The organism is Bacteroides cellulolyticus (assembly GCF_025567135.1).
In the GTDB taxonomy this organism is placed as follows: domain Bacteria; phylum Bacteroidota; class Bacteroidia; order Bacteroidales; family Bacteroidaceae; genus Phocaeicola; species Phocaeicola cellulolyticus.
The window spans coordinates 501003-558673 of sequence record NZ_JAOQJJ010000001.1; the positions used below are offsets into that span (position 1 = coordinate 501003).

General features: G+C 41.7%; 54 protein-coding genes and 1 pseudogene (1 of these 55 only partly in view). 29 read left to right on the plus strand and 26 right to left on the minus strand.

The annotated features are described in order from the left end of the window. The coding region (locus OCV82_RS02150; protein WP_262542802.1) for an AraC family transcriptional regulator at positions 1–729 on the minus strand (729 nt) is incomplete at its 3' end. Positions 730–855: 126 nt separating this feature from the next. Between OCV82_RS02150 and OCV82_RS02155 the strand changes: the two genes are divergently transcribed. Next, positions 856–2145 carry a cytidylate kinase family protein gene (locus OCV82_RS02155; protein ID WP_154042884.1) on the plus strand — a complete coding sequence of 430 codons (1290 nt, stop codon included), beginning with the start codon at positions 856–858 and terminating at the stop codon, positions 2143–2145. An 84-nt stretch (positions 2146–2229) separates the two neighbouring features. On the opposite strand, the gene OCV82_RS02160 is transcribed toward OCV82_RS02155, so the two are convergent. From OCV82_RS02160 to OCV82_RS02175, 4 genes are read right to left on the minus strand one after another with little or no spacing between them, the layout of a single operon-like run. Continuing rightward, the gene (locus tag OCV82_RS02160) at positions 2230–2679 is read right to left on the minus strand and encodes a DUF4252 domain-containing protein (protein WP_154042885.1); all 450 of its coding nucleotides are present in this window, start codon (positions 2677–2679) and stop codon (positions 2230–2232) included. Continuing rightward, a complete protein-coding gene (locus tag OCV82_RS02165; RefSeq protein WP_154042886.1) occupies positions 2676–3200 on the minus strand; it encodes a hypothetical protein in 525 nt (174 codons plus the stop codon). The genes OCV82_RS02160 and OCV82_RS02165 overlap by 4 nt, the downstream gene beginning before the upstream one ends. Further along, positions 3197–3703, minus strand: a complete 507-nt coding sequence (locus tag OCV82_RS02170) for an RNA polymerase sigma factor (protein WP_154042887.1) — start codon at positions 3701–3703, stop codon at positions 3197–3199. Before OCV82_RS02170 ends, OCV82_RS02165 begins: the two co-directional genes overlap by 4 nt. Continuing rightward, a complete protein-coding gene (locus tag OCV82_RS02175) occupies positions 3690–4172 on the minus strand; it encodes a DUF4252 domain-containing protein (protein ID WP_262542803.1) in 483 nt (160 codons plus the stop codon). Before OCV82_RS02175 ends, OCV82_RS02170 begins: the two co-directional genes overlap by 14 nt. Positions 4173–4377: 205 nt before the next feature. On the opposite strand from OCV82_RS02175, the gene OCV82_RS02180 reads away from it, so the two are divergent. The 6 genes from OCV82_RS02180 to rpsA all read left to right on the plus strand — a co-directional run bounded on the left by OCV82_RS02180 (position 4378) and on the right by rpsA (position 13277). Further along, positions 4378–4950, plus strand: coding sequence for an FKBP-type peptidyl-prolyl cis-trans isomerase (locus OCV82_RS02180; protein ID WP_154042889.1), 573 nt, complete (start codon positions 4378–4380; stop codon positions 4948–4950). Positions 4951–5228: 278 nt separating this feature from the next. Then, positions 5229–8141: a M16 family metallopeptidase gene (locus tag OCV82_RS02185; RefSeq protein WP_154042890.1), complete on the plus strand. Its 2913-nt coding sequence runs from the start codon at positions 5229–5231 to the stop codon at positions 8139–8141. A gap of 200 nt (positions 8142–8341) precedes the next feature. Beyond that, positions 8342–9652 (plus strand): histidine-type phosphatase, encoded by a 1311-nt coding sequence (locus OCV82_RS02190; protein ID WP_154042891.1) that lies wholly within the window; start codon positions 8342–8344, stop codon positions 9650–9652. Positions 9653–9736: 84 nt separating this feature from the next. Next, complete coding sequence (locus OCV82_RS02195) at positions 9737–10585, plus strand: ATPase (RefSeq protein WP_154042892.1); 849 nt, start codon at positions 9737–9739, stop codon at positions 10583–10585. Between the two features lie 12 nt (positions 10586–10597). Then, positions 10598–11299 (plus strand): SIMPL domain-containing protein, encoded by a 702-nt coding sequence (locus OCV82_RS02200; protein ID WP_154042893.1) that lies wholly within the window; start codon positions 10598–10600, stop codon positions 11297–11299. A 193-nt stretch (positions 11300–11492) separates the two neighbouring features. Further along, complete coding sequence (gene rpsA, locus OCV82_RS02205) at positions 11493–13277, plus strand: 30S ribosomal protein S1 (protein ID WP_154042894.1); 1785 nt, start codon at positions 11493–11495, stop codon at positions 13275–13277. 61 nt (positions 13278–13338) lie between these two features. On the opposite strand, the gene OCV82_RS02210 is transcribed toward rpsA, so the two are convergent. After that, positions 13339–13809, minus strand: a complete 471-nt coding sequence (locus OCV82_RS02210) for an Lrp/AsnC family transcriptional regulator (protein ID WP_154042895.1) — start codon at positions 13807–13809, stop codon at positions 13339–13341. 161 nt (positions 13810–13970) lie between these two features. Between OCV82_RS02210 and OCV82_RS02215 the strand changes: the two genes are divergently transcribed. Beyond that, positions 13971–15260: an O-acetylhomoserine aminocarboxypropyltransferase/cysteine synthase family protein gene (locus OCV82_RS02215; RefSeq protein WP_154042896.1), complete on the plus strand. Its 1290-nt coding sequence runs from the start codon at positions 13971–13973 to the stop codon at positions 15258–15260. 99 nt (positions 15261–15359) lie between these two features. Here OCV82_RS02215 and OCV82_RS02220 read toward each other — a convergent pair whose 3' ends face one another. Then, positions 15360–16862: a glycoside hydrolase family 10 protein gene (locus OCV82_RS02220; RefSeq protein ID WP_154042897.1), complete on the minus strand. Its 1503-nt coding sequence runs from the start codon at positions 16860–16862 to the stop codon at positions 15360–15362. Positions 16863–17077: 215 nt separating this feature from the next. Here OCV82_RS02220 and OCV82_RS02225 point away from each other — a divergent pair, with 215 nt between their 5' ends. After that, on the plus strand, positions 17078–18220 hold the full coding sequence (locus tag OCV82_RS02225; protein ID WP_154043074.1) for an iron-containing alcohol dehydrogenase: 1143 nt from the start codon (positions 17078–17080) through the stop codon (positions 18218–18220). A gap of 94 nt (positions 18221–18314) precedes the next feature. Here the strand turns inward: OCV82_RS02225 and tpx are convergent, their stop codons facing one another. The 3 genes from tpx to OCV82_RS02240 form a co-directional block, all read right to left on the minus strand. Next, on the minus strand, positions 18315–18839 hold the full coding sequence (gene tpx, locus OCV82_RS02230; RefSeq protein WP_239469049.1) for a thiol peroxidase: 525 nt from the start codon (positions 18837–18839) through the stop codon (positions 18315–18317). A 193-nt stretch (positions 18840–19032) separates the two neighbouring features. Then, positions 19033–19581, minus strand: coding sequence for a PepSY-associated TM helix domain-containing protein (locus OCV82_RS02235; protein WP_154042899.1), 549 nt, complete (start codon positions 19579–19581; stop codon positions 19033–19035). Continuing rightward, positions 19565–20116 carry a hypothetical protein gene (locus OCV82_RS02240; RefSeq protein ID WP_154042900.1) on the minus strand — a complete coding sequence of 184 codons (552 nt, stop codon included), beginning with the start codon at positions 20114–20116 and terminating at the stop codon, positions 19565–19567. Before OCV82_RS02240 ends, OCV82_RS02235 begins: the two co-directional genes overlap by 17 nt. Before the next feature lie 250 nt (positions 20117–20366). On the opposite strand from OCV82_RS02240, the gene OCV82_RS02245 reads away from it, so the two are divergent. From OCV82_RS02245 to cobC, 6 genes are all read left to right on the plus strand, one after another. Continuing rightward, the gene (locus tag OCV82_RS02245; RefSeq protein ID WP_154042901.1) at positions 20367–21866 is read left to right on the plus strand and encodes a PH domain-containing protein; all 1500 of its coding nucleotides are present in this window, start codon (positions 20367–20369) and stop codon (positions 21864–21866) included. 92 nt (positions 21867–21958) lie between these two features. Then, entirely contained in the window at positions 21959–22660 is a 702-nt protein-coding gene (locus tag OCV82_RS02250; RefSeq protein WP_154042902.1) for a response regulator transcription factor, read from the plus strand. Between the two features lie 19 nt (positions 22661–22679). Continuing rightward, positions 22680–23186 (plus strand): bifunctional adenosylcobinamide kinase/adenosylcobinamide-phosphate guanylyltransferase, encoded by a 507-nt coding sequence (cobU, locus tag OCV82_RS02255; RefSeq protein WP_154042903.1) that lies wholly within the window; start codon positions 22680–22682, stop codon positions 23184–23186. Between the two features lie 14 nt (positions 23187–23200). Continuing rightward, complete coding sequence (cobT, locus tag OCV82_RS02260) at positions 23201–24241, plus strand: nicotinate-nucleotide--dimethylbenzimidazole phosphoribosyltransferase (protein WP_154042904.1); 1041 nt, start codon at positions 23201–23203, stop codon at positions 24239–24241. 28 nt (positions 24242–24269) lie between these two features. After that, a complete protein-coding gene (locus tag OCV82_RS02265; protein ID WP_154042905.1) occupies positions 24270–25019 on the plus strand; it encodes an adenosylcobinamide-GDP ribazoletransferase in 750 nt (249 codons plus the stop codon). Between the two features lie 13 nt (positions 25020–25032). Next, positions 25033–25578: an alpha-ribazole phosphatase gene (gene cobC / locus OCV82_RS02270; RefSeq protein ID WP_154042906.1), complete on the plus strand. Its 546-nt coding sequence runs from the start codon at positions 25033–25035 to the stop codon at positions 25576–25578. An 8-nt stretch (positions 25579–25586) separates the two neighbouring features. On the opposite strand, the gene cbiB is transcribed toward cobC, so the two are convergent. The 9 genes and pseudogenes from cbiB to OCV82_RS02320 form a co-directional block, all read right to left on the minus strand. Beyond that, entirely contained in the window at positions 25587–26543 is a 957-nt protein-coding gene (gene cbiB, locus OCV82_RS02275) for an adenosylcobinamide-phosphate synthase CbiB (protein WP_154042907.1), read from the minus strand. Then, a complete protein-coding gene (locus tag OCV82_RS02280; RefSeq protein ID WP_154042908.1) occupies positions 26525–27544 on the minus strand; it encodes a threonine-phosphate decarboxylase in 1020 nt (339 codons plus the stop codon). Before OCV82_RS02280 ends, cbiB begins: the two co-directional genes overlap by 19 nt. Further along, complete coding sequence (locus OCV82_RS02285; RefSeq protein ID WP_262542806.1) at positions 27537–29036, minus strand: cobyric acid synthase; 1500 nt, start codon at positions 29034–29036, stop codon at positions 27537–27539. The genes OCV82_RS02280 and OCV82_RS02285 overlap by 8 nt, the downstream gene beginning before the upstream one ends. 157 nt (positions 29037–29193) lie before the next feature. Then, positions 29194–29425: pseudogene (locus OCV82_RS02295) on the minus strand (cobyrinate a,c-diamide synthase); the annotation flags it as partial. A gap of 326 nt (positions 29426–29751) precedes the next feature. Continuing rightward, positions 29752–29964: a DUF3791 domain-containing protein gene (locus OCV82_RS02300; protein ID WP_262542807.1), complete on the minus strand. Its 213-nt coding sequence runs from the start codon at positions 29962–29964 to the stop codon at positions 29752–29754. A gap of 16 nt (positions 29965–29980) precedes the next feature. Continuing rightward, the gene (locus tag OCV82_RS02305; protein WP_154042909.1) at positions 29981–30478 is read right to left on the minus strand and encodes a DUF3990 domain-containing protein; all 498 of its coding nucleotides are present in this window, start codon (positions 30476–30478) and stop codon (positions 29981–29983) included. Then, positions 30475–30690, minus strand: coding sequence for a DUF3791 domain-containing protein (locus OCV82_RS02310; protein ID WP_118525515.1), 216 nt, complete (start codon positions 30688–30690; stop codon positions 30475–30477). Before OCV82_RS02310 ends, OCV82_RS02305 begins: the two co-directional genes overlap by 4 nt. Positions 30691–31412: 722 nt before the next feature. Continuing rightward, complete coding sequence (locus OCV82_RS02315) at positions 31413–31721, minus strand: HigA family addiction module antitoxin (protein ID WP_022163465.1); 309 nt, start codon at positions 31719–31721, stop codon at positions 31413–31415. Positions 31722–31728: 7 nt separating this feature from the next. Continuing rightward, on the minus strand, positions 31729–32091 hold the full coding sequence (locus tag OCV82_RS02320; protein ID WP_154042910.1) for a KilA-N domain-containing protein: 363 nt from the start codon (positions 32089–32091) through the stop codon (positions 31729–31731). Between the two features lie 583 nt (positions 32092–32674). Here OCV82_RS02320 and OCV82_RS02325 point away from each other — a divergent pair. The 7 genes from OCV82_RS02325 (at position 32675) to OCV82_RS02355 (ending at position 39799) form a co-directional block, all read left to right on the plus strand. Beyond that, complete coding sequence (locus OCV82_RS02325; RefSeq protein ID WP_154042911.1) at positions 32675–33121, plus strand: MarR family winged helix-turn-helix transcriptional regulator; 447 nt, start codon at positions 32675–32677, stop codon at positions 33119–33121. A gap of 19 nt (positions 33122–33140) precedes the next feature. Further along, complete coding sequence (locus tag OCV82_RS02330; protein ID WP_375338113.1) at positions 33141–34418, plus strand: TolC family protein; 1278 nt, start codon at positions 33141–33143, stop codon at positions 34416–34418. 4 nt (positions 34419–34422) lie between these two features. After that, positions 34423–35490: an HlyD family secretion protein gene (locus tag OCV82_RS02335; RefSeq protein WP_154042913.1), complete on the plus strand. Its 1068-nt coding sequence runs from the start codon at positions 34423–34425 to the stop codon at positions 35488–35490. Further along, complete coding sequence (locus OCV82_RS02340) at positions 35487–37091, plus strand: MFS transporter (protein WP_154042914.1); 1605 nt, start codon at positions 35487–35489, stop codon at positions 37089–37091. Before OCV82_RS02335 ends, OCV82_RS02340 begins: the two co-directional genes overlap by 4 nt. Positions 37092–37177: 86 nt before the next feature. Continuing rightward, positions 37178–37966: a zinc transporter ZupT gene (gene zupT / locus OCV82_RS02345; protein ID WP_154042915.1), complete on the plus strand. Its 789-nt coding sequence runs from the start codon at positions 37178–37180 to the stop codon at positions 37964–37966. A 107-nt stretch (positions 37967–38073) separates the two neighbouring features. Further along, positions 38074–38757: an MIP family channel protein gene (locus OCV82_RS02350; protein WP_154042916.1), complete on the plus strand. Its 684-nt coding sequence runs from the start codon at positions 38074–38076 to the stop codon at positions 38755–38757. Positions 38758–38947: 190 nt separating this feature from the next. Continuing rightward, positions 38948–39799, plus strand: coding sequence for a helix-turn-helix domain-containing protein (locus OCV82_RS02355; protein ID WP_154042917.1), 852 nt, complete (start codon positions 38948–38950; stop codon positions 39797–39799). A 43-nt stretch (positions 39800–39842) separates the two neighbouring features. Here OCV82_RS02355 and OCV82_RS02360 read toward each other — a convergent pair whose 3' ends face one another. Then, positions 39843–40427: an HdeD family acid-resistance protein gene (locus OCV82_RS02360; RefSeq protein WP_154042918.1), complete on the minus strand. Its 585-nt coding sequence runs from the start codon at positions 40425–40427 to the stop codon at positions 39843–39845. A 200-nt stretch (positions 40428–40627) separates the two neighbouring features. Here OCV82_RS02360 and OCV82_RS02365 point away from each other — a divergent pair, with 200 nt between their 5' ends. The 4 genes from OCV82_RS02365 to ccsA all read left to right on the plus strand — a co-directional run bounded on the left by OCV82_RS02365 (position 40628) and on the right by ccsA (position 47224). Continuing rightward, positions 40628–41920, plus strand: coding sequence for a hypothetical protein (locus OCV82_RS02365; RefSeq protein WP_154042919.1), 1293 nt, complete (start codon positions 40628–40630; stop codon positions 41918–41920). Positions 41921–41963: 43 nt separating this feature from the next. Continuing rightward, a complete protein-coding gene (locus OCV82_RS02370) occupies positions 41964–43154 on the plus strand; it encodes an imelysin family protein (protein WP_154042920.1) in 1191 nt (396 codons plus the stop codon). 116 nt (positions 43155–43270) lie between these two features. Continuing rightward, positions 43271–44947 (plus strand): di-heme oxidoredictase family protein, encoded by a 1677-nt coding sequence (locus tag OCV82_RS02375; protein ID WP_154042921.1) that lies wholly within the window; start codon positions 43271–43273, stop codon positions 44945–44947. A 72-nt stretch (positions 44948–45019) separates the two neighbouring features. Next, on the plus strand, positions 45020–47224 hold the full coding sequence (ccsA, locus tag OCV82_RS02380) for a cytochrome c biogenesis protein CcsA (protein ID WP_262542808.1): 2205 nt from the start codon (positions 45020–45022) through the stop codon (positions 47222–47224). A gap of 835 nt (positions 47225–48059) precedes the next feature. On the opposite strand, the gene purT is transcribed toward ccsA, so the two are convergent. The 3 genes from purT to OCV82_RS02395 form a co-directional block, all read right to left on the minus strand. Further along, a complete protein-coding gene (gene purT, locus OCV82_RS02385) occupies positions 48060–49229 on the minus strand; it encodes a formate-dependent phosphoribosylglycinamide formyltransferase (protein ID WP_154042922.1) in 1170 nt (389 codons plus the stop codon). Between the two features lie 87 nt (positions 49230–49316). Then, positions 49317–50390, minus strand: a complete 1074-nt coding sequence (locus OCV82_RS02390) for a PspC domain-containing protein (RefSeq protein WP_154042923.1) — start codon at positions 50388–50390, stop codon at positions 49317–49319. Then, positions 50387–50734 carry a PadR family transcriptional regulator gene (locus OCV82_RS02395; RefSeq protein WP_204392081.1) on the minus strand — a complete coding sequence of 116 codons (348 nt, stop codon included), beginning with the start codon at positions 50732–50734 and terminating at the stop codon, positions 50387–50389. The genes OCV82_RS02390 and OCV82_RS02395 overlap by 4 nt, the downstream gene beginning before the upstream one ends. A 169-nt stretch (positions 50735–50903) precedes the next feature. Between OCV82_RS02395 and OCV82_RS02400 the strand changes: the two genes are divergently transcribed. Further along, positions 50904–51404 carry a GNAT family N-acetyltransferase gene (locus OCV82_RS02400; RefSeq protein ID WP_154042925.1) on the plus strand — a complete coding sequence of 167 codons (501 nt, stop codon included), beginning with the start codon at positions 50904–50906 and terminating at the stop codon, positions 51402–51404. Positions 51405–51474: 70 nt separating this feature from the next. On the opposite strand, the gene OCV82_RS02405 is transcribed toward OCV82_RS02400, so the two are convergent. Then, on the minus strand, positions 51475–52995 hold the full coding sequence (locus OCV82_RS02405; RefSeq protein WP_154042926.1) for a DUF4301 family protein: 1521 nt from the start codon (positions 52993–52995) through the stop codon (positions 51475–51477). 129 nt (positions 52996–53124) lie between these two features. Between OCV82_RS02405 and OCV82_RS02410 the strand changes: the two genes are divergently transcribed. Both OCV82_RS02410 and OCV82_RS02415 read left to right on the plus strand, forming a co-directional pair. After that, the gene (locus OCV82_RS02410; protein ID WP_154043078.1) at positions 53125–55341 is read left to right on the plus strand and encodes a RelA/SpoT family protein; all 2217 of its coding nucleotides are present in this window, start codon (positions 53125–53127) and stop codon (positions 55339–55341) included. Between the two features lie 105 nt (positions 55342–55446). Then, positions 55447–55848, plus strand: a complete 402-nt coding sequence (locus OCV82_RS02415) for a DUF1573 domain-containing protein (protein ID WP_154042927.1) — start codon at positions 55447–55449, stop codon at positions 55846–55848. A gap of 56 nt (positions 55849–55904) precedes the next feature. On the opposite strand, the gene OCV82_RS02420 is transcribed toward OCV82_RS02415, so the two are convergent. Together OCV82_RS02420 and OCV82_RS02425 are read right to left on the minus strand one after the other, a co-directional pair. Then, a complete protein-coding gene (locus tag OCV82_RS02420; RefSeq protein ID WP_154042928.1) occupies positions 55905–57005 on the minus strand; it encodes a TlpA disulfide reductase family protein in 1101 nt (366 codons plus the stop codon). A 90-nt stretch (positions 57006–57095) separates the two neighbouring features. Beyond that, positions 57096–57671, minus strand: the 3' portion of a protein-coding gene (locus tag OCV82_RS02425) for an AbgT family transporter (RefSeq protein WP_154042929.1). It continues 129 nt past the right edge of the window; the window shows 576 of its 705 coding nt (coding positions 130–705); its start codon lies off the right edge, out of view; it ends in the stop codon at positions 57096–57098.

Below are 57671 nucleotides of genomic sequence, written 5' to 3' on the forward strand. Positions count from 1 at the left end.
ACGGCGTGCATCAGAGCAAAGCATCTTCGATATATGAAAGCAGACTGTACTGCCTGTAACACTCTTGACCACTCGCGACAGATATGTGGTAGTGATGTTCAAACTGTCGGCATAAAAACCTATTGAATGATGTTTGCGATAATTCTCTACAAGCAGTTTCTTGAAGTTACGGAATATCTCGTTTTCACGCTTCACATACACAGTAGTATCGTTGTTTTCCGTACACAAGGTATCCGCTATCTGTAAAAGGAAGAAATTACACAGATTTCGTATTATTCCATCGTGATATACATTCAAAACATTAAGCCCATCACCAAAAAGCGACATGGTTTGTTTCAGATAAGAGAACCTCTCACTTTCAATATCAAACACGGGAAGCCTGTAATTGCCGAGATACCTTGCCACCTGATTATACAGCGGCTGCCCGTCAGGAAGACTGTCAAAATACGAAGGTACGATATATACGATTTTCAGCGAAAAATCTGCATCGAAGTCTTCGATTGAGCTTGTCGTACTCGGTGTCAGAACAACAAGTTTTCCACGGTGAAGGTCATAATTGCCATAAATATCGGAAAGCTTTGCTGTTCCGTTTATGACGAGAAGAAAGAAAAATCCCTTTTCAAATATAATTCCGCTATAATCACCGGAATTACGGTCAAAATCACAGCAACACGTATTTCCTGCCATCACCCCACCTGATTTCATTACTTCATATACCGAGATATCCATAATCTGATTTTTTACTACAAAGATACCTTTTGTTTCGTTTTAAACCAAAATAAGTTGTTCTTTTATATCTGTCATTATAGATTTTAGGCTGAACTTTGCGGCAGTTTTACAAATGACAAATGCAATATGAATAAATTTCTTTTAAGACGCTATCTGCTGTTCTGCGTGGCACTGTTTGTCAACGCACTTGGAATAGCATTTATCACCAGAGCAGCCTTGGGTACATCACCCATCACCAGCGTAACATACGTTCTTAGTATGTTCACCCCTTTCACTATCGGCGAATGGACTATCATGCTGAACATACTTTTCGTCGTTCTCGAACCTTTCATGATGACACGTCAGGACCTGAAAGAAGACCTGCGCATGTTCCTGCTGCAGATTCCGATATCTTTCTGTTTCGGAATATTCATAGATATATGTATGCACTACATACTGTTCTGGCTCAATCCCGCCACATATCCAAGCATGATTATAGCTCTGCTGATAGGTTGTGTAATATTGGCTGTAGGTATAGCTCTTGAAGTAAAGGCCAATGCGGCAATGATGGCTGGAGAATACTTCGTAAAGGTTATTACACGCCGTTTCCGTGGCGAGTTCGGATACATTAAACTTGGATTTGATGTCACACTGGTAGCTATTGCCTGCCTCCTGTCGCTTATATTCATGTCCGGCATATATGGTGTACGCGAAGGCACTGTAATTGCAGCTCTGATAGTAGGTCCTATTGTTCATTTCGTCAGTCCGTACTACAAGTTTCTAGATAAATGGATTACTCCTGCTACTGATGAAAAATTCACAGACGTAAAAAAGAACAAAAATATCATCATTACCATTGCTCGTGAATATGGCAGCGGCGGACATCTGCTTGGCGAGATGCTTTCTAAAGAGCTAGGAATAAAACTGTATGACAAAGAGTTTATAGGTATGGCCGCCAAACGTAGCGGTATGGATGAAAACTTCATAGCAAAGAACGAACAGTCCATTCCGTCATTCTGGCTTAAATGTATCATGTCGAAAAACAGCGAACAACCGCTGGAAGGTAGCCTTTCATCGGACGATGTTCTGTTTGTAGCAGAAAGCAAGATTATTCAGGAGCTGGCTGAGAAAGAGCCGTGTATCATCATTGGACGATGTGCTGATTTTATCCTGCAGGACTATCCGAAGGTATTGAAGGTGTTTTGCTATTCTGATATTGAAAATGCTGTTTCACGCTGTGTCAGCGAATACGGTATAAAACGTGAAAATGCAGAGTCGGAAATACGCCGTATCAATCGCAACCGCATCCATCATTATGAATATTATACCGGTCGTAAATGGGGAGAGCCTCATCATTATAATCTTATGTTGAATACTGGTACAATAAGCCTTGAAACGGCGTGCAAACTGATAAAAGATATTTACAGGAATATGTGATAAAAACACATATAAAAAATGAACTGTCATTCGCTCTTAAATGACAGTTCATTTTTTTTAAACGTATCAACGGTAATTTCCGTACTACTGATTTACAATACCGCGAACTTCATCTACTGTGAGTTTTCCTTCAAGAATTATTACCGTAAATTCCTTACCTTCATCAACCAGCAGAACATATTCGTTTGCATCCTTATTCTCTTTCGTATAAATGAACACCCGTTCTCCGCTGTCCTTTACACGCAATAATTCTTCATATCCGTTTTTGGTATTGATAAATGCCGTTTCCTTACGCAACAGATCCGATGCTTCCTGATTTTCGGACGAGAGTATTTGCAATCCGGTAAGTTTCTTTGCCACTTTATCTATATTTATATCACCGGTGTTTGAACCATTCATCATGTTGAACATTTTCGGGGATACATAAACGGATGTCACCCCTTCCATTTCAGCTATTTTCTCAAAACGATTCTGTGCGTTAACAGACAATGCTGCCAGCATAACACTCACTATAATAAATAATCTTGCTTTCATCTTCTAAAGTTTTTAATATTGTCAATTTTTTCTTTTACATTTTTCGTCACATTTCTTGCTTTCTCTATTTGGGCGTCGCCTTTATTAAAAGCTTCGGCAAAAAGCTGCAGGGCATTTTCGGTTGCCATGTATGCTTCCTGAGGATTGTCGAATGTATCTTTCATCATCGTAGTGTCCTCCTGACTCTTTGGCATAAATACACTTATACCTATCAGTATCACTACAGCTGCTGCTATTCCCGACACATATTTATATAGAGTATAATATCGTGGCTTATCCGCCTTGCTTTGTTTTTCCCACATATCTATGTTGTCAGAAATACGTTTATCCATTCCTTCAGGAACTGTGGGTTCATCATTTTCTTTAATCTCTGCCAGACGACAGAACACCTCTTTGTCAACAGAGAATTCGGCTGATACTTCATCATGCATGAAATAATCTTCCAGAATTTTTTCTTCGTTGACATCGGTTTCGCCGTTGTAATATTTTTCAAGCAAATGTCTGATTGTATCTTCCTTCATATCTTGTCCTTTAAATTAATAAACTGTTCACGTATCTTCTTTCTCGCTTTCGAGAGTGTGGCACGTATGTTCACCGGGTTCAGCCCTGTAGCTTTTCCTATTTCATCAAACGAACATTCGTTTACATCCCTTAGCCACATTACTTTTTTCTGTATGTCTGGCAGTCCGCCTATCATCTTTCTTAACCTGACATTTTCTTCTTTCTTTTCCAGCCTTTCACCAATATCATCGTCTGCCAAGCCAACCCGTTCTTCATCTATCACATCCTCATAATTACTATGACTGCTTCTTATGAAATCCATACACAGGTTCTTCACCAGAGTAACGCAATATGCTTCACGGCAAACCGCCGCATCAAGTTCATCGCGTCTGTTCCATAATTTCAGATAAGCGTCCTGGACTATATCTTCGGCATCCTGGACATTCCTCAATATGGAATAAGCTGTCCTATAGAGTTTTGCATGGTACGGAATGAAGACTGTCTTAAATTCATTTGCGTCCATTGCGTTTATCTGTTTCCTGTTGCACTAGTTTGTCTATATCCTCCTGTCTGATATTTCCCTTGAGAACTATCAAGGCACAATCATCTTTTCCTCCACATACTATAAGAAGTTCTTTTATAATATTTTTCTTTTCCTTGACCAGAATCTGTACACTTCCATCCTGATCTTTGGCGCGGACCATTGTCTCATATCCGTCTCCGTTTAGCGAAGCTACTCTTTTTGTAAATCTGGCCTTCACTCGTGCACTGCATTCTTCCAGGTCGAGAACTCTGACACTATTAATACGTGCGGCGATATCATCCTTGTCTTCTTCGTCCATAAACATGTGTCCCATTTTCATCAATATCCACGGAACACTTACATACTCTGCCCTATCGGCATCCTTAAACTCGTTGATAATAGAATTTACATTTACCGCACATAGCATCTGGGCTGAAAACAACATAGCTATAAAGAAATATTTTTTCATGACTGACTCATTTTTTAAAGTGTTATACATAATCTTTGATGCGCATTCTATATGAAAGACGGAACTTCCCGGTGAAATGTTGCATCAGAAAATAAGTTTTTTTACAAAAATATGAATATCTGAAAAACCAAAGTACATATCTGCCTAAAATTAAAAGCTTTTTTACTACCTTTGTGTCCGGATTTTAAAACATACATTTTAGATTATGGAAAATAAGTACATCACCGTAGCATACAAACTTTATGCTATGATAGACGGCGAAAAAGAATTGATAGAAGAAGCTCCTGCAGAACATCCTTTCCAGTTCATCACAGGTATAGGATATACACTTGAAAGATTTGAAAAAGAAATAACAGCACTTGCTAAGGGAGACAACTTCAACTTTACTATCCCTTGTGCAGAAGCATACGGCGAAGTAGATCCTGAAGGAATAAAGACTCTTCCTAAATCTGCATTCTGCGGTCCTGACGGCAAGTTTGACGAGGACAACGTGTTCGAAGGAAACATCATCATGCTGAACGATGGCGAAGGAAACCAGTTCTATGCAAACGTTGGTGAAATCACTGACAGCACTGTAACTATCGACCTTAACCATCCTCACGCAGGCAAGGACCTGATTTTCGAAGGTTCAATTCTGGAAATGCGTGAAGCTACAAACAAGGAAGTTCAGGAGATCGTTAACTCAATGAGCGGATGCGGTGGCGGATGCAGCGGTTGTGGTGGCGGATGCGGTGACCACGATGATGACTGCGGTGGCGGTTGCTGCGGCTGTCATTGATTTTGAGAAGTTAGAGAAGGTAAAGAAGGTAGAGAAGGTAGAGGATGTAACTTCATTAACTTCCCTAACTTCTATAACTTCTATAACTTCTATAACTTCTATAACTTCTAAAAAACATATCAGTGTAAATTACATTTTATTGTAGTTTACACTTTTTTTATGCCGTTTTTCATTGTATAAGCAAAAATATATATACATAAAGATAAAAAGAACTGTTATATGACATATTTTTAGAAAAACATTGTGTATCTTCGCATTATATTACAAATAACAGAAGTATGAACAAATCAAAGAAATTTATCGGAGCAGCCGTACTGCTGGCATTGATGACAGCATGCGGAAACGGTTCGAAGTTTAAGTACGAAACCGTACCTAACGACCCGATGCAGACACGCATCTACACACTTGACAACGGATTGAAGGTTTACCTGACAGTAAACAAGGAAACTCCGCGTATCCAGACTTACATCGCCGTAAGAGTAGGTGGAAAGAATGACCCTGCCGAGACTACAGGTCTTGCACACTATTTCGAACACCTTATGTTCAAGGGAACACAGAAGTTCGGTACTACAGACTTCAGCAAGGAAAAACCTATGCTGGACGAAATAGAACGTCTGTTTGAAGTTTACAGAAAAACTACTGACGAAGCTGAAAGAAAAGCTATCTATCACCAGATAGACAGTGTGTCATACGAAGCTTCAAAAATAGCTATTCCTAACGAGTACGACAAGCTGATGGCAGCTATCGGTGCAAACGGTACAAATGCTTACACCAGCTACGACCAGACAGTGTATGTGGAAGACATACCGTCTAACGAAATTGACAACTGGGCCAAGATTCAGGCAGACAGATTCCAGAATGCTACAATCAGAGGATTCCACACTGAGCTTGAAACTGTTTACGAAGAAAAGAACATGTCACTTACAAAGGATTTCAGAAAGGTATATGAGACTTTGTTGAATGCCCTTTATCCTGATTATCCATACGGAACTCAGACTGTACTCGGTTCGCAGGAACATCTGAAGAATCCTTCTATCACAAATATCAAGAATTATTTCAATACATGGTATGTGCCTAACAATATGGCCATCTGTATGTCAGGTGATATGAATCCTGACGAAACTATCGAAATAATCAACAAGTATTTCGGTGAGATGAAGGCTAATCCTAATTTGCCTGAACGTCCTCAGCCAAAGGAATCGCCTATCAAGGAACCTGTTGTGAAGGAAGTTATGGGACTTGACGCAGAAAGCGTAGCACTGGCATGGAGAATGCCTACTACAGTTGACGATGATGTCATCTCTGCACTCATCAGCTCTATTCTTTACAACGGACAGGCAGGTCTGCTTGACGTTAACCTGAACCAGCAGCAGAAAGTTTTGGGATGCTTCGCAGGCTCACTCGGTTTGTCGGACTACTATACATATATGATAAGCGGTCAACCGAAACAGGGACAGACTTTGGACGAAGTCAAAGACCTTATGCTGGCAGAAGTTGATAAACTGCGTAAAGGTGAATTCGACGAAGAACTGCTTCAGGCTACAATCAATAACTACAAGCTTTACTATATGAAACAGCTTGAAAGCAACCAAAGCAGAGCCGACATGTTCGTTTCAGCTTTCGTCGACGGCGACCAGTGGAGTGATGTAGTAAACTTCATCGACAAGATGAGCAAAGTGAACAAACAGCAGGTTGTTGACTTCGCAAACAAATATTTTGCTGATAACTACGCTTTGGTTTACAAACGCATGGGTAAAGATCCTAACGAAAAGAAGATGGACAAACCGTCTATCACTCCTATCGTTATGAACCGTGACAGCGTAAGCTCATTCCTAAAAGAAATCCAGGCAAGCAAGGTTACTCCTATCGAGCCTGTATTCCTCGACTTCGAAAAAGACATGCAGAAATTCACTGCAAAATCAGATATCGAAGTGCTTTACAAGAAAAACGACATGAACGATCTGTTCCAGATGATTTATGTATTCGATATGGGCAGCCAGAACGACAAAGCTTTGGGTACAGCATTCTCATACATGGAATACCTCGGAACATCCAAGAAATCGCTTGCTGAAATCAACAAGGAATTATATCGTCTGGCATGCTCGTTCAGCGTACATCCGGGATTGGACCGTACATACGTAGTGCTTTCAGGTCTTCAGGAAAATATGCCTCAGGCAATGCAGCTGTTCGAAGAGATTCTTGCTGATGCACAGGTTGACGAAAACGCATATAAGAACTATGCAGCCGATATATTGAAGAAACGTGCAGATGCAAAACTCAACCAGTCTGCAAACTTCTCACAACTGCTTTCTTACGCAATGTGGGGCGAACACTCACCTTCGAAGAACATCCTGTCTGAAAAAGAACTTACAGAGATGAATCCTCAAGAACTTGTAGATCGCATACATAAGTTCAACAGCTACAAGCATCGCATCATGTACTATGGTCCTGCCGATGAAAAAGAACTTACTTCTTTAATCGACCAGTATCATAACGTACCTGCCCAGCTTCAGGATGTACCTGCACCTGCATACGACTACAAGTATCAGCCTACTACTGAAAACAAGGTTTATTTTGCCGAATACGATGCAAAACAAATCTATTTCACAGGTATTTCAAACTTCGAAAAACAATATGATGCTGCAATCCAGCCTACTTTGAGCATGTACAACGAATATTTCAGCGGTGGCATGAACTCAATAGTATTCCAGGAAATGCGTGAAGCTAGAAGTCTTGCATATTCATCATACGCTTTCATCGCTTCTCCTTCTAAAAAGGAATATCCATACATTTTCCGTTCGTTCATCGCTACGCAGAACGACAAGATGATAGACGCCATGAAGGCTTTCGATGAGATAATCAATAATATGCCAGAATCTGAAAAAGCATTCAAGCTGGCCCAGGAAGGAACTATCAGCCGCTTGCGTACTGACAGAATCACCGGTATGGACATTTTGTGGGAGTATCTTGACCTTCAGGACAAAGGTATAGATGGAGATCCAAGAAAAGCTTTGTTCGAACAGGCACAGACAATGACTCTGAAGGATGTGAAAGACTTCCAGCAGAAATGGGTAAAAGACCGTAAATATACTTATTGCGTTCTTGGTAACGAAAAAGACCTTGACATGAAATCGTTGGAAAAATACGGTAAGATTACAAAATTGTCACAGAAAGATATTTTCGGATATTGATTTCATATAATTTATAGTGTAAAGAGACCTGTACTACTGAGTGCGGGTCTCTTTCTTTTTTTACTTAACCAGCAGAAACTGTTACAGAAACATTACATACCTGTTACATTTTACTTTGTCTGATTATATCATATAGCCTACTGCATACACCGATACATATCTATATGCTAATTTTGCGCCGTAATAAGATTGACATTTATATGAATAAGGTAAAAAGTTTGTTTTGCATCTGCATTGCAGCTGTGGGAATGCAGAGTATCGATGCACAGACACGTGCAGAACTGGAAATCAGAGAAAATCCCAAATTGGCAACGGGGAAGTATTTGGCATACGAGGCACCAACTACCCCATTGACACCGGCTCCGGAAGGATATGTGCCATGCTATATAAGTACATATGCCAGACATGGTTCACGCTATCTGACAGGGAAAGACAAGTACGAACCGGCTCTGACAATAATGGAGGAAGCAGAGAAAAACAACGGACTGACCGATGACGGAAAAAAGACACTGGAAATCCTGAGACAGCTTGCTGAAATAGCCGAAAACCGCTACGGAGAGCTTACTCCCAAAGGAGCCAGACAACATCAGGAACTTGCAAAAAGAATGTTTGAAAATTATCCTGAAATATTTACAGACAGAGCTCATATTGATGCCCGCTCTACATATAAGACACGTGCATTCCTTTCGATGGCAGCAGCCTGTGTAGAATTGAAAGGCCTGAACCCGAAACTGAATATCACAACAGATGCAAGCCAGCATGATGTGTATTTCATAAAATACAAGAATCCGATATATTCCGACAGCTGCCAGCACAATGCTGATTCGGTATTTACAGAAGCAGAAAAGCGTTTCGTTCATCCGGAACGTATCATGAAAGTGCTTTTTAAACCGGAATATATTTCAAAAGTCAAGAATCCGGGAAAGCTGGAATGCGACCTTTTCGAATATCATGGTATAAGCCAGAGTTCGGACAATATGCCAGACCTTTCATTCCTTTTCAACGGAAAAGAGCTTTTCGACTTGTGGCAACTGAACAATTTCGAATGGTATTACGAACAGGGACCATCACCTCTGAGCGGTGGCAAGATGCCCAATCTGGCACGCAACCTGCTGAGAAACATAGTTGAGGCTGCCGACACAGCTCTTGTATCAAAAAAACCTTGCGCAACTCTCCGTTTCGGTCATGACACGAACCTTGCCCCATTGGTGGCTCTGATGAATATTGACGGGTTCAACCATTCTACAGCCAACTGGGACTCTATTCCTCAATATTACCAGACATACCGTATGATTCCGATGTGCGGAAACCTGCAACTCATATTCTTCCGCAAGAAGGACAGCAAGGATATCCTGGTCAAGCCACTGCTTAACGAACGGGAGGTACATCTGACAGGAATAAAAACAGACTGTTTTCCTTTCTATCACTGGGAAGACATCAGAAAGGCATGGATAGAACTTACAGACAAGATTTATCTTCCGGAATTGCCTGAAGATTATGAAACAGACTAGCATATCATATTTTTTACACAAAAAGCAAGTCTCTATTGGTTATTCATTAATAAAGAATTACATTTGTAATAAACGAATAAAGACATGATACTAATAGCAGACAGTGGAGCGACAAAAACGGATTGGCTAATCAGCGATGCAAATAAATCAGAGATACTCAAGACCGAAGGTATAAACCCTTTTCATCAGGACGAGGACTACATTCGCAGAATAATAGAAACTGATTTATTGCCACAAATAGAAAAAAACGACAGTATAGACAAAGCCAAAATCTCAGAAATATATTTTTACGGTGCAGGATGCCTGCCTGAACCAGCTGAAAAAATCATAAATATTTTACAGGATTTTTTCACCGGAACCAAAGTCCATGCATATACCGACCTGATGGGAGCGGCAAGGGCATTATGCGGGAAAAAGCCGGGAATAGCTTGTATTCTTGGTACCGGCTCAAATTCATGTATGTATGACGGGAAAGAGATAACAAGGAATGTTTCCCCATTGGGATATATATTGGGAGATGAAGGAAGCGGAGCATATCTCGGAAAAAAATTTATAGCAGACTGCCTTAAAGGACAACTTCCGGAAAATATTAAAAATGACTTTTTGAGCAATTGCGGTTTAACGGTAGAAGACATATTGCGGAAAGTTTACAGAGAGCCACAGGCAAACCGTTTTCTGGCATCATTAACACCTTATATATATAATATAAAACATGAAGCACAGGTAAAAAATTTCCTATATGAATGTTTTACTGATTTCTTCGAAAGAAATGTAATGAAATACGACACGAGTCTGGAGATTTCGTTTACAGGTTCCGTTTCCTGGTATTTTCAGGAAGAAATAAAAGAAACAGCCAAACGGCTTAACCTGAAAACAGGTAAATTTATAAAAGAACCTATATGGGGACTGAAAGAATTTCACAATAACCAATAAATCAATAAAGTTATGAAGAATTTAAGATTTGAAGCCATTGTAATAGCAATAGGATTGCTTTTACTTGGCGTGTTCATCGAACGCGGAATCAGTAGTTTCGCCGACAAGGATCGCAGCGTAAACGTCAAAGGACTTGCAGAAATGGAAGTACCTGCCGACAAGGTTACATGGCCATTGGTTTACAAAAGTCTGGGAAATGATTTGAGTGGACTGTACGACCAGATTAACAAATCGAACAAGACCATTACACAATTCCTTATCAGCAAGGGTATAGAAGAGAAAGAAATCAGTGTTAATGCACCTGAAATAATAGATATGAAGGCTGAACGCTACAGCAATCAGGAAAGTACGTACAGATATAACGTCACATCTGTTATCACAGTCACATCAGACAAGGTAGATCTGATAAGAAAACTCATCAGCAGTCAGGGTGAACTCCTGAAACAAGGTGTGGCAATCACATCGGGTGACTACAGATACAACGTACAGTACGAATATACAGGTCTGAACAAAATCAAGCCGCAAATGATTGAGGAAGCTACAAAAAATGCACGACAGGCTGCAGAAAAATTCGCGGAAGATTCTGACAGCGAACTTGGCAAAATCAGAAAAGCCAACCAAGGACAGTTCAGTATCACAGACCGCGACGCCAATACACCGTACATAAAGAAAGTAAGAGTGGTAACTACCATAGATTATTCTCTTGAGGACTGAAACTTATTTATATAATATTGCAGGAGGCATGCTTACACATGTCTCCTCTTATTTTATATAATCTTCTATTTTTCAGCATAAAAGCGGACAAAAAGTTGCATATATGGATATAAGTTAATATCTTTGCGCCCGATTTAGATAAACAACATAAAGTCTAACACAATTAATTATTTAAAAACAATTTTTTATTTTAATGGAAAACTTAAAGAACATTGCTCCTATTGAAGATTTCAACTGGGATGCGTATGAAAGTGGTGACACACTAACAAATGTAAGCAAAGAAGAACTTGAAAAGGCTTACGACAGTACTCTTAACAAAGTAAATGACCGTGAGGTTGTTGATGGTACTGTAATCGCAATGAACAAACGCGAAGTTGTAGTTAACATTGGCTACAAATCAGACGGTATCATTCCATTGAGTGAATTCCGTTACAATCCAGACCTGAAAGTAGGTGATACTGTAGAAGTATATATCGAAAATCAGGAAGACAAAAAAGGTCAGTTGATCTTGTCTCACAAGAAAGCACGTGCTACTCGTTCTTGGGATCGTGTTAACGCTGCTCTTGAAAACGAAGAAATCATTAAGGGTTACGTTAAGTGCCGCACTAAGGGTGGTATGATCGTTGACGTATTCGGAATCGAAGCATTCTTGCCAGGTTCTCAGATTGACGTTAAGCCTATCCGCGACTATGACGTATTCGTAGGTAAGACTATGGAATTCAAAGTTGTTAAGATCAACCAGGAATTCAAGAACGTAGTTGTATCTCACAAAGCTCTTATCGAAGCTGAACTCGAACAGCAGAAGAAAGAAATCATCGGTAAACTTGAAAAAGGTCAGGTACTTGAAGGTACTGTTAAAAATATCACATCTTACGGTGTATTCATCGACTTGGGTGGCGTAGATGGTTTGATCCACATCACAGACTTGTCTTGGGGCCGCGTAAGCGATCCACGCGAAGTTGTTTCTTTGGATCAGAAGTTGAACGTTGTTATCCTTGACTTCGATGATGACAAGAAACGTATCGCTCTTGGTTTGAAACAGCTTACTCCACATCCATGGGACGCTCTTGATCCAAACTTGAAAGTTGGTGATCACGTTAAGGGTAAAGTAGTTGTTATGGCTGACTACGGAGCATTCATCGAAATCGCTCCAGGCGTAGAAGGTTTGATCCACGTTTCTGAAATGTCTTGGTCACAGCACTTGCGTTCAGCTCAGGACTTCATGAAAGTTGGTGACGAAGTAGAAGCTGTTATCTTGACTCTTGACCGCGAAGAACGTAAGATGTCACTTGGTATCAAGCAGTTAAAAGCTGATCCATGGGAAAACATCGAAGAAAAATATGCTGTAGGTACTAAGCACATCGCAAAAGTACGTAACTTCACTAACTTCGGTGTATTCGTAGAAATCGAAGAAGGTGTTGACGGATTGATCCACATCTCTGACCTTTCTTGGACTAAGAAAATCAAACACCCATCAGAATTCACTCAGATTGGTGCTGAAATCGAAGTTCAGGTATTGGAAATCGACAAAGAAAACCGCCGCTTGAGCCTTGGTCACAAGCAGTTGGAAGAAAACCCATGGGATGTATTTGAAACAGTATTTACTGTAGGTTCTATCCACGAAGGTACAATCATCGAACTTTTGGATAAAGGTGCAGTAGTTTCATTGCCTTACGGTGTTGAAGGCTTCGCTACTCCAAAACACCTTGTAAAAGAAGACGGTTCTCAGGCTCAGCTTGACGAAAAACTTCCATTCAAGGTTATCGAATTCAACAAGGAAGCTAAGCGTATCATCTTGTCACACAGCCGTGTATTCGAAGACGCTGCTAAGGCTGAAGAAAAGGCAGAAAAGAAAGCTGCAAAGAAATCATCTAAGAAAGAAGAAGCTCCAATGATCCAGAACCAGGCTGCTTCTACAACTCTTGGTGACATCGATGCTCTTGCTGCATTGAAAGAACAGTTGGAAGGTAAGAAATAATTTTTGCCTACTGCTATAAAATTTTTAAGGCTGAATCCTCAACAGGGTTCAGCCTTATTTTTTATATATGTATTCCATAATCGTGCTTTATCACATCCATCACAAATACGCTCTCCAATGATGCAAGGGTATCTATCCTGCCAAGTACATTCAGTATAAATCCCTGGTAATACTTCATATCCGGTGCATGTATCTTGAGAAGATAATCAAAACTGCCTGAAATATTATAACACTCTGTCACTTCCGGTATCCCGGCAATAACTTCCGAAAAGTTACGTGCAATGTCATAGTTTAAGTGCTGCATCTTTACCTTACAGAAAACCATAAAACCCTGATTAAGTTTCTCTGCATCAAGCACAGCAATATATTTCTTGATATACCCACCTGATTCAAGACGTTTCAGACGTTCAAAAACCGGAGTTGACGACAGGCTCACTTTAGCTGCAAGCTCTTTTGTTGTCAATCTGGCATTCTCCTGCAAGATACGGAGTATCTGCAAATCCACCTTATCTAATTTCTCTACACTGTTCATAGGGCAAATATTCTGTTTTATTCGATTTTCGATACTAAAATAAGAATAAAATCACATAAAGCATATACATAATAGTGATATTTTCTATATTTCACACAAATATTGGATAACATCACCACAAAACATAACTTTGCAGATGTAACAATAAAGCTATAGAGATTATGACAGATACACAGAAACTACATTTCGAGACATTACAGCTACACGTAGGACAGGAAAATGCAGACAAGGCGACAGGTGCAAGGGCTGTACCTATTTATCAGACAACTTCATACGTTTTCAATAATTCTGCCCACGCCGAGGCATTATTCGGACTTCAGGAAAGCGGAGAAATATACGGACGATTGGGAAATCCAACACAGGGAGTTTTAGAACAAAGGATAGCAGCACTTGAAGGTGGAAAAGCTGCTTTGGCAGTAGCTTCAGGAGCAGCTGCTATTACCTATTCATTCCTTAACATTGCAAAACAGGGCGACCATATAGTAGCGGCAAAGACTATCTACGGTGGAAGTTATAATCTTCTGGCACATACGCTACCTACTTACGGAATCAGTACAAGTTTTGTAAGCCCTAACAGGATTGAGAATTTTGAAAAGGCTATTCAGGAAAATACCAAAGCCGTATTTATAGAAACACTTGGCAATCCTAATTCAAATATAATAGATATACAGGCTGTTGCCGATATTGCCCACAAGCATAACATACCTCTGATAATTGACAATACATTCGGTACTCCATATCTTATCCGTCCGATAGAGTACGGCGCAGATATAGTGGTACATTCTGCAACCAAGTTCATAGGCGGACACGGTACATCCCTTGGTGGAATTATAGTGGACTCCGGAAAATTCGACTGGAAGGCATCCGGCAAGTTTCCGCAACTGACTGAGCCTGACTCATCATACCACGGAATAATTTTCACAGATATAAACCCAAGCACTGCCTTTGTGACAAGAATCAGAACGACACTGCTCAGAGATACAGGAGCAGCCATAAGCCCGTTCAATGCATTCATGCTCTTGCAAGGACTGGAAACATTGTCACTAAGAGTGGAACGTCACGTGGAGAATGCACTTAAAATAGTTTCATATCTTGCTTCACATCCAAAGGTTAAGAAAGTGAACCATCTTTCACTCCCATCCCACCCAGACCATGAGCTATATAATAAGTATCTGCCTAAAGGGGGAGGGTCAATCTTTACTTTCGAGATTAAGGGAGGTAAGGAAGAGGCACACAAGTTCATAGACCGCCTTAAGATTTTCTCATTGCTAGCAAACGTAGCAGACGCCAAATCGTTAGTGATACATCCGGCAAGCACCACACATTCGCAGTTGACAGAAAGCGAACTTATGGAACAGAACATACATCAGGGAACTATCAGACTATCCATAGGTCTGGAACACATTGATGATTTGAAAAACGATTTGGAACAGGCTTTAAACAGCATTTAAATAGTATTTAAACACTGTTTTATGTCCCCCCTAAAAACAATTGCGGCTCAATTTTTTTCATTAAACTTGAGCCGCACTATATATTCTAAAAAAATAAAATCATAATTTAACCTTCTCAGACACTGGTTTGGATTCATTATTCAGTCTGTCAAGAGCTGTTACCACATAGCGGTACTTGGTCTTTCCATTCTCGTATGGCAGTTTGTAGAACGTATCTCTTGTTATGGCAACAATCTTCGATGCATCTTCAATATTTACCTTTTCCTTATTCTCGAATCTATATACTACATACTGAACGGCCTCATCCATAACGTGTTTTGCTTTGGGAGCAGTCCAGAAAAGAATATATCCATATTCTGTCCAAACATCTTTAAGCTTTCTAACTTTCAATGGAATCTTGTCGTCAATAAACGGATACAATGGCTGCAAAGCAGGATATTTGTGATAATTCTTTGCCAATAAAGTTCTATAATTACCAGGATTATCCATCACAGCAGCTGCATACCACTGACAACTACCCTGTATGGCTGGCAATGAACGCTGCAATTTATATTTAGCTTCCATCTGATGTACTGAAGGCTTCTTCAAATCCGGTTTCTTCACTGTTCTATACACATCCTGACCGATATACAGAGGGCGTGCACTTGATTTCTCAGCCCACCACTTAACCAAAGTTTCATAATCGGCAGCCGGATGGCCTATCTCCCAATATACCTGCGGAATGTTATAGTCTATCCAACCTTTGTTCACCCACAACAGGACATCGGCATACAGATCATCGTAATTCTGCAGTCCTCGAGTTTCGCTACCTTCCGGCGATGTTCTCTTGTTACGATATATTCCGAAAGGAGAAATACCGAACTTTACCCACGGCTTGCACTCACGAATTGTCTCATGAAGTTCTTTGATAAGTACATTTACATTGTTTCTTCTCCACTCCTTTCTGTCTGTAAATCCACGACCATATGCAGCGAAGCTTACGTCATCAGGAAAATTCTCTCCCGGATTAGGATAAGGATAGAAATAATCGTCCATATGAATGGCATCTACGTCATATCGGTTTACGATGTCGCGAACAATCTTGCAGATATACTTTCTGTTGTCTGGAAATCCCGGATCGAAATAAAGCTGTCCGGCATATTTCACAAACAGTTCCGGATGTTTGTTGTAAGGATGCAGAGGAGACAATCTGGTTGTTCCCTTAGTACAGGCACGATAAGGATTAATCCATGCGTGCAATTCCATACCACGCTTGTGGCATTCATCAATCATAAACTGCAGCGGATCCCATGTCGGAGATGGCTGTAGTCCCTGAACACCTGTAAGGAAACGGCTCCAAGGTTCATACGACGATTTATATAATGCATCAGCCTCTGCCCTAACCTGAAAGATTATGGCATTAATACCTGCTCCCTGCAAATTATCCAGCTGTTTCAAAAGAGTCTGTTTCATTGTCTCTACAGGCATACCCTGGAACTGTCCGTTTACACACTGTATCCATGCCCCGCGAAACTCACGTTTAGGAGATGCTGTCTGAGCGCTGAAAGCGAAAGTATTCAGCAATAAGGCAGCAAGCACAATCAAAGTTTTTATTCTATTCATGATCAATATAGTTTTCGAGGGTACAAAGATAGTGCAAACCGAATGAAGTACAAAGTGAAAACAGTGTTTTCAACTTTTAATTCCGAGGTGCAGCCCATCTCATTAAAAGATAAACAAAAACGCACACATATATGTTAAAAATATAAAGTTTGAACTCTCAGTATAAATATGTACATTTGCATAAAGTTTTAAAACCATAAATACAGAATAATATGTTGAACAATTTTTGCTTTCAGAATCCTACAAAACTGATTATGGGCAAAGGTATGATTGCCCGGTTAAGTAAAGAAATACCTGCCGACAAGAAAATAATGATCACTTTCGGAGGTGGCAGCGTAAAGAGAAACGGAGTATATGAGCAGGTAAAGGAAGCCCTGAAAAATCATAACACAGTTGAATTCTGGGGTATAGAACCAAACCCGGCCATAGAAACACTGCGCGAGGCTATCGCACTGGGAAAAGCAGAAAAAGTAGATTTCCTTCTGGCTGTTGGTGGCGGCTCTGTAATAGACGGAACAAAACTCATCTCAGCAGGTCTGCTTTATGATGGCGACGCATGGGACTTGGTAAAAAAAGGAAAAGCCGACACGACAGTTCCTCTGGGAACAGTTCTTACTATACCTGCCACAGGTTCGGAAATGAACGACGGTGCCGTTATTTCATGCAAGGAAACTAAAGAAAAGTATGCTTTCTTCTCAAACTTCCCCAAGTTTTCAATCCTTGATCCTGAAGTAACATTCTCATTGCCAGACTATCAGATTGCATGCGGTATTGCAGATACATTCGTACACGTTATGGAACAGTATCTCACTAAAGCCGGAGAATCAAGATTAATGGACCGCTGGGCTGAAAGCATCCTTCAGACACTGGTCGAGATTGCTCCGAAAATCAAGGAAAACAAGCAGGACTACCAGAATATGGCAGATTTCATGATGTGTGCTACAATGGCTCTTAACGGATTTATTGCTTTGGGAGTTTCACAGGACTGGGCTACACACATGATTGGTCATGAAGTGACAGCTCTCACAGGACTCACTCACGGACATACACTCGCGATAATCCTTCCTGGTACAATGGACGTACTCCGCCAGCAGAAGAGTGAGAAAATCATGCAGGTAGGCGCAAGAGTGTTCGGAGTAAGTTCAGGAACACACGATTTCCGTATAAACGAAACTATACGCAAGACTCGTGAATTCTTCAATTCTCTTGGTCTCACAACATCTCTTTCAGAAAACAATATTGGCAGAGAAGTGATAGACGAAATAGAACATCGTTTCAATGAAAGAGACGTACATTTTGGTGAGGACGGACTGGTAACCGGTACAGTTGCAAAAGAAATCCTCAACAAGGTATATTAATTCTATTTTTCAAGATAAATAGAAAAGTAAAAAATCCTCTTATCAGAGCTATTTGCCATGATTAGAGGATTTTTTCTGTCAGATATAAAAAATTTTATTTCAACCGTTCGAGAGCTTTCTGATAATCAGGTTCCTCCGAAACATTCTTCACAAGCTGGCGGTAAATAATCTTTCCTGTTTCATCAATAACTATTACAGCTCTTGTAGTCAACCCTCTCATAGGGCCTTCAGTTATAACCAAACCATAATTCTTTTCAAAATCCTCACTACGGAAAACCGATAGCGGTATTACCCTGTCCAATCCTTCCGTAGAGCAAAATCTTGATTGAGCAAAAGGCAAATCCTTCGAAACGCAAAGCACCACGGTATTTTCAAGAGAAGCCGCATCAGCATTAAAATGTCTTACAGAAAGAGCACATGTCGGTGTATCCAGACTCGGAAAAATATTCAACACCACCTTCTTCCCTTTGAACGACGAAAGGGAAACCTCGTTCATACCCTTGTCTGTTGCAGAAAAGTCCGGAGCCATCACTCCTACTTCCGGCATATAACCGTTTGTGGATACCTCTACTCCGCGGGTGATAACTCTTTCCTGGGCAAATGTAGAATTATATGACATTATGCCAAATAAGAACAGAGATAAAAGACTGATTTTCTTCATAACTTAAATTATATTGGTTCGTTTGCAAATATAATTTTTATTTTGTAATGATTACAAATCGAAATCTTACCTTTCAGTATTATTTGAGCTTTTTAGCTTTTATATCAAAAAAAGACTGCCCCAATATCAAGTTTGAGACAGTCAAAAAGAGTTATGAAAGAATCATATATATTATCGGAATCAATATTCCAATCAGCAAATACCATTTACCTCTTCCCGCAATACCATTCTTTCCTTTAATCATAAATAATCCGGAAATGGCAAAGAAAACGAGTGAGAAAGCAAAGAAATCACCCATAAAACTCCATCCGTTTATGCGGTTATAATGAAGCCTGTTAAACCAGTATATCACAGGACGTTTTTCATGAGTTTCGTATTCAGTAACACCGGTTAGAGAGTTGTATATTCCAACTCCCCCTTCCAACATAATTCTGAAGTGTTCATCGTCAATTTTAAGAACCTTCTTGAGATGTGGCAGTTCAGAATCTGCGTTCCATTCAGCAGTTATCTCATCTGCATCCATCCCCTTCTTCAGCTCCACCTTTGTTTCTGTGGTTTTGAAAGCTGGGTCTTTTCCGTCCATGTGGTTAAGAAGGAACCCTGACACTCCATAAACCAGACACAGTCCCACCATCAGAAATCCCAGGTCACGATGGATAACCCTCAACCAATATGAAAGGCTTTTATTCAACAACTTCATAGTCAGTTCCTTCTACGAAATATATTGAATAATAGTCTTTGTTGTTTTCCTTCATCCACTTACGCATATTTTCTATATTGCTCAATTCAGCATCGCAAGTTTCACCGTTGCCTTCTTTTCCCTGCTTTTCCTTCAGTTCTTCTTCTGCCTGGTCAATATATTCTTTCGTAAGTTTGTTTTCTTTCAGAATTCCCTTGATAACAAGCTCTGAACCGATAAGTTCACGATTGAAGCCACCGATGTTTCCTCTTGCCTCTACACGGATAGATGTTTTCTGGTCATTACCCATAACAAAACATCTGCGTCCAGAATGCTTGCACGTATGAGTCACGAAACCTTTAAGGGTAATTTCCTTGCCTACTTCCTGTTCTGCATTCTTCAGGATTTCCTCTACATACAAAGCTTTTGAAACGTCTATCTTCTGGGCAGCCAGCTCTGTGGCTGAAGATTCATCCGACTGCTTTTTGCTGTTTCCACATGATGTAAACGCCACACTTACAGCTAAAGCTGCAATAAAAAAGTAAAGTTTTTTCATTTTAAAAAGTTATGATTAAGTTTATAATTATTTTTTTAAGGTTTACTCAAATCTGTTTTTAGGCAATAATATAAATGCAATAACACCAGTAATACCCGTCAGAGCAACTACTGCAGATACTATAAGATTCTTTTGCAAAGCTAATCTTTTTCTCATAAACACAAAAACCAACAGTGCCAATATAACTGACAGTATCCATGCCGATGCCGAGAAATGAAGAACATAACAGTTATAACAGAAAGCATAAGGAATGAAAATAAATGATTTCTCAATACCGCGCAGGATGAGCAAAAGTGCTTTCGTGATTTTCTTCGTGAAGGCTCTGCGAAGCTATGCAAGTCTAATCCTGATACTTTTCACTGTCAGGATATTCGATTCGTCCGATGAGACTTCTGTCATGGAATACATAATAATGCTTCTGTCCTATCTGGCAGGATTCATTGCCTTATCGCTGATAACCGCATTCCTAAGTTTCTACTTCAAAAAATATTATGTTGAGGACGGTAATCTGATTTTTATCCATGGTGTAATACAGCATGAAAGGACAAGCATCCCTCTGAATAAGATTCAGTCTTTACGTACCAAGAGCGGTCTCATCTATCGTATGCTTGATATGAAAGGCATCTCGTTCGACACGCTTGCATCACGGACTGAAGAGATAGAACTCATCCTTGACGATGACGACTGGGATGCTCTGTTAAGCCGTGTGGAGACTCAGGAAAATACACAGGAGGAAGTGCAAGAGACTGAAGCTACGGAACAGGAGGCTACAGAAAACAGTAAAACCATTAAACTGGAGGTAAGCAACCTGAATCTGATTAAAGGTGCTCTCTGCCAGAATCACCTGAAAGGCATGGCTGTGCTGTTCGGTGTGCTTGCCACGCTGTACAATCAGATAACTTCCGTCAACGACAAAGCCGCAAATTATTTCATTGACTATGTAGAGACACATGCCGATTCTTCAGCATTCTCTGTTACAGCTGTTTTAACGGTCATCGTGATATTGTACTTAGTAATACTGATCTTGTGGATGGGAAAGGTTTTCCTGCAATACTTCAATATGGATATACGTATGGGCGAAAAACAGCTTTTCTTCGAAAGCGGACTGATTACGCGCAACAGCAGCCGGTTCTCGTTCGACAAGGTATGTACGCTTTACGTAAAAAGGAATATCATTGAAAACTGGTTGGGCTGCTGCACTATAATGGTAAGGCAGGCACTGAATGCCACAGACGAAAAGAAAGGTGCCGACGTAAAGATTTACGGTTCATCGCATGACGGAAACTTCCTGAGCTGGTGGCTGGGGAAAGACTATACCTCCTCGCCCACTGTCATTTCTGCCCGTTCAGGTTATGGTCTGCTTGGCTACACCATAAGATTCGACATTCTGATTTCGCTGGCAGTAGCCATAGTCTTGTGCCATTACGGACAATACATCTGGCTTTTTGCTCCCATAGCTTATATGCTGGTTTCGCTTGCCAAGGGACTTCTTGCGGTACGCAGAAGCCATATTACCCTCAAAGAGGACTATATGGAAATAAGCAACGGAAAGTTTGCCGAGATTTATAATTATGTGAAGTATGACAATATAGAGGTAGTACGTATGGTTTCCACTCCTTTCACACCATATTATCACAGGGTGAAACTGGTGATTTCCACAAATGGAACATCATTCGCCATAAGAAGTCTGAAAGAGCACGAGGCAAAGGAGATATACGAACTGTTGTTACTTAACTGCCACAATAATTAAATCATATTTTCAGCTCTATTCAATTTTTATTTTACAAAGACACAGAGAATACGATATTTTGAATACCTTTGTGTAGAAAAATCAGAAGAACAATGATAAAACTGTTATTAGTAGAAGACGACAAGAATCTTTCATACATAGTCCAAAGCGGACTACAGGATATAATTGGCGGATATGAGGTAATCACCGCATTCAATGGCAAGGAGGGTTTGCAGGCATGGGAGGAACATCATCCTGACATCATCATATCGGATATAGACATGCCGGTGATGGACGGTTTCGAGATGGTACGCCATATCAGGGAAACGGACGGTGACACCCCTATCCTTTTCGCCTCTGCACTTACATCGCCAAAGGACGTCAGAAAAGGTTATGACATAGGTGTGAACAACTACGTTAAGAAGCCATTCATCCCTGATGAACTGGATGCCCATCTGCACGCCATTCTGAAAATGAAGGAAGGCTCGAAGACACGCGATGAAAGCGGAATGTGCAAGTTCGGGAAATATACTCTTGATGCAGGACACGCTACGCTGCACAACAATGAATCGGGCAATAACACTACACTGACTGCAAGAGAGGCACAGGTTCTGCAACTGCTTGCCGAAAACAAAGACGAAGTGGTAAGAAGAGAGGTTATCCTGAACCGTTGCTGGGACAAGAATGATGATTATTTCGCTTCGAGAAGTCTTGATGTGTTCATCACAAAATTGCGAAAGCTGTTCGAAAACGACCCTCAGATAGAGATCAAGACAGTAAGAGGTGTTGGACTTATGCTTACTGTAGGGCAGTAAGTATTATTTACAGAAAGCTATGAAAAAAATTATTCTAATAACTGGAGGACAACGCTCCGGCAAGAGTACATACGCTGAAAAGCTTGCACATCAGCTAACGGACAGGCCTGTCTATCTTGCCACAGCAAAGATATGGGACGAGGAGTTCCGCCAGCGCGTATTGCGCCATCAGCAAAACCGCGGTCCGGAGTGGACTAATATAGAGGAAGAAATGGAATTAAGCAAGCACAATCTGGAAGGAAGGGTTGTTGTGATAGACTGTATCACACTTTGGTGCACTAATTTCTTCTTCAAGCATCATGATGTCCAGAAAACACTGGACTCAATAAAAGCAGAGTTCGACAAATTTACCGTTCAGGACGCGACATTCATTTTCGTGACAAACGAGATAGGTCTTGGAGGAGTATCAGAGAATGAGATACAGCGCAAATTCACAGATGTCCAAGGATTTGCAAACCAGTATGTAGCTTCGAAAGCCGATGAAGTGATTTTCATGGTTTGTGGTATTCCAATGAAGATAAAATAAAAAATAATCAGAAAATGAAAGAGTTTAATATCAAACCAATACACGATCCGCAGTTTGAACTGGAAGTAATCGACAAAATAGACAATCTTACAAAACCAAAAGGTTCTTTGGGCCGACTAGAAGAGCTTGCCAAACAGATTTGCATGATCCAGCATACACTTTCTCCACGTTTAAGCAATCCATACAACATTCTGTTTGCCAGCGACCACGGTATAGTGGAAGAAGGAGTTAGCGTCTCTCCAAAAGAAATAACATGGCAGCAACTATATAATTTCCTGGATGGTGGTGCTGGAATAAACTTTCTGTGCCGACAGCATGGATTTGAACTGATGCTGGTAGATGCCGGAGTAGATTATGACCTGCCTTACGACCGTGGAATAATCAACATGAAGGTAAGAAAGAGTACCCGCAATTATCTTCGTGAGGCGGCAATGACCAAAGAAGAAATGGAACTGTGCATAGAGAGAGGAGCTGAATGCGTGGAAATGGCCCATAATAAAGGATGCAACATAGTAAGCTTCGGCGAGATGGGTATAGCAAACACATCAGCCTCATCGCTTTGGATGTCATCTTTCGCAAATATACCATTAAAACAATGTATCGGTGCCGGAGCAGGACTGCATGCCAAAGGCATTGAGCACAAATATCAGGTCCTGAAACAGGCACAGGACAATTTCAAGGGAGAGCACACTGCCGAAGAAATCATTTGCCGTTTTGGAGGATACGAAATGGTAATGGCTATAGGAGGAATGCTTAAAGCCGCCGAACTCAGGATGATTATCCTTGTTGACGGATTCATTATGAGCAACTGCATACTTGCTGCTTCGCAACTTTATCCTGAAGTTTTGCAATACGCCATTTTCGGTCATCAGGGTGACGAAGCCGGTCACCGTATTCTGCTGGAACATCTCAAAGCATCACCGCTGCTTCATCTCAATCTTCGTCTGGGCGAAGGAAGCGGAGCTGTCTGTGCCTACCCTATAGTAGATTCTGCAGTCAGAATGCTGAATGAGATGGACTCATTCAAAAAAGCGTCTATAACAAAATACTTTTAAACTCTAAAGACTAAAAAAGACTATCGGAATGAATCAGATTCTTGCAGCTTTTATATTCTTCACCCGTCTGCCGTTCTGGAAAATCAAAAGCGTACCGGACGAATGTTTCAAACATGTAGTCAGCTATTGGAGTTTCAGCGGATGGCTCACGGGCGGTATCATGGCGATATGTTTCTGGGGTGTCAGCCAGATACTTCCGGTCCCAATAGCGGTAATAGCGGCGCTTACAGTCCGTCTTCTCATAACGGGAGCATTGCATGAAGACGGACTTGCCGACTTCTTCGACGGCTTTGGAGGCGGAAGAGACAGGGAGAGCACTCTCAGGATTATGAAAGACTCCCATATCGGTACATACGGTGTCTTGGGATTAATCATATACTATCTTCTGGGGTATCAGCTTCTGAGTTCTATAAATCCGTCATACACTCCGTTTATACTGCTATGCTGCGATTCTTTCTGTAAATTCGTGTGCAGTCACATATTATGGCTACTGCCCTACGCCCGTAAAGAAGAAGAAAGCAAAGCAAAGGTTATATACTCAAGACAAAACTACAAGGAAGAAACAGCATCAGCCATCGGAGGACTGCTTCCGCTTGTATTCATGCCCCACAGTTTCTTCATTACACTGCCGGTTCCGATACTGGTATTTATCTATATACAACACCTGTTGCGAAAACGATTGGGTGGATATACAGGCGATTGTTGCGGAGCGTCATTTCTGATATGTGAACTGTCAATGTGGTTCTCCATTGCAATAGTTTCAGGATTGATCCGATAAAAACCTAAATACGATGAGTACAGGAAAAAAGAAGAAAATAGTATGGGTGAGACATACCACCCCGGATGTAATCCCGGGAACATGTTACGGCCAGACTGATGTACCGTTAAAAGCTTCATTTGAAGAAGAGGCATTAAGATGCGCCGGACAGCTAAAGAAATACTCATTCCAGAAAGCATATACCAGTCCACTCTCACGCTGCACACGGCTTGCCGGGTTCTGCGGCTTCAAGGAAGCTGTCCATGACCCGCGGCTTATGGAGATGAATTTCGGCGACTGGGAGATGAAGCGTTATGACGAAATAGATGATCCATATCTGTCCCGGTGGTTCGACGACTACTTCCATCTACCAGCCCCTAACGGCGAATCTCTGGAAATGCAATATTCCAGAATATCAGCCTTTATTGACGACATTCTTAAAAAGGATGAAAACGAGATCGTAGTTTTCTCCCACGGCGGAAGTATAGTATGCGCTATGATTTATGCCGGTATGGCAACATTCGAGAACGGATTCAGCAAACAGCCCTCTTATGGTGAAATTGTAGAGATGGAGTTTTGATACCCGGACTACGATACAGGAAAAACCCCTGACGACATATAAATCACGGCGGCAACAATGATAATCATAAAAACTTCCGAAATCCTGTTTATACGGATAGCCACATCAGCATCCTTGCGTACAAACAGACGGTTGTTACTGCCGATAAATGGTTTATACACCAGCTCCCCGAAATAATTGTGAGGTCCCCCGAAACGGCAATTCAAGATACCGGCAAGCGCAGCTTCCGGATAACCGGAATTAGGACTTGCGTGTTCATGCCCGTAACGAAGCACAAATCTCAACAGCGACGGACGTCCGGAAGCCATTACCATCAGAAAAGCAGTGATACGTGCCGGTATAAAATTGGCGATATCATCAATCTTTGCCGCACAATATCCAAACAGGCGATAACGTTCGTTCTTGTACCCTATCATCGAATCAAGGGTATTTATCATCTTGTACGTCAGCATACCAGGTACACCCAGCAGCATAAACCAGAATAACGGAGCAATCACCCCATCACTCAGATTTTCAGCCAAGGTTTCCAGTGCAGCGGCACGTACTTCCTGACCGTCAAGCTCGTTTGTATCCCTGCCGACAATACGTGCAACCTGATTCCTGCCTTTTTCAAGTGACACTTCCATGGCATCGAATACCATCCTGACCTCGTCTATCAATGTCTTTCCTGCCAGACAATAGAACACCGCGACTGACGAAATAGCAACACCAGCCCAGTTACTATATGAAAAAACATATTTCAGGAGAAAGTAGGATGCCGTAAAAACAACCGCTATAAGAAGCAAGGCCGTAAACGCTCCCTTTATGCGACGGAAACGTCCACTATTCAGTCTATGTTCGAAAAAGCGAATCATATTTCCAAAACCTACCACAGGATGAGGCAGCCAAAGAGGGTCGCCCAACAACTTGTCCAACACTACTCCCACAAGCAACGGCAACAATACATTCAACGTATGCAAATCCATTCTTTAATACAATTAATCAGTTCATCATTTTCTTCAGGCATCTGTACGGCAATCCTGAAGAAACGTTCGTCAAGTCCATCAAAATTCGAAGCGTCACGAATCAAGATTCCTTTTTCCACTGCCAGGAAAGTTTTCAGTTCCGAAGCCTTACCTTTTTTCAGGCGCACAAGCATATAGTGAGTATCCGATTTCATGACATCCATCTCCCCAGTCATCTCCAGAGCAGAAGCCACACGGTCTTTTTCACGGAGCAACGCAGGCAAATCGATTTCAAACTCATCATGATGAGTCAGCAGATAATGGCCCGCCGATATGGCAAGAGCATTGACAGACCACGGCATCTTGCACTTCTTCAAGCGGTTTATCAGTTCCGGATTTCCGGTAACTCCACCCAATCTGAGCCCCGGAATGGCAAAATGCTTCGTCATGGAATGTAGCAACAGCACATTCGGTAACATAACAGTTTCCTTGGCCGACAATAACGAGACCGCGGTAAAAGCCTCGTACGACTGGTCTATTACAAACAGACATCCCGGATTATTGACTATCATCTTACGGAGCTCATCCACATCCACGGCTTTCCCCGTAGGATTGTTAGGATTACATATCCAGCAGATATCGCAACCGGAAATATCCATCCGCTCAAAAGAATAAGCCTTTATGATTTCATGCGAATGCAACCCACACGCATCGGCATATTCGCTGAATGTAGGCATCAGAATTACCGAACGGCTTTTCCTGAAAGCCTGGGCTATAAGATAAATAGCCTCGGTAGCTCCGTTTGTGACACAAATCGAAGTATCCACAATATCCAGTTGCTCCGCCCACAATCTTTCCAGAGAATATGGCTCCGGTTCAGGATAAGAACGTATGCATGATATCACACTGCACAAATAGGCATTAAGCCCGTCATGAGAAACATTTCCATAAACATTCGAGCTGAAATTCATACGGATTCCATTCCTGTACTGAAAAATATCATCACCGTGTCCTTTAATCATTATCTGAAAGCATTTTATACAACAATGGCATATTTATGTGCGAACGAACATGAGCAGCCAGCCTGTCATACTGTTCTTCCTTAAATGATAGATAATCGGATATATTCCCTTTTTCAATGTCTGTATAAGGCGCCAACAGATAATTGACAACAGCTTCATTATCCAATATTCCATGCATATACGTACCAAAACATTTCTCTCCCACTCTCCATCCTTCGGCTGTTCCATCCTGCAGATAATTCAAAGGAACTGCATCGCTGTCAGCCGATATACTGCTTTGTCCCATATGAATCTCATATCCTTTGCAGATATCTCCGTCCTTATCCAGAAATCTGAATTCAGTCTGGCGTGTAACCTTTTCCGACAGCATGACAGTAGAAACAGGCAACAGTCCAAGTCCCGGCAAACGGCTTATTCCTCCTTCCACACCGTCCGGATCTTCTACAGACAGTCCCATCATCTGATAACCTCCACAGATACCGAAAACGGTTGCTCCGTTTCGTGCCGCCCTGACTACAGCCTCGGCCACCCCGTTCCGGCGCAGGTCCAGCAAATCATCCAGAGTACTTTTTGTTCCAGGCAATATCACTATATCAGCCTTGCTTATCTCCTCTGTATTATTGGTATAATACAGATTTACACGCTCATCACGCTCCAAACGGTTGAAATCAGTAAAGTTTGACAAATGACGCAACAGGACGACCGCAATGTTAACCTTTCCGCTTACTGCCGCACGCTGTTTCTGCTGCAATTCCAGAGAATCCTCCTCTTCTATATAGATTTCCTTATAATAAGGAATCACGCCAAGCACCGGCACACCGCAAGTCTCTTCCATCATTTTCACGCCCGATTCAAACAGGCGTAAGTCACCACGGAACTTGTTTACTATTATTCCCTTTATGCGCTTGCGGTCTTCCGGCAACTGCAATGCAATAGAGCCGTAAGCACTGGCAAACACACCGCCACGGTCGATATCAGCCACCAGAATTACATCCGCACCGGCATACCTTGCCATCGGCATATTGACAAGATCCGTATCCCTAAGATTAATTTCGGAGATACTTCCCGCACCTTCCATCACTATAGGATTATAACGCGCCGCCAGTCTGTCGAAAGCAGCACATACCTCACGGCGCAACTCGTCCCTTCCCTCTTTGCGGAAATATTCGTACGCACTGCGGTTACCTATAGGCTTTCCGTTCAATACCACTTGCGATGTATGATCCGAGCTCGGTTTCAGCAGCAGAGGATTCATATCCGTATGACACGGCACACCTGCAGCCTCCGCCTGTACAGCCTGCGCCCTGCCTATCTCCAGACCTTCAGGAGTGGCATACGAATTGAGAGCCATATTCTGTGCCTTGAAAGGAGCCGGACGATAACCGTCCTGCAGGAAAATCCTGCACAATGCCGTTGCCAGAACACTCTTACCAACATCACTGCCTGTACCGGCCAGCATCAAAGGGTGTAATCGTTTGATATGTATAGTCATTGATTTCTAAATTTGATTATTATTGATCAGAATCTTTTTTCTTTCTTTTGTAAGAAAATTTTAACCATTTTTCTTCCTGCCATTGTTGCCTTTGCATCTCGAACCTAGCCATGACAATAAAATTGAAAGCGGCATCCTTCGCCAAAGCTATTTTCGGCCGGTCATAACCGTCGAACAGGCCCATCACACCTTCAACCACACACCGACGCGTCTTTAGCGTAATGAGAATAAACCTCACCCACGTGACGTTCAGAAGCCATCCAAGTATCCAGATTTACAGATTCCCTACCGGCGGCTATTGTATGAAATTTTCCGTCAATATAATCGGGACCGCATTTAAACGGTTGTACACACATTCCCTTTCTTTTGAGAACGCGCAACAGTCCCATCGTAAACGTAGTTTTTCCGCTTCCTGACGCAGCAGCACCAATCAAAACTGAGGTTTAACTGACAACATATAGTCTCCTATCCTTTTATAAAACGGACACAAAAGTACGAATAAAACAACAGATAACCAACTAAATTGTCAGGACGCCAATAAAACCATTCTTAATAATACGCTTATCTTATCTCACTTTTCAATAACTGCCGATACAACCTCTCTCAGCGGCAAATTGTCCGATTTTGGTATAAGTTATATATTTACAAGCCTAACCATTTTCCCCCAAAAAGCACGAAGCCCCATGCTTACGGTATAAAAGTCATAAAGAAGTTATCAGTTCACCTGAAGGTGGACTTCAGAAGGATTATTTCCTTTCCATTCCATCAGCAATTCATCGGCAAGATATTCATCGCTAAGGCAATGCATATCAGCAACTCCATTGCTTATAAGTTTATAAGTTTCAGAATCATAAAAGAAGGCAAGCGCATCTTCGTATTTTATCTGTAACTTATCTGCAAATAAGCGGACAATACGCGCATATTTCATCTGCAATACTATTTTATCAGCCAACATATTCACCTCCTTCTGCTTTTATTTCTTCCGCCCCAATAAAATGTAAATGGTGTAAAAGTACATCTTGATTTAATATACACAGCTGATGATTGGGATGTTCATATGCCAATCTGCCAAGCGCATCTTCTTTACTCATAGCTCCTGAGAAAAACAAATCTATTGTATTAAATACTTTATCATTGGCTATACCTCCTTCCACAATATCGTACATCATTTCATTAAGTCCCTTACGGCATTTACCAACGTAATCCAACCACTCTTCATCATAACTTTCAAATACTTTCACAACATAGCCTGACAACTCCTCATCCAACAGATATTCATTGACAAAAGCACGCTTGCCACGCAATAAAAAACGCTGTGCATACTTTTCTGCCTGAATGCGTATAGATGTCAAATAAAAGCCCTTGCCAAAATCCAGATGTTCACGTGAATGATATACATCGGGAGTTTCTATCACCCTGTCCGAAGCATGATACAGTCTCATTCCAAAACTCCTTTCTCCTTCATATATGAAATCAAGTCGTCCACAATATATTCTTTACTGAATGTATGTAGCACCTCATATCCCGGTAATAGATATTCAGTAAGAATACCAGATGAGCGCAACATACCATATACTTTACCTGCACTCATTTTCAAAGCATCAGCCAGACTGCCGACACAAAACGTTGTAAAACACAGCTGTTCAAAATTCATAAAATTACAAATTGAAATGTGAGGTATATGCAAATATAAAACTTATTAATTAGATATAACCCTGCCAGCATATATTTTTTCGTTTTCTTAGGCCTTTATGATTTTCACTCTTTTCCTTCCTTACATTCCTAAAGCACGAAGCCCCCGGCAAAGTAAATCTGCCGAAGGCTCCTGTTTTTTATTCTCTTATCTCGCTTTTCAATAACCTCCAACACAACCTTTCTCACAATCGGCATGTGCCTGACGGAAGCCGGAAGACAAATGGCTGGGCATTGCAGACGGCTTTAAGGCCATCTGGATAGAAGAAGACCGCGAACAACTGAAAGGAAAGGGAAAGGATAAGGATATACTGCAGAATCTGCAATTCACCCGGCGGTATATTAAAGGCAAGAATGTTGTCCTGCTGGATGATGTACTCACTACCGGAGAAAGTTTCAGGCAGCTGAAACGAAAAATGGAACAACTGGGAGCATTGTCCGTTGTCGGGGTGTTCCTGGGAAAGACAGTGTAATATTTTGATTCTTTTGTTTATTTCTTATCTTTTTAGTCTAGTGATTGCCTTTTCTTATTCTTCCACTTCACCAGCAACTAACAGAAATCTCATACTTACAGCATATTGGCTTTTTTCAATATGGCACGGGCTATTATCAATCCAAAAGACCTGTTCCACCTTCTCCTTTTATCAGGAGAAGCGGGACAAGAAACTTTCTATGTAACGTGAGCTACAGCATGGCGGCATACTTGCGTACCTGCTTCAGACGCTCCATAAAAGAGGGGTCAGCAGCCGCCTGCTGCATATTGCAATCAAGCTGCATCCGCATCAGTAGCGAAGCACTGATACCCAAAGCTGCCTCGAAAAGCATCGCTGTCTGCGTAGTAATCGGCCTGCGGCAGTTGAGAATGTCATTCAATACCTTGTAGGAGATGCCCATCTGCTCGGCCAATCTGCGCTGCGAGAGCTTGCGTTCTTCGGTCTCTTCCTTCAGCAGTTCGCCCGGATGTATAGGGCGTTGACAGATGTATTTTCCCATAATTATTCTATTTATAATGGTTTGATAATTCAAGTACATACGTTCCGCCTCCGGCACCGTTTTTCGAGAGGATGCCAACCGCTCCGGTCAGTTCCACCCACCTTGAAGGACTCATGGTGAATGCATTGCTGCCCGCTTCTGCCAGAAGGGGGTCGAATTCGACCCCTTTAAACGCGGGGTTGTTTAGTTGCTCCCACAGTCCGAGGTATTCCAGCGTGTTCTTCAGTCGCATCCAGTTCTTCACCACGTCTTTAGGCTCGGCAGGATTTTTCTGGCGGGCGATGTCCGTGATGCAGATATAGTCAATGCCATTATGCTGCAAGGTCCTAATGGTGGTACCTTTCACCTGGAGGGTCGATTTCTTTGCCATAGTATTCTTTTTCTTTTGATTACGCTAACAAAAATAACCCTTTTCCGGCAATAATCATTCTATTTCCTATACAATCTTTTAAAGAACGCTTGTTTTGTGCTGCCGCCTGCGAAAGCGGCCGTCGCACCATTCTGTCTATGGGCAGCTCCGGCTTGACGCTTGCGCCGGGGCAGCTGTATGTGGAATGAAGGTCTTCGTTTCGGTGTCGTCAAAATAAATGGTCGTACCGTCAGTTACGAACTTACCGTTCTCTCTCTTGTAGGGCACGTTGGTAAAGCCGGCGAATGTCCAGTCCTACCGTACCGCTTTCCGTAAACTTGATGGCATTGCTCAGCAGATTGTTGCCGATCTGTACCAGCCGGTTGCGGTCACCCATCAGAATGATGTCGCTGCATCCGGTAATGCGCAGGGTCAGGTCTTTGGCTTCAGCCCGTGGTTCAAATTCTGTCTGAATTAGATTTCATTGCTTATTTAATTCTAAATATTCCACTTCAAAACATATCAGTCGGCAAAATTAGTCAAATATTTGACTAATTGAATAAAAAGAATTACTTTTGTAGCGTGAATACAAAAACTTAATTCGATGAATCAAAACGAAAAAGTTATTTCAAGGGCATGTATCCTGCAACTTATCCGTACACGTATGGCATCACGACAGGCGATGCAGAAACTGCTGAAAGAGTCAAATGCAGGAATAACATTCGAAATGCTGCAGATTATGAGCTGCCTGTGGAGCGAACAAGGCATAAGCCAGCAGATACTGGCGGAAAGAACGGCTAAAGACAAGGCATGCCTGACAAATCTGATGACCAATCTGGAAAAAAAAGGTTATGTATGCCGACAGGAAAATCCTAACGACAGGCGTAACAAACTAGTCTTTCTTACGGAAGAAGGTGAAAAATTCCATCAATGGATAGCACCGAAACTGGACGATTACTACAAAAGGCTTGAAGATATAATTGGAAAAGAAAAAATACGTCAGACAGAAATACTGCTAAAAGAACTCCAACATGCCATTGAAACTTACTAGACATATCTTACCGTTATTGATGACCACAGCGTATGCAATAACAGGACATGCACAAACCGACTCTATGCATATATCGCTGCAACAACTATTCGATTTGGGAACGGAAAACAGCCTGCAACTCTCTGCCGACAGGCTGAAAGAACAAATGGCATACGAACGTACACAGACTGCACATATGGCAAAACTACCCGACATCGGGATAGGATTAAAGGGAGGTTTCCTGGGACAACCCATTGTGTGGCAAAACGGACTGAGCAATCCAAGCCGTCCGCAGACACCGGACTGGCAACAGAATTATGCCATCGACTTCACACAACCTTTATATCAGGGAGGACGAATAAAATACAATGTCCGCAAGGCAAACATTGAACATGAAGTGGCAATACTGCAAACAGCCACAAACTGTGCCGACATTAAATTATCACTTCTGGAACAATATCTCAGCCTGTTCAGTCTGTACAAACAATGCATGGTGCTGAACAGAAACATAGACGAATCAAAAAGAAGACTGAAAGACATCCGACGCATGGAGGAAGAAGGTCTGATAACGAATAACGATGTGCTGAGAAGCGAAATGCAACTGACAGAAAACAGGCTGTCGCTTACGGAAACAGAAAACAACATACGTCTGGTTTCACAGCAGCTGGACATCCTGCTAGGTCTGGACGAGACATTGCTGCTGATACCTGATACAGCTTTACTGGGACAGGATTTCGTGACAGAATCATATACGGACTACGTAAACAAGGCTTTCTTTTCCGACCCGTACATACAAGTGCTGCAAAAGCAGACTGAACTGGCACAGAACAACGTCAGAATAGTACAGGCTGAAAAAATGCCTCAACTTTCACTCACGGCTTCAAACACTCTGGCAAGACCGGTTTCAAGAACCTTGGCAGATATGTATAACAACAACTGGAACATAGGATTGTCGGTCAGTTATTCATTGTCGTCGCTGTACAAATACAAACATCGCATGAACGAAGCGCGCCGTGGAGTAATGCTGAGCCGGAATGCCGAGGAACAGCAAAAACAGCATATCCGCACTAACATAAATGCCGCATTGCTGAAACACCACGAGGCGATAAACCAAGTGGAAGTATTGAGGCTGTCAGTGAAACAGGCTGAAGAGAATTACAGGATTATGAACAACAGGTATCTTAACCAGCTTGCAATCCTCACAGACCTGCTGGATGCCGACAATCTACGTCTTAATGCCGAACTGGAACTCACTACGGCACGCACAAGAGTGATTTATACTTATTATGAACTACAACGAGCAATAGGAAATATATAAAGCCATGTCTGTCTATAACAAATACAAACGTTTGAGAAAACAAAAACTGCGTAACATCGTACTCAATACGGTATGTCTGATAATAGCTGTCTCCGGACTTATATGGACAGTAAACTATTTCAGGAGATATTTCAGTTATGAAATAACAAATGACGCATTTGTAGATCAATACATCGCACCGGTAAATATACGCGTGTCGGGATACATAAGCGAGATACGTTTCAAAGAACACCAATACGTAAACGAAGGTGACACACTGGTAGTGCTCGACAACAACGAATATCTGATACGCCAGAAAGAGGCACGTGCGGCACTTCTTGACGCCCAAGGCTCGAAGGATGTACTTACATCGGGCATACAGACATCGCACACCCGCATAGCGGAACAGGAAGCCAACATAGCGGAAGCAAAAGCTAAGTTATGGCAGTCCGAACAGGATTTCAGAAGATACGAACGGCTTTTGAAGGAAGAGTCCGTGCCACGACAGCAATACGACGTGGCTAAAGCCAATTACGAAGCTGCGCAGGCCAGATACACAGCACTGTTAAGCCAAAAAGAAGCGGCAAGATCACAATATGACGAGGCAAACAAAAAACAGGTAAATGCTGAGGCAAGTATCCTTCGTGCGGAAGCTGCCCTTGATCTGGCAAACCTGAACCTTTCATATACTGTAGTCACTGCTCCATACTCCGGTTACATGGGACGGCGCACACTTGAGCCCGGACAATACGTAAGTGCAGGACAAGTTCTGTCATACATTGTCAGACAGTCAGGCAAATGGATTACTGCCAATTATCGTGAGACTCAGATAGAAAACATATACATAGGGCAGCCGGTAAGGATAAAGGTTGACGGACTGCCGGGGAAAATACTTCACGGACATGTTACGGCAATATCCGAAGCCACAGGTTCAAAATATTCACTTGTACCTACCGACAATTCCGCCGGAAATTTCGTTAAGGTACAGCAGAGAATACCTGTCAGGATTGATCTTGACGACGTAAGCGACGAATGCATGAGTCAGTTACGCGCCGGTATGATGGTTGAAACCGAAGCATTGAAGAAACGATGAAGACTGCACGCGAATTAGACATTCCGATACGCCGCTGGGTGCCCGACTATATAGGAGTAATAACAGTATTCCTGATTATACTGCCTGTAGCAATGCTTAACGGGACTTACACGGGAAGCATAGTAGAAGTATCGAACACCCTGGGCGTATATACCGAGGATATAACCATAGGATATTATGCCGCTTCGGCAGGAATGGCCATATCCTACCCCATCGTACCAAAAATTCTGAACGCCTTCTCATCGAAATCCCTGCTTCTGGCAGACCTGACTTTACAATTCTTTTTGAGCTGGTTTTGCGCGCGACAGAACAACATCGAACTGCTTATAGCCTCAAGTTTCGTCATAGGCTTCCTGAAAGGGTTCATCATGCTGTGGGTCATACGCAGAATAAAATTCATATTCAGCCCCAATGATGTGCGCAGCGAATTCTATGCGTACTTCTATCCTCTGGTTTTCGGAGCTGGACAATTGTCAATGGTAGTAACAGCACTCCTGGCATATCATTACGACTGGAAATACATGTATTATTTCATGATGATACTGTTGCTGGTGGCCATTGTTGCCATCATAGTATTTCTACGCCACGACCGTCCTTCGAAACCTGTAGCGCTGAGCGAACTGCATCTTCGCGAAATGCTTATAATATCCACCAGCATACTGATGCTGATATATGTAATAACATACGGCAAGACACTCGACTGGATGGCATCGTCGAGGATTTGCCTGTATATAGCCATCGGGCCGTTCCTGCTTGCCCTGTTCATATGGGAACAGTTCCATTCGCCCAAGCCATACGTAAGCCTGAAACCGTTATTGCAGTGGAAAGCCATACTGGGATATTTCTATATGATACTGATAATGTTTTTCAGTACTTCGACTAATCTGATGACAAGCTATCTCACCACCATACTGAAAGTTGACAATACGCACAGCTATACACTCTATATATGGCTGTTGCCCGGATATATAGTAGGTGCCATAATATGTTTCTGGTGGTTCCGCTGGCAAAGATGGCGCTTCAGGTTTCTAATAGCCGGAGGCATGGCATGCTTTGCGTTTTTCTTCGGGTCACTGTATTTCACCATCTCACCCGACAGTACATACGAGATGCTGTTTTTCCCTCTCTTCATGCGTGGTCTGGGAATGCTCACTCTTATAATAGCATTTGCGCTTTTTGCGGTAGAGGATCTTCCACCCAAATACCTGCTGTCGAACGCGTTTTTCCTCATCACTTTCCGGTCGGTACTTACACCTGTCATGGCATCGGCTTTCTACAGCAATACATTATACCGGCTACAGCAAAAATACATGGTGCAGCTGGCCGAGAATATCACACTGACCGACCCTCTTGCCGCATCACGCTATTCATCGGCACTGACAGGCAATCTGCAACAAGGATATGGAATAAACGAGGCCACACAACTGGCGACAAATACGATGAACAATATTCTGCAGCAACAATCTACACTATTGGCTCTGAAACACATTCTGGGATGGTTGTTTGCGGTTACTCTTGTTATCGCCGTCATATCCCGCTTCATTCCTTTTCATAAGACTGTACGCGTGCCTGTAATACATACGGGTGAAGATATGGTGTGATGTGAAAAAAATTATTATTTCATCAAACTTTTTTCCGGGATATATGGTTATTATATTTGCAGGATATAATTAAAAACCAAATAAAGATGATAACCAACAACGACATGCTGTTGGCCTTCGGGCTTACACTGATAGCCGGACTGTCAACCGGCATAGGCAGCCTTATAGCATTGCTGTCGAAAAAGACAGACACACGTTTTCTGTCGGCGTCACTGGGACTGTCGGCAGGAGTAATGATTTATGTATCATTCATGGAGCTTATGCCGGAATCCGTGCATCTGCTCAGCGGAATATACAGTGAACGCGAAGCTTCGGTATATATGCTTCTGGCCTTTTTCATAGGTATAGGGCTTATAGCACTTATAGACTTTCTGGTTCCTGAAGATGAGAATCCGCATGAGATACATTCGTCGCAAGGCAATGACAAAAAACTGAAGCGGACGGGAGTGATGATGGCACTTGCCATAGGAATACATAATTTTCCGGAAGGACTTGCAACATTTACATCGGCGCTTACCGACCTTGAAATAGCCATACCTATTGTGTTTGCAATAGCCATACATAATATACCTGAAGGCGTGGCTGTGTCTGTTCCTATCTATCACTCCACAGGAAGCCGCAGGAAGGCATTCTGGTATTCATTCTTGTCGGGAATGGCCGAACCTATCGGCGCACTGATAGGAATACTTTTCCTCATCCCCTTCTGGACCCCTTCAATCAACGCGCTGCTCCTTGCCCTGGTTTCAGGAATCATGGTATATATATCATTCGATGAGCTGCTGCCAAGCACAGAAAAGTACGGACATCACCATTGGGGAATTACCGGTGTAATCTCCGGTATGGCAATTATGGCGGTAAGTCTGTTGCTGATATAATATAAAGAAAGCAAATACCTGATTTTGTGTTAAAACAGGCTTTTAATTTCTATTTTCAAAGAAAAATATGTACATTTATAGACATAAACCTATAAAACCTTATGTTTATGAGAAAGTACATTGCAGAACTATTAGGCACTATGGTCCTTGTATTGCTTGGATGCGGTAGTGCAGTATTTGCCGGCGGTACAGCCGACATCGTAGGTGCAGGAACAGGAACTATCGGAGTTGCGTTAGCTTTCGGCTTATCAGTAGTAGCTATGGCATATTGTATCGGAAACATTTCCGGATGCCACATAAACCCTGCCATCACTTTCGGAGCATGGATAAGTGGCAGGATTGATACCAAAGACGCCTTTATGTACATAGTGTTCCAGATTATCGGAGCAATCATAGGAGCAATGATACTGTCGATACTGGTTGGAACCGGCGGACACGCAGGACCTACAATGACAGGAGCCAACACTTTCGACAACGGAGAAACAGCACAGGCATTCATCGCCGAAGCGGTATTTACTTTCATATTCGTACTAGTGGTATTGGGTGCGACTGACGAGAAGAAAGGCGCAGGAAACATGGCAGGACTGGCAATCGGACTCACCCTGGCACTGATACACATTGTATGTATTCCTATTACGGGAACATCTGTCAATCCGGCAAGAAGTATAGGTCCGGCCATCATGGAAGGCGGACAGGCACTTAGCCAGCTCTGGCTGTTCATCGTTGCACCGTTGGTTGGTGCGGCATTCAGCTCACTGGTTTGGAAATTCATAGGCGGAGGCAAACGTTAAAAAGTCCCGTCATTTAATATCAAATCCACCCCTGTATTGCAACAAAAATATTGTTACAATACAGGGGTTTTTGCTTTATCAAATACATTTACAATAAAATAAAAGGGCAAAAACAAAGAAAAATGGGTCTTTTTTTGGGATTTAATATATAATCAAGTAATTTTGCTTGACATAGAAACAAGCATAAAATATGACACATTTAGAAAAACTGGATTATATACCTCAAAACATAGACCTGATGGCAGGAATGGATATTACGGGAAATATCAAACATCTGTTCAAGACTCCATCAAAGGTTCCGGGATATATGTTTCTGTTATGTTTCCAGGGAACATGTTCAATAACAGTGCATCTCACACAATACACAATGAAAAAAGGGACATTGCTTATATTGCTACCGGACCTTTATTTTCAGATATTGGAGCAAAGTGATGACTGTAAATTCATTTTTGCCGGATTTGCCACAGAACTTGTAAGAAGCTCGTCACTATTCTCAAAATCAATAGAATACACTCCGTTTATATTCGAGAAACCTGTTTTGCAACTTGACAAGAAGGCGTTTGACCTTATGTATAGTTACTTAAGGATAATTATCAAGGCAAAAAACATTTCGAACAACATTGTCACACAGGAGCAGGCAGCACTGACTTTCACCCAGCTGATTTTGGGACTTGGAAATCTTATAAAGAACGGAAAGAGTGTAAACCAGCAATATAACAGAAACCAGGAAATAGTGAAAGAACTTGTCAGAACTGTGGTAATGAACTATCATACGGAAAGAAACGTAAGTTTTTATGCTGACAAGATGCATCTGTCGCCTCAGCACCTCAGTACTACAATAAAGAAGATTACGGGAAAGACCCTGACAGACATCATATCCTCATTCATTATAAATGATGCGAAAGCAAAACTGAAATCAACGGAAATGACGATTCAGGAAATAGCCTACTCGCTGAACTTCCCTGACATCTCTTTCTTCGGAAAATATTTCAAAAGATATACAGGCATGTCGCCTAAGCAATACAGAAACACTGAATTATAAAAAAAGGAAATGCAATGTCTCATCAACATTGCATTTCCTTTTTTTATTTATCCTTAATCTCTTCTATCGGAGTTATATCGACTATGTTTTCCTCTTCTTTCATTACTTTTTTCTTGAAGCGGATCAGCCTTATCAGGTCAGTCAGCGAATAGACTATAGCGGAAATACCAAGTATCGTAAAAGGAAGTGTCGCTGCCTGGAACGGATTTGCCAAGACCACTATACCTGCCAATAACACCAACACAGGAATAACATACATCAGGAACGGCACTCTGGTGATACTGCGCACCGAGATGAAATTAAACAACTGCGAAAGTCCTGCCAAAACCAACAACACTCCAAGTACATACATCAGTGTGGTAATGAAAAAGTCAGGCATAATCATAAGCCAGAATCCCAGCAAAGCACTACCCACTGCAGCAACAGGAAATACAGATTTTATTCCTGCCTCTTCCCTACGCTTTGCAGTTGCAAAATATCCAAACACACCTATAAGTCCTGGTAGCAGGAACAGAACTCCAATTGTTATCACAAGATAGCGTACAGCTTCGCCTGGCCATACCACCAACAGAATGCCTATTATAAGAGCACATATACTGCTCAATGCATAGTAATTAAAGTTTCTCATAACAAAATTTTTGTTTTTATTATCAATACGAATTTAAGTATTTATTGCATAAATAACAAAAATATCTCCAATTTGATTGCCTCATATACCTACTTATAGGTATTTTTAAGTATAATTTTACCAAATTATAGGTATTGACGCCACTTTAAAAAGCGGATACCTTTGCCATGACTTAAAAACTATAAAACGGACATAAAATCATGGCAACTGGAAAAATCTTATTTACGGCCGTTTTCTCGGCCCTTACACTCAATGCCGCATTTGCCGACAACAGTGCTGAAAACAAGAAAGAAGAAAAGAAAGAAAGCAGACTTACCTTCGGAGGATATGGCGAGGCTGCCTACAGCAGAAACTTCTTCAGTGACAACTATCTCAGATACACCGATGCGAAAAACTATACCGGAGAAAGTCACGGCAGATTTGACCTTCCACATGTTGTTTTCTATGTGGGATATGACTTTGGCAAAGGATGGTCGTTGGGTAGTGAAATCGAGTTCGAGCACGGAGGAACTGAAAGCGCCGTAGAAATAGAAGAGGAAGAAGCCGGCGAATACGAGAGCGAAATAGAACGCGGAGGCGAGGTGGCACTCGAACAGTTCTGGATTCAGAAATCTTTCTGCAAGGAGTTCAATATCAAGATGGGACATATCATAGTACCTGTGGGAGGGACAAACCAGCATCATATGCCAACAGAATTCTTCGGGGTCTATCGTCCGGAGGGTGAAAACACCATCATGCCTTGTACATGGCACGAAACAGGAATCAGTCTTTGGGGACAGGCAGGAAAATGGAGATACGAGGCCATGTTACTGCCCGGACTTGATTCCGACCGTTTCAACCGTATGAACTGGATTCAGGGTGGAGCCGGAAGTCCATACGAATTCAAGATTGCAAATGCAATGGCAGGAGCTTTCAGAGTGGATAATTACTCGATTAAAGGGCTGCGACTTTCAGTGAGCGGATATGTAGGCAACTCGTTCAGCAACACTCTGAGCAGAAGCAAGAAAGAGAAGTTCAAGAATGTGAAAGGTACAGTGGCTATAGGGGCATTCGATTTCGGATATAATGACCACAACTGGATAGTCAGAGGCAACTTCGACTATGGCCACCTGTCCGACGCCCAGTTGATAAGCGAATACAATATGGGAATGAGCAGCAACTCCCCTTCCCCAAAACAGGCAGTAGCATCTGATGCCATTGCTGCAGGTATAGAAGCCGGATACGACCTTTTCTCTCAGTTCGAAAAGACAAGGGCAAAAAACCAGAAATTCTACATCTTCGGAAGATACGATTACTATGACTCGATGCACAAAACCAGCGGACTGAAATACGAATACTGCGGAAGAAACCGCATAGCAGCAGGTATCAACTATTTCCCAATGAAACAGATTGTCATCAAGGGGGAATATTCCATAGGACTTCTGAAAGATATTTACAATAACGAGCCTGCCATATCGCTCGGCATAGCCTACGCAGGATTCTTCACAAGATAATCCACAAAAAACAAACATGTATAACTTTAATTCAACAACTAAAATGAAAAGTATTTTAAAGACTTCTGCCTTTATAGCAATGAGTGCTATCATGGTAACATCAATGACATCGTGCGATGAAAACAATGGTGAAAACCCAAGCGAATTGTCTGCAAAGGAGCAGACACTGAAAGATGCCGTTACTCCATACGTGAATAACACCGTAATCACCACCTACAAGAGTATGGCTGATGCGGCCATCAAACTGATGAATGCCTGCAATGAAGCGAAAGACAAATTCGACGGCGACAAGAGCGGTGCTCAGGAAAAGATTAAAGAAGCCGGTAACTACTGGAAGGAATCAAGAAAATACTGGGAGCTGAGCGAAGCATTCCTCTTCGGAGCCGCAGCCGATTATAACATCGACCCGCATATCGACTCATGGCCTCTTGACAAGGTGGCTTTGGAACAGCTGCTCAACAACCAGGGCATGATGAACGCTATCGGTGAAGGAGGTGGAGCATACGTAAGCGCAAACCTGGGATACGGTCTGCTTGGTTTCCATGCCATTGAGTATATGCTCTTCCAGCTCAACGCATCAGGCGACAAGTCATCGGCAAGAGACGTAAATTCACTAAACAAAAACCAGATGATTTACATGGCAGCTGTGGCTGAAGACCTGTGCTTCCAGTGTGTACGCCTCGAAGCTTCATGGGCAGGCATGGACAATGTATCATCCGAAAAACAGACTATACTTACCGACAACGAACTTGAACCAACATTCAATTACGGAGAAAGCATGCTAAATGCAGGTCAAGGCGGTAGCAAATACGTCAATTACACTGATGCCGCACAGGAAATCCTTCAAGGCTGCATCGACATTGCCGACGAAGTGGCTGAACAGAAAATGGGACGTCCTGCCAACGGAAGTAGCGAAGAGGATAAGAACTATATCGAATCGCCATACAGTCTCAACTCTATTGTTGACTTTGCGGATAATATCCGAAGCATCAAAAATGCATACGAAGGCAGCAATGACGGAGACAAGTCCGTGAGCGATTTCATAGCATCGGTTAATGCAGAAAAGGATAAAGCTGTAAAAGACGCTATAGCAGCCGCAATAACATCTATAAAGAAAATTCCTGAACCATTCGCAAAGAATGCTACAAGCCAGACTACCAAAGATGCCATAGCAGCAGTGGCTAAAGTATCAAATACACTTAGTGAAGCAGCAAATGTATTGAATGAAAATTAATAATAAATATTTACAGTTACAGTGTAAAGTGTGTAACCATAGTGTTATACACCTTTCACTGTTTAACAAAACATAGACATGTATTAAACATCCTTTAAATGTAAAATAACTAACTTATGAAGAAATTTTATTTACTTGCAAGTACAGCGTTATTTGCCGGACTGACTGCATGCCAGGACAATACCGGCGACACACCGGATAACGGCAACCAGCCAGGTGAGCTTCCTGAATGGTACTACACAGGCGGTGAATTAGGCACAGCTTTTCTGGCAACCTCTAATGCCTTAGAACAACCAACTCCGGCAGTAGAACAGGCCGGCATGGACAGCCAGTTCAAGAACGGAGAAGCACTATTTGAAAAACCTTTCATGAGTAATCATGACGGAGTGAGAAACGGACTAGGTCCTGTGTACATACGAACATCGTGTATACACTGCCACCCAGGATACGGACACGGGAAGAGACTTCCTGCCGGAACATTCGAAACAAACAGCATAGGAAACGGATGTCTGCTGGTAGTTTATAATCCACAGACAGACGCATACGTAAGCTGGCTTGCAGGTATGCCACAGACACATGCGGTGGAACCATTCAAGGCTCCTCTGGACGAAAGCAAGATAACTGTGAAATGGGAAAACCATACAGACCAGTGGAACAACACATTCCCCGACGGAGAGAAATACGAACTGCAATATCCCGAAGTAACAATTCCTAAAGAAGCTATATACGTCTACAATCAAGGATATACCCTGCCGGAAGACTATGCCGTAAGATTGGAATCAACTATCGGCATCTATGGAACAGGACTTCTTGATGCCATATCGGACGAAGACTTGAAAGCCGAATATGCAAAACAGGAAGCCGACAGACTATTGCCTAACGGTATAAATCCGGCATTCTTCAAGAATGGAGAATGGGTGAAACAATACAGCAACACCAAGCCTACAGATGTTATCTCCGGGACCCCTATGGAAGAACATCCGTTCAAATTCACATATGCCCTGAGCCGCGGACCTCTGCAGGATGCTGCAGGAACAAACGCTCTTTGGAACATCACAAACGTGACAAGAACCAACAGACGATACCACTATCTTGACGCTGCAGGAACATACGCCAAATATTCTGCCAAAGACCCTGAAGTACAGGCCGGATATAAGGATTATATAGAGCAGGCAGACCCGGAAAAGAACCATCCTACATGGCACCCCGCTAGTGATAATCCGGCAGACATTGAAGCTGCCATTTATGCTTATCTCACTTCGAAAGAACTTGATGTAGAAATGAGCGACGAGGATTACGTGGATTTCATGGTATGGCACAGAGGTCTTGCAGTGCCGGCAGCAAGAAACGTTGACGACCCGGATGTACTGAAGGGTAAAGAACTCTTCGAACAGATAGGCTGCACATACTGCCACAAACCGTCATGGACTACTGGCGACGACAATTTCTACGACCCTAACGGCGTTTTCAGCAAAGGCGACAATCGCCTTCCTAAATATCCTAACCAGAAGATATGGCCTTACTCGGACATGATTCAGCACAAGCTATACATGGTGAACGACATACGCACAGGATGGTGCAGGACAACTCCGCTTTGGGGAAGAGGATTGCACCAGAGATGTACAGGCTCGGCTACAGCCGACAGACTTCATGACAACCGTGCGCGCAACGTAATAGAAGCAATCATGTGGCATGGAAACGAGAAGAGTGACGCATACTATACCGTACAGAAATTCAGGGAATTGTCAAAAGAAGACAGAGATGCAATAGTAAAGTTTATCGATTCGATATAAGATATAAATATACAAGACTGTCCTCCCATCTGCACATCGGAGGACAGTCTTTCAAACAGACATTCGCTATATATGACCAACAAGTTGCTGAAAATATCCAAACAGACTACTATCATAACTATTTCGCTGCTGATAATAATCATGGTGTCAGCCACAATAGCAGAAAAAACATACGGCACACCATTTGTCAGCCAACATTTCTATTCTAACCCTATTTTCATTGCATTATGGTTTGTAGCCGCCATTTCCGGCACAGTATATATTCTAGAACGGAAACTGAATAAACGGATAATCACTTTCTGTATGCATGCCTCCTTCATCGTTATACTGGCAGGTGCATTCATAACCCATACCTCAGGACTGCAAGGTAGCATACATCTCAGAATGGACGAAAATCCCAAGCAGAGTTTCAAGACGACAGACGAAACGGAACACAAACTTCCCTTCAGCATTTCGCTAAAGGAATTCCGGACAGAATATTACTCCGGCACAAACACACCCATGGATTATGTAAGCACAATATCAATACACGACGGTTCGGATACGGAAGGAACAGTCTCGATGAACCGTATATTCAAACACAGAGGTTACCGTTTCTACCAGTCGGGATATGATGCCGACGGAAAGGGAAGCACACTATACGTAAGCCACGACCCGATTGGCATTGCCGTCACTTACACTGGATATATACTACTCTTTCTTTCAATGATACTGTTCTTCTTTGAAAAGAAATCCGCTTTTAAGAAGAGGATATCTGCAGCATGCATATTACTGTCAATACCATTTGCGTCATCGTTTGCCGAAAACAAACTGCCACCTACTCTCCCTGCAGGTACAGCTGAAGTCTTCGGAAACATACGCGTAAACCATAACGGACGAATTGCTCCACTGCAAACCCTTGCCATTGATTTCACAAAAAAGATATACGGAGGAAAAAGTTATAAAGGACTGTCGGCTGAACAGGTACTGACAGGATGTTTCTTCTATTACGACTACTGGAAAGAAGAGCCGTTTATCCGCATAAAAAGCAAATATGTTCAGAAAGTACTGGGCATAGAAGGAAGGTATGCCAGACTGACCGACTTTATAGGAAGAAACGGATTTAAGATAGACAATCAGCTGAAAACAGAAAAAGACATAAAGCGCATCCGCGAACTGGAAGAGGCAGCGGAGAAATTCAGTCTGATAAGCTCTTTATGTACGGGAAATCTTCTGAAGATATACCCGGTATTCGACAATGAGAAAGGTACATATACATGGTACTCCATTCCGGACAATCTGCCATCGGACATTGAACGCGACAAATGGCTTTTCATAAGATACAGCATGAACTATATTGCAGAGAAAGTGGCAATGAAAGATTTTGGCGGAGCAGAAAAACTGACAGACAAAATCATAGGATTTCAGAAAAAGGAAGCCGGGAACTCACTGCCATCGGATACTGAATTCAAGGCAGAGAGGATATACAATTCATTTGCCAATCTGAAACTGCTCGCCATGTTCTGCCTTACAATAGGCATATTCGGCTACATATTCCAGATTTATAATGTAGTAAAGGGAAAGAGAAAGAACGGAACAAACCTCTGTCTGTTTATACTGCTGTTCCCTACCCTGGGCTACGTGTCTGGGATTATTGCGCTGAGATGGATTATAAGCGGCCACATACCTGTTTCGAACGGTTTTGAGACTATGCTGATTATGTCTGTCGTATCAATACTGTTCAGCATTATTTTCTACAGGCATATGAATAATTCCGTATCGGTAGGATATATAATTTCCGGACTCGCTCTGCTGGTGGCAATGATGGGCGACAGCAATCCTGCCATAACACCGCTTATGCCGGTTCTGTCATCACCGCTTCTGAGCATACATGTTATGTCCATCATGATTTCTTACTCCCTGTTTGCCATCATGATGCTGAACGGAATATCTGCCGAAATTCTTCACAGGAGCGGGAAAAGAGACAATGAGATTTGCAGTCTGGAAAACAGCAGCCGTATAATCCTTTATCCAGCCGTATTCCTGCTGGTGTTCGGAATATTTATCGGAGCGATATGGGCAAACGTGTCGTGGGGAAGATATTGGGGATGGGACCCGAAAGAGGTATGGGCACTCATCACCATGCTGATTTACTCGGCAGCACTGCATACCGAGTCTATCCGTTCTTTCAGAAGTCCGATGTTCTTCCACCGTTTCTGCATACTGGCTTTTATCTCGGTGCTGATCACTTATTTCGGGGTAAACTTTATACTTGGAGGTATGCACAGTTACGCGTGAGTGAACGGGTGATGAACGGTTGCTGAACGAAAGCTGAAAATTACTTTTTGTCAAAATGATATTTCAAGCTTTCTTAAATCAGGAAATTCAGTGGAATGTATATTCTGTTTCCTAAAATCGAATTTTCACGGGTACAAGCAAATACATAATGATAGATATATTCATATTAATAAAGAATTTATAATCTAATTTATAGGATAAAAACATCAAATTATCAGCATATTCGCATCCAAGATATCATAATCACAAAAAACTTTTATTTAAATGAAGATAGAATATAGAACGAAAAAACAGTGAATTTCAGCTTAAATTCCGCCCAAATTCCACTTCAAAAAAAAATGTACTGATGTCTTGGATAGGATGTGCCACCATTTTAGTGAAAACACACGCCCATTTTTGATGAAATAACAGTCCGTTTTATGGCATTTGACTCATAACGTATCGCCATATTTAACTATCATACAGTTTTTAGTTATTATATTTTCAAGTAAACACCATAATTAATTTAACATTTCATTTTATTTAAGCCAAACAGGGAAATACACAAGACAGGAAAAGTACAAATTAATTATCATTTTGATAAATAATGTAGGGATATAACATCTTTATGTACATAGAAATTATCCAACCAAGAACCAGACAAATTATATACCTATTAAATATGATTATACTAACCAATCATATTGACCATACCTTAGGACTTATATCAAGACTTTAATAAAAAACAGAAACGCCCGCCGTACACCGAGTTCATCCAGTGTTCAGCGGGCGTTTATCTAACATTCATTCTGCGTTAAGCGCGCATTAATTTCCGATTATTTTCAGTTTAGACGTATCAATATACTTCCACTTTTGCTGCAAGCGACTTACATTTGTCACGCAGTGCATCAAGGTCACCTCCTACCTTGTCATAGCAAACTACTACGCCCATACGACGGTTAAGTTTTGTATATGGCTTGCCGAATATACGCAAGTATGTGTCAGGCTGGGAACATACATTCTCTATACCCTTATAGCGAGGAGCGTCCTTGCTTGCTATCGGTGAAAGAATTACCGCACTTGCACCTATGTGTTCCTGAGTAATTCCCGGTATAGGCAATCCAAGAACAGCATACAGATGAAGTTCGAATTCGTTGAGGTTCTGTGTATTTGCCAATGTCACCATACCTGTGTCATGAGGACGTGGTGAAAGTTCTGAGAAATAAACACCATTGTCGTGGCTCAAGAAAAATTCCACTCCCCAAAGTCCGTAACCGGTAAGAGCTTCAGTTACTTTTGCAGCCATCTGCTGTGCCTCAGCCAAATGTTCTGGAGCGATACGTGCCGGCTGGAAGCTTTCGCGATAGTCGCCTCCCTTCTGTACATGGCCTATAGGAGGGCAGAACAATGTAGGACCGTTCTTCTGAGTAACTGTAAGAAGAGTAATCTCGCTGTCGAACTTGATGAACTCTTCTACAATGAGTTCCTTGATGTCGCCACGGCTTCCGCTGCATCCATAATCCCATGAATACTGAAGATCCTCAGGACCTTTGGCTACAGACTGTCCTTTTCCGGAAGACGACATCAATGGTTTGATAACACAAGGATAACCTATCTTCTCGGCAGCCTCTTTAAGTTCTTCGTATGATTTGGCATAGAAATATTTGGCAGTCTTAAGTCCCAGTTCTTTTGCGGCGAGGTCACGTATCTCCTTACGGTTCATTGTAAAGTTCACGGCTCTTGCACTTGGAACAACCTGAATACCTTCTTTCTCCAGATGGAAAAGACGTTCTGTACGAATAGCCTCAATTTCAGGTACAATAATGTCAGGGCGATATTTTGCTACAACCTTGTCAAGCGCATCGCCATCAAGCATACTGAACACCTCACACGCGTCGGCAACCTGCATTGCGGGTGCACCGGCATAAGAATCACATGCAATCACATACTGTCCCAATCTCTTGGCGGCAATTACAAACTCCTTTCCCAATTCTCCGGAGCCAAGCAAAAGTATTTTTTTAGTCATAATTATAAGAGTTTTTGTCTATATATCTGCAAAGATAACATTATGTCTGCAAAGATAACATTTTTCCGAAAATATTATACTTATGAATTACAATATTCTGTGGAACAGAAAATGAGTCGGGTGAATTATGAACGGCGCCTGTGAAACCAACACTATACTTACAGAAGCTGCAACTATCCACAACAAGATCATAACAACTTTCATGGAAGTGGACATAGGCTCTTTCTTACCTGTAATGTGAAGTATAAGATGGATAAGACCAACTACCGGTATTCCTATCAGCAACAATCCGCAAACAACCATTGTGACAGCAAGTCCCGCAGAAGTTCCAACCATATCCCAGTTGATGTAAGGCAATGCATCATAGAAGAATGCCGGAACACTGACCAACACTCCGGTAGCGGCCATCAGCAAAGCAAAAAGCACAATCAAGCCTACTATCACCACAGGAGCACAACATATGGCCAATATGACAAATGCCAGCTTTACAATGAAACCAAGTACCGAGAAAAATATATTTCCCAATTTCTCAACAAACGAACGCGGTTTGTCTGAATGGACATACTCGTTCATCTTTTCAAAACCGTCGGTCACAGTCTTCCCTATATTTTCCATATTAACAGGTTCACCTTTCATCTGAAGTTTCTCGGTTGCTGTACGTGCCATAGGTATTATAATCCAAGCTATGATATATGCCAATATAAACCCATGCAGGAATATGCCGCAAACCAGTACAGCGATACGTGTCCAAGCCACGTCCCATCCGAAATATGCGGCAAGTCCTGAAACCACACCACCAAGGACTTTATCATCAGGATTTCTGAAAAGACGACGTTTCACTGTGTCATCACCGTTTGTATTGTTACGATAATCCTGAGTATTTTCATTCGACTCATCATCTGTATTGATTTCCTCCGGTCGTCCCATGCGGGCTATCACTTCCTCCACATTCTCTATAGTGATGACCTGCTGACCATGAGAGATATATTCGGAAAACAATTCAGCTATACGGTTTTCCATGTCCCTTACTATTTCATCAGCATCGGTCTCACTACGGAAATGATATTTCAGATTATTCAGATAATTGTCCAATAATACATATGCATCTTCATCTATATGATAAACCGTGCCACCTAAATTAACTGTCAATGTCTTTTTCATTTTGATTCAATTGTTAAAAGTTCGTTCCTTAAATGATTTACCGTATTGGAGAGTTCATCCCACGCCGTTTCCAACTCAGATAATACCCCCTCTCCATCAGAGGTAAGTTTGTAGTATTTGCGTGGTGGTCCCTGAGTTGATTCAACCCACTCATACGAAAGGAGACCATCATTCTTCAGTCTGGTAAGTAAGGGATAAAGCGTACCCTCCACTACTATAAGCTTTGCATCTTTCAGTTTTTGGATTATATCCGATGCATAAGACGGTTCTCTGTGCAACAACAGGAGAATGCAGTACTCAAGCATACCCTTTCGCATCTGAGATTTTACATTATCTACATTCATGATTTTATTATTACTTTGTTTGTATGGCACAAATATATGTATAATTAGATTACCTTGCATTACAAAGTACTTGATATTTTACTATTTTTAATACAATTAACTAAAATCCGGCTACAATCAGCCCGATAAAAACGTATTTTTGCGAGAGTACAACTAAAAACAAGAATATATGACTGACATTAGAAAAGCTACTACAGAGGATATCAAGCTGATAAACGAGTTGGCATGGATAGCATTTCCCGCAACTTACAAGGATATCCTGACAAAAGAACAGATTGACTACATGATGGACTGGATGTATTCGCCTGAAAATCTTTTAAAACAGATGACGGAAGAAGGACATATCTACTATCTGGCATACTCGGACAACAGGCCTGCCGGATATGTGTCAATACAGAAGGAAGGCGAAGACCTGTTTCATCTGCAGAAAATCTATGTCTTGCCTGAATTTCAAAAAGAGCATATAGGAAAACAACTGTTCTGCAAAGCCAAGGAAGCAGTAAAAGAAATAAACAGGAAACCATGCAGAATGGAGCTGAACGTGAACCGCCACAATCCGGCTTTGGGATTTTATCTTCATATGGGAATGAAAAAAGTTTCGGAGGGTGATTTCGACATTGGAGGAGGTTACTATATGAATGATTATATAATGGCGATTGATGTGGAATAAAAAAATATGCATGCAGACAGTGGGAAATGCCACTCTGCATGCATATTTTATTTATTATAATTCCTCAAAATTACTGGTGCTGTTCTCTCAGCAAGTCATTTACAGTCTTAACCGGATTGAATGTGCTCAAAGGAACTTCAACGAAGATAGTGCTCCAGTCACTCATTGAGCCATTCCACAATCCCGGAAGTTCAAGTGCCTTAAGTTCCTTGCCGCCTTTTGATTTATATGAAATAAATCCTGTAGCCTTGTCAACATAATTCACAAGATTGAACTTGTTGCCCTTATAGTCGCGAACGGCACAAACCAGGTCAACCGGATTGAAGTGTGTACCCTTTTCGAACATTGCTTTCTTTTCAGGATCGTTCATGTCAATCTGTGAACTTTCCAAAATCTGCAATGAAACTGTTCCGTCAGGATTATAAGCCAAGAACGGACCACCACCAGGTTCGCCCACATTCTTAACCATACCGCAAACACGCATAGGACGGTTAAGTTTCTTACGCAGGTAAATTACCAGGTCGGCATCTTCCATATCCTTTATATCATCCTTGCGGCAATGGAGCTGCTGCTGAACGAAACGGATGATATTTTCCAATTCATCATGACGATAATGACCGCTGTCAAGCAGCTGAAGATATTCGAAAGCCTGTTTCTGAAGTGTTACAAGAACTCCGGCAAGCAACTTCTTATAAGTTACTGTATCACCCTTCAGTCTGTCAGGAACTACATTATCTATATTCTTGATAAATACTATATCTGCATCAAGGTCATTCAGGTTTTCTATCAATGCGCCGTGACCGCCCGGACGGAACAAAAGTTTGCCGTTGTCGCGGAATGGCTTGTTCTCCATATCTGCAGCAACTGTATCAGTGCTTGGTTTCTGTTCAGAGAAACTGATGTTGTATTTTACACCATATTTAGCAGCGTACTGAGCGACCTTTTCATCTACAAGTTTTGCAAACAGTTCACGATGTTCTGTAGATACAGTGAAATGTACATTCACTTCCCCACTCTTTCCGGCAGCATACAAAGCTCCTTCTACAAGATGCTCTTCGAGCGGAGTACGAACGCCGTCTTCATATTTATGGAATTTAAGCAGACCTTTTGGCAATGCTCCGTAGTTCAAGCCGGCAGATTCCAGAAGATTTGCAACAACAGCTTTATAGTTGCCTTCTGAAATCAAAGCTTCAATACCTTTACCGTTGTTCTTTACGCAAGCAGCATCAAGGTCGGCATAAAAAGCAAAATTCTTGATATTGTTAAAGAATTTCTTTTCGAAATCGGTTGTAGGAACATCATAATCTGCGCCAAGGAATTCGAACATATTCTTGAACATACGGCTGGCAGCACCAGACGCAGGTACAAACTTGACTATTTTCTTATCGCCTTCCTTATATGCGTCCCAAGCTGCAAGATATGTTTTCTGTGCTTCTTCACCCGCAAGCATTATACCGCGGTTTTCTACTGATGCAGCTGCAAATAATTTTAGAAAAGGGAAACCTTTTTCGAAACAAGCTAACTGTTCGGCAATCTGTTGTTCGGAAATGCCTTTCTTAGCCAATAAATCTTTGTCTTCTTGTGTTAACATATTGTATAAATTAAGTAATGAATTCGTTCAATAGTATAGAAATCTGCTCAAAATTATAAAAAAGGACGAAATATAACTAATATAATGAAGAAAAAAACTACCTTTACACACAAGAAAAAGGATAAAGTCATGGAAGAAACAGCTTTTTTTAACAGTAATGAAAAGGAATTACTCTTTACATTATATAAAAAACTACTAAGGCTATCAAAAGATACTCTACAAAAGGATGATTGCAGAAAGATAAAATCACATCTTATCAAGGTGATGAAGAACGGAGGTATTCCAAGAAATGCATTTGGAATGAATCCGATAATAAAAGACATGCAGACAGCCGTCATCGTAGCTGAAGAGATAGGTATGCGCCGTGCCTCCATACTGGGTATAATGCTTCACGAATCTGTGAAATACAATCTTTGCACTCTTGATGAAGTAAAAAACGAATACGGAGAAGACGTAGCAGGCATAATCAAAGGTCTTGTAAAAATAAATGAACTTTATGCCAAAAGTCCGACTATAGAATCGGAAAACTTCAGAAATCTTCTGCTCTCATTCGCAGAAGACATGAGGGTTATTCTTATAATCATTGCAGACAGGGTAAACCTGATGCGACAGATTAAGGATTCTGAAAACGATGAAGCCAGAATCATGGTTTCGAATGAAGCGGCATATCTGTATGCTCCTTTAGCACACAAGCTAGGATTGTACAAGTTAAAATCCGAGCTGGAGGACTTATCACTGAAATATACGCAGCATGACATATATTATCATATAAAAGAAAAGCTGAACGCCACAAAACAAGCGCGCGACAGATATATTGACGCCTTTATCGAGCCTATCAAGAAGAAGCTGGAGGATGCAGGACTGAAATTCCACATGAAAGGAAGAACAAAGTCCATACACTCGATATATCAGAAGATGAAAAAACAGGGTTGCCCTTTCGAAGGTGTTTACGACCTGTTTGCCATAAGAATAATCCTGGACTCTGAACTGGAAAAAGAAAAACAGGAATGCTGGCAGGCATATTCGATTGTTACCGACATGTATCTGCCTAACCCGAAACGTCTGCGCGACTGGCTGTCGGTGCCTAAAAGCAACGGATACGAATCGCTTCACATCACAGTGATGGGCCCTGAAGGCAAATGGGTGGAAGTACAGATACGTACTGAAAGGATGGATGAAATAGCCGAGAAAGGTCTGGCTGCACACTGGAGATACAAAGGCATTAAAGGTGAGACAGGGCTTGACGAATGGCTTAACTCCATACGCGAGACACTGGAAAATGCCGACAGCGATATCGAGGCCATGGATCAGTTCAAGCTCGACCTTTATAAGGATGAAGTGTTTGTTTTTACACCGAAAGGTGACCTCTACAAACTTCCTCAAGGAGCAACAGTCCTGGACTTTGCCTTTACCATTCACACGAACCTGGGAAGCAAGTGTATAGGTGCAAGGGTGAACGGAAAGAATGTCCAGCTGAAACAGATTCTGAATAGTGGAGACCAGGTGGAAATCATGACCTCCAACACTCAGGTGCCGAAGCAAGACTGGCTGAACTTTGTAACTACATCGAAAGCCAGGACAAAAATACGACAGGCACTAAAAGAAATAGCGGCACGACAAACACAGTTTGCCAAGGAAACGCTTGAACGCAAATTCAAAAACAAGAAAATTGAATATGACGAGTCCATACTGATGCGACTTATCAAAAAAATGGGCTTCAAGAGCGTAACCGATTTCTACAAGAGCATATCCGACGAGAGCAGCGATATAAATACGATTATCGACAAATACGTGGAGATGCAAAAGCGCGAGACGGAACAACGCGAAGAAGTGATATACAGAAGTGCCGAGACATATAATCTGCAACAGAACGCAGAAGCCAAAGACTACTTCAAAGACGACGTGCTGGTGATAGACCAGAACCTGAAAGGTATTGATTTTAATCTGGCAAAATGCTGTAATCCTATCTATGGAGACGATGTGTTCGGATTTGTCACTATCTCAGGAGGTATAAAGATACACCGCTGCGACTGTCCTAATGCTCCAGAAATGAAGGCCAGATTTCCGTACCGTATAGTACGCGCCAGATGGGCAGGCAAGAGTCAGGGCAAACAATATCCTATTACGCTGCGTATAGTAGGACATGACGACATAGGTATTGTTACAAACATCACGTCTATCATCAACAAGGAGAACGATATACTTTTAAGATCAATCAGTGTAGATTCGCACGACGGATTGTTCTCGGGAATGCTTACGGTAATGGTGGACGATACATCAAAACTGGAAGCACTGATAAAAAAACTAAGGACAGTAAAAGGTGTAAAACAGGTGAACCGAGGTTAAAATCAATCTGTTACAGCAATATTCTGTTAATTTTGGTGATTAAAAGCATTTATAAATTAGATTATAAACTAAATTCGCAACAAGAATTATAAAAGTAGAACAAGTATGAAGAAATTTATTCTTACCACAGTTATGTTCTTCATGGGCATAATCATGGTAATGGCTGCCGGTACAGCAGAAATAAAGTTTGAGACAACGACACACGATTTTGGCAGTTTCTCGGAAAACAGTCCTAAAGTGACATGTACTTTCAAATTCACTAATGTAGGCGACGGTCCTCTGGTCATTCATCAGGCTATAGCGACATGCGGATGCACGGTGCCACAGTATCCAAAGGAACCTATCAAACCGGGTGAAAGCGGTGAAATTACAGTGACTTACAACGGCGCGGGAAAATTTCCCGGCAGATTTCAGAAAACCATTACACTACGCACAAACGGAAAATCTGAAATCACACGTCTGATTATAAAAGGTGATATGATGCCTGCAGCAGCTGACACAAAATAGCATAAAAAAACGAAGAGACTGACAACAGCCTCTTCGTTTTTTTATATAAGAATGAATTATTTCAAAAGTTCACCGAGTTTTGCAGCAATATCTTCGCCACGTAAATCTCTTGCTATGATGTTTCCTTCCTGATCAACAAGAACTGTTGCCGGGATAGCACGTACGCCATACAATGCAGCACCTTCACACTGCCAAGCCTTAAGGTCTGACATCTGTGGCCATGTGATATTCAGATCCTTGATAGCTTGTTTCCATTTGTCGGCATCCTTATCGAGAGATACACCTACGATACCGAAACCTTTAGACTTGAACTCTTTATAAGCAGCAACAACGTTAGGCATTTCCTGACGGCAAGGTCCGCACCAGCTAGCCCAGAAGTCTATAAGTGTATATTTGTTCTTGCTCACAAAGTCAGAAAGTTTTACAGTCTCTCCTTCAGGAGTATTCATAGAGAAATCAATGTATTTCTTTCCTACTACTGTATTCATTGCATTGTCAACATATTCTTTCAAACGAGACATTGAAGAAGATGACAGGTAATTCTGAGGAAGTTTATCCAACAAAGCCTTTGCCTTTTCCACTTCGAAAGAGAAACCGTTAGACTGCAACATATAAGCACCTACAGCATTATTGATATTTGCTTCTGTCTGTGCATAAACATAATCCATGCATTCTTCGGATACCTTATCATACACCTTAATCAAAGAATCTCTCTGTACATCTGTAAGAGTAGTATCTGTACGGAAAGTAGTAGCAATAGTATTCATCTGGTTTTCAAAACCTGAATACTTTTCTATAAAGGCTGCAAAAGCATCATTGGACGGAGTTCCGGAAACTTTTGAATTGCCTTTAGCCATATCTACCTTGATTGCTCCATCTTCAATAAATACTGTTGCATTGATGTCCTGAGTTTCATCACCATATATTATAAACTTAGGTGCAAATACTGAATCAGGCATTCCCTTGAATTCAAACTTACCGTTCTTGACTATGGCAGAATCCAAAGTGAAGGCTTCTCTTCCATCATAATAACGCATGTAAACATAGTCACCATCCTTTGCACCGTCTATGGTACCATTGATAGTATAACCACCTTTCTCCTGGCAAGCAGCCAATGCCATTACACCAACTGCAGCAAATAGTAATCCTTTTTTCATTTTTATTTTTAATATAAAATTATTGCCTGCAAATTTATATCATTATAATTTAATAAAGAGAATTATCGTGACGTTTTAATTATATTTAATTCAACTTTTATAATAAAACTCCCAAAACAAGGGTATAAGACAACATATCCAATATGTAATATCAACCCAACATTCTGTCATACCAAAACATACAGGAAAGCCGCTGTATTCGAAAGCCACCATAAACTGTATGACAAAAAACAGTGAGACCAAATATGACGGGAAACGAGAAAACATATACGACATACCTTTCACTACATCTGTATCGCTACGGTAATGATCGGCAGAATAGCCATATACCATAGATGTTACTCCTATACCTATAGCCAATATACACAGAGCGCCATCGTGTAACGGCGAATCAACATACCTTCCGGTGACGCCACGTACAATATTCCATGGTCCCCATGCCAACAAGGCATAAACCATGAAATAGGCAACCGCTATCATAACAGCTGCAACCAGAGACTTTTTCTCTTTACCGGACATTTTACGTTCACGACGTACCATACGCCATATCAAGCCGCCCAATCCCGAATGCAGGAACAACCCCACAGACATGAAAAAGAGTAATACTATATATAGCGCAGGCGATGACATCAGTTTTTCTTCTGTGTATCTGAGGAACCATCTCAA

Bases quoted from the DNA above. Each gene is read 5' to 3' on its own strand.
- OCV82_RS02250 (WP_154042902.1), top strand. From the start codon at position 21,959: ATGATAAAACTGTTATTAGTAGAAGACGACAAGAATCTTTCATACATA.
- OCV82_RS02400 (WP_154042925.1), top strand. From the start codon at position 50,904: ATGACTGACATTAGAAAAGCTACTACAGAGGATATCAAGCTGATAAAC.
- OCV82_RS02245 (WP_154042901.1), top strand. From the start codon at position 20,367: ATGAAAATAAATGATTTCTCAATACCGCGCAGGATGAGCAAAAGTGCT.
- OCV82_RS02155 (WP_154042884.1), top strand. From the start codon at position 856: ATGAATAAATTTCTTTTAAGACGCTATCTGCTGTTCTGCGTGGCACTG.
- OCV82_RS02170 (WP_154042887.1), bottom strand. From the start codon at position 3,703: ATGGACGCAAATGAATTTAAGACAGTCTTCATTCCGTACCATGCAAAA.
- rpsA (WP_154042894.1), top strand. From the start codon at position 11,493: ATGGAAAACTTAAAGAACATTGCTCCTATTGAAGATTTCAACTGGGAT.
- OCV82_RS02305 (WP_154042909.1), bottom strand. From the start codon at position 30,478: ATGAGACTGTATCATGCTTCGGACAGGGTGATAGAAACTCCCGATGTA.
- tpx (WP_239469049.1), bottom strand. From the start codon at position 18,839: ATGTCATATAATTCTACATTTGCCCAGGAAAGAGTTATCACCCGCGGA.
- OCV82_RS02365 (WP_154042919.1), top strand. From the start codon at position 40,628: ATGGCAACTGGAAAAATCTTATTTACGGCCGTTTTCTCGGCCCTTACA.
- OCV82_RS02330 (WP_375338113.1), top strand. From the start codon at position 33,141: ATGACCACAGCGTATGCAATAACAGGACATGCACAAACCGACTCTATG.
- OCV82_RS02165 (WP_154042886.1), bottom strand. From the start codon at position 3,200: ATGAAGGAAGATACAATCAGACATTTGCTTGAAAAATATTACAACGGC.
- OCV82_RS02370 (WP_154042920.1), top strand. From the start codon at position 41,964: ATGAAAAGTATTTTAAAGACTTCTGCCTTTATAGCAATGAGTGCTATC.
- zupT (WP_154042915.1), top strand. From the start codon at position 37,178: ATGATAACCAACAACGACATGCTGTTGGCCTTCGGGCTTACACTGATA.
- OCV82_RS02220 (WP_154042897.1), bottom strand. From the start codon at position 16,862: ATGAATAGAATAAAAACTTTGATTGTGCTTGCTGCCTTATTGCTGAAT.
- OCV82_RS02315 (WP_022163465.1), bottom strand. From the start codon at position 31,721: ATGGGAAAATACATCTGTCAACGCCCTATACATCCGGGCGAACTGCTG.
- OCV82_RS02190 (WP_154042891.1), top strand. From the start codon at position 8,342: ATGAATAAGGTAAAAAGTTTGTTTTGCATCTGCATTGCAGCTGTGGGA.
- OCV82_RS02325 (WP_154042911.1), top strand. From the start codon at position 32,675: ATGAATCAAAACGAAAAAGTTATTTCAAGGGCATGTATCCTGCAACTT.
- OCV82_RS02395 (WP_204392081.1), bottom strand. From the start codon at position 50,734: ATGAATGTAGATAATGTAAAATCTCAGATGCGAAAGGGTATGCTTGAG.
- OCV82_RS02285 (WP_262542806.1), bottom strand. From the start codon at position 29,036: ATGACTATACATATCAAACGATTACACCCTTTGATGCTGGCCGGTACA.
- OCV82_RS02265 (WP_154042905.1), top strand. From the start codon at position 24,270: ATGAATCAGATTCTTGCAGCTTTTATATTCTTCACCCGTCTGCCGTTC.
- OCV82_RS02350 (WP_154042916.1), top strand. From the start codon at position 38,074: ATGAGAAAGTACATTGCAGAACTATTAGGCACTATGGTCCTTGTATTG.
- purT (WP_154042922.1), bottom strand. From the start codon at position 49,229: ATGACTAAAAAAATACTTTTGCTTGGCTCCGGAGAATTGGGAAAGGAG.
- OCV82_RS02335 (WP_154042913.1), top strand. From the start codon at position 34,423: ATGTCTGTCTATAACAAATACAAACGTTTGAGAAAACAAAAACTGCGT.
- OCV82_RS02200 (WP_154042893.1), top strand. From the start codon at position 10,598: ATGAAGAATTTAAGATTTGAAGCCATTGTAATAGCAATAGGATTGCTT.
- OCV82_RS02160 (WP_154042885.1), bottom strand. From the start codon at position 2,679: ATGAAAGCAAGATTATTTATTATAGTGAGTGTTATGCTGGCAGCATTG.
- OCV82_RS02210 (WP_154042895.1), bottom strand. From the start codon at position 13,809: ATGAACAGTGTAGAGAAATTAGATAAGGTGGATTTGCAGATACTCCGT.
- OCV82_RS02375 (WP_154042921.1), top strand. From the start codon at position 43,271: ATGAAGAAATTTTATTTACTTGCAAGTACAGCGTTATTTGCCGGACTG.
- cobC (WP_154042906.1), top strand. From the start codon at position 25,033: ATGAGTACAGGAAAAAAGAAGAAAATAGTATGGGTGAGACATACCACC.
- OCV82_RS02420 (WP_154042928.1), bottom strand. From the start codon at position 57,005: ATGAAAAAAGGATTACTATTTGCTGCAGTTGGTGTAATGGCATTGGCT.
- cobU (WP_154042903.1), top strand. From the start codon at position 22,680: ATGAAAAAAATTATTCTAATAACTGGAGGACAACGCTCCGGCAAGAGT.
- OCV82_RS02300 (WP_262542807.1), bottom strand. From the start codon at position 29,964: ATGAAATATGCGCGTATTGTCCGCTTATTTGCAGATAAGTTACAGATA.
- OCV82_RS02310 (WP_118525515.1), bottom strand. From the start codon at position 30,690: ATGAATTTTGAACAGCTGTGTTTTACAACGTTTTGTGTCGGCAGTCTG.
- OCV82_RS02175 (WP_262542803.1), bottom strand. From the start codon at position 4,172: ATGAAAAAATATTTCTTTATAGCTATGTTGTTTTCAGCCCAGATGCTA.
- OCV82_RS02405 (WP_154042926.1), bottom strand. From the start codon at position 52,995: ATGTTAACACAAGAAGACAAAGATTTATTGGCTAAGAAAGGCATTTCC.
- OCV82_RS02195 (WP_154042892.1), top strand. From the start codon at position 9,737: ATGATACTAATAGCAGACAGTGGAGCGACAAAAACGGATTGGCTAATC.
- OCV82_RS02215 (WP_154042896.1), top strand. From the start codon at position 13,971: ATGACAGATACACAGAAACTACATTTCGAGACATTACAGCTACACGTA.
- OCV82_RS02240 (WP_154042900.1), bottom strand. From the start codon at position 20,116: ATGAAAAAACTTTACTTTTTTATTGCAGCTTTAGCTGTAAGTGTGGCG.
- OCV82_RS02235 (WP_154042899.1), bottom strand. From the start codon at position 19,581: ATGAAGTTGTTGAATAAAAGCCTTTCATATTGGTTGAGGGTTATCCAT.
- cobT (WP_154042904.1), top strand. From the start codon at position 23,201: ATGAAAGAGTTTAATATCAAACCAATACACGATCCGCAGTTTGAACTG.
- OCV82_RS02410 (WP_154043078.1), top strand. From the start codon at position 53,125: ATGGAAGAAACAGCTTTTTTTAACAGTAATGAAAAGGAATTACTCTTT.
- OCV82_RS02390 (WP_154042923.1), bottom strand. From the start codon at position 50,390: ATGAAAAAGACATTGACAGTTAATTTAGGTGGCACGGTTTATCATATA.
- ccsA (WP_262542808.1), top strand. From the start codon at position 45,020: ATGACCAACAAGTTGCTGAAAATATCCAAACAGACTACTATCATAACT.
- OCV82_RS02415 (WP_154042927.1), top strand. From the start codon at position 55,447: ATGAAGAAATTTATTCTTACCACAGTTATGTTCTTCATGGGCATAATC.
- OCV82_RS02320 (WP_154042910.1), bottom strand. From the start codon at position 32,091: ATGGCAAAGAAATCGACCCTCCAGGTGAAAGGTACCACCATTAGGACC.
- OCV82_RS02355 (WP_154042917.1), top strand. From the start codon at position 38,948: ATGACACATTTAGAAAAACTGGATTATATACCTCAAAACATAGACCTG.
- OCV82_RS02185 (WP_154042890.1), top strand. From the start codon at position 5,229: ATGAACAAATCAAAGAAATTTATCGGAGCAGCCGTACTGCTGGCATTG.
- OCV82_RS02340 (WP_154042914.1), top strand. From the start codon at position 35,487: ATGAAGACTGCACGCGAATTAGACATTCCGATACGCCGCTGGGTGCCC.
- OCV82_RS02360 (WP_154042918.1), bottom strand. From the start codon at position 40,427: ATGAGAAACTTTAATTACTATGCATTGAGCAGTATATGTGCTCTTATA.
- OCV82_RS02280 (WP_154042908.1), bottom strand. From the start codon at position 27,544: ATGATTAAAGGACACGGTGATGATATTTTTCAGTACAGGAATGGAATC.
- cbiB (WP_154042907.1), bottom strand. From the start codon at position 26,543: ATGGATTTGCATACGTTGAATGTATTGTTGCCGTTGCTTGTGGGAGTA.
- OCV82_RS02180 (WP_154042889.1), top strand. From the start codon at position 4,378: ATGGAAAATAAGTACATCACCGTAGCATACAAACTTTATGCTATGATA.